48 protein-coding genes (2 of these 48 running past the window's edge) are annotated in these 57671 nt (G+C 63.0%); 28 read left to right on the top strand and 20 right to left on the bottom strand.

What is annotated here, in order from left to right; genetic code table 11:
* A protein-coding gene (locus GS429_RS07745; protein WP_160064253.1) for a DUF2270 domain-containing protein crosses the window boundary here: on the top strand, positions 1-151 show its 3' portion. It extends 551 nt beyond the left edge of the window; 151 of the gene's 702 nt are visible here — the last part of the coding sequence; its start codon lies beyond the left edge, outside the window; the stop codon is at positions 149-151.
* Between the two features lie 7 nt (positions 152-158).
* Here the strand turns inward: GS429_RS07745 and GS429_RS07740 are convergent, their stop codons facing one another.
* Together GS429_RS07740 and GS429_RS07735 are read right to left on the bottom strand one after the other, a co-directional pair.
* Positions 159-713 (bottom strand): hypothetical protein, encoded by a 555-nt coding sequence (locus tag GS429_RS07740; protein ID WP_425438195.1) that lies wholly within the window; start codon positions 711-713, stop codon positions 159-161.
* Positions 710-1258, bottom strand: a complete 549-nt coding sequence (locus GS429_RS07735) for a hypothetical protein (RefSeq protein ID WP_328821292.1) — start codon at positions 1256-1258, stop codon at positions 710-712. Before GS429_RS07735 ends, GS429_RS07740 begins: the two co-directional genes overlap by 4 nt.
* A gap of 239 nt (positions 1259-1497) precedes the next feature.
* Between GS429_RS07735 and GS429_RS07730 the strand changes: the two genes are divergently transcribed.
* The 3 genes from GS429_RS07730 (at position 1498) to GS429_RS07720 (ending at position 3387) form a co-directional block, all read left to right on the top strand.
* Complete coding sequence (locus GS429_RS07730) at positions 1498-2229, top strand: DsbA family protein (protein WP_160064251.1); 732 nt, start codon at positions 1498-1500, stop codon at positions 2227-2229.
* Positions 2230-2462: 233 nt separating this feature from the next.
* Complete coding sequence (locus GS429_RS07725; RefSeq protein ID WP_160064249.1) at positions 2463-2948, top strand: PKD domain-containing protein; 486 nt, start codon at positions 2463-2465, stop codon at positions 2946-2948.
* A gap of 91 nt (positions 2949-3039) precedes the next feature.
* Positions 3040-3387: a DsrE family protein gene (locus GS429_RS07720; protein WP_160064247.1), complete on the top strand. Its 348-nt coding sequence runs from the start codon at positions 3040-3042 to the stop codon at positions 3385-3387.
* Positions 3388-3435: 48 nt separating this feature from the next.
* Here the strand turns inward: GS429_RS07720 and GS429_RS07715 are convergent, their stop codons facing one another.
* Both GS429_RS07715 and GS429_RS07710 read right to left on the bottom strand, forming a co-directional pair.
* Positions 3436-3780, bottom strand: coding sequence for an SHOCT domain-containing protein (locus tag GS429_RS07715; RefSeq protein ID WP_160064245.1), 345 nt, complete (start codon positions 3778-3780; stop codon positions 3436-3438).
* A gap of 97 nt (positions 3781-3877) precedes the next feature.
* Positions 3878-4714 (bottom strand): universal stress protein, encoded by an 837-nt coding sequence (locus tag GS429_RS07710; RefSeq protein ID WP_160064243.1) that lies wholly within the window; start codon positions 4712-4714, stop codon positions 3878-3880.
* A gap of 438 nt (positions 4715-5152) precedes the next feature.
* Between GS429_RS07710 and GS429_RS21785 the strand changes: the two genes are divergently transcribed.
* The 3 genes from GS429_RS21785 to GS429_RS07700 all read left to right on the top strand — a co-directional run bounded on the left by GS429_RS21785 (position 5153) and on the right by GS429_RS07700 (position 8258).
* Complete coding sequence (locus GS429_RS21785; RefSeq protein ID WP_201293980.1) at positions 5153-5302, top strand: DUF7512 family protein; 150 nt, start codon at positions 5153-5155, stop codon at positions 5300-5302.
* On the top strand, positions 5303-6331 hold the full coding sequence (locus GS429_RS07705) for a sulfite exporter TauE/SafE family protein (RefSeq protein ID WP_160064242.1): 1029 nt from the start codon (positions 5303-5305) through the stop codon (positions 6329-6331).
* Between the two features lie 73 nt (positions 6332-6404).
* A complete protein-coding gene (locus GS429_RS07700; RefSeq protein WP_328821291.1) occupies positions 6405-8258 on the top strand; it encodes a cation:proton antiporter domain-containing protein in 1854 nt (617 codons plus the stop codon).
* A gap of 141 nt (positions 8259-8399) precedes the next feature.
* Here the strand turns inward: GS429_RS07700 and GS429_RS07695 are convergent, their stop codons facing one another.
* Positions 8400-9029: an NAD(P)-dependent oxidoreductase gene (locus tag GS429_RS07695; protein ID WP_160064241.1), complete on the bottom strand. Its 630-nt coding sequence runs from the start codon at positions 9027-9029 to the stop codon at positions 8400-8402.
* 127 nt (positions 9030-9156) lie between these two features.
* Here GS429_RS07695 and GS429_RS07690 point away from each other — a divergent pair, with 127 nt between their 5' ends.
* Positions 9157-9582 (top strand): winged helix-turn-helix transcriptional regulator, encoded by a 426-nt coding sequence (locus GS429_RS07690; protein ID WP_328821290.1) that lies wholly within the window; start codon positions 9157-9159, stop codon positions 9580-9582.
* Positions 9583-9660: 78 nt separating this feature from the next.
* Here the strand turns inward: GS429_RS07690 and GS429_RS07685 are convergent, their stop codons facing one another.
* The gene (locus tag GS429_RS07685) at positions 9661-10296 is read right to left on the bottom strand and encodes a vitamin K epoxide reductase family protein (RefSeq protein WP_201293979.1); all 636 of its coding nucleotides are present in this window, start codon (positions 10294-10296) and stop codon (positions 9661-9663) included.
* A 668-nt stretch (positions 10297-10964) separates the two neighbouring features.
* On the opposite strand from GS429_RS07685, the gene GS429_RS07680 reads away from it, so the two are divergent.
* From GS429_RS07680 to GS429_RS07670, 3 genes are all read left to right on the top strand, one after another.
* Complete coding sequence (locus GS429_RS07680) at positions 10965-11369, top strand: helix-turn-helix domain-containing protein (protein ID WP_160064240.1); 405 nt, start codon at positions 10965-10967, stop codon at positions 11367-11369.
* Positions 11370-11679: 310 nt separating this feature from the next.
* Positions 11680-12039, top strand: a complete 360-nt coding sequence (trxA, locus tag GS429_RS07675; RefSeq protein ID WP_160064239.1) for a thioredoxin — start codon at positions 11680-11682, stop codon at positions 12037-12039.
* A complete protein-coding gene (locus GS429_RS07670) occupies positions 12036-13079 on the top strand; it encodes an NAD(P)/FAD-dependent oxidoreductase (RefSeq protein WP_160064238.1) in 1044 nt (347 codons plus the stop codon). Before trxA ends, GS429_RS07670 begins: the two co-directional genes overlap by 4 nt.
* A 44-nt stretch (positions 13080-13123) precedes the next feature.
* Here the strand turns inward: GS429_RS07670 and GS429_RS07665 are convergent, their stop codons facing one another.
* Positions 13124-13582: a universal stress protein gene (locus GS429_RS07665; protein WP_160064237.1), complete on the bottom strand. Its 459-nt coding sequence runs from the start codon at positions 13580-13582 to the stop codon at positions 13124-13126.
* A 252-nt stretch (positions 13583-13834) separates the two neighbouring features.
* Here GS429_RS07665 and GS429_RS07660 point away from each other — a divergent pair, with 252 nt between their 5' ends.
* Entirely contained in the window at positions 13835-14260 is a 426-nt protein-coding gene (locus GS429_RS07660; protein ID WP_160064236.1) for a universal stress protein, read from the top strand.
* A 263-nt stretch (positions 14261-14523) separates the two neighbouring features.
* Here the strand turns inward: GS429_RS07660 and GS429_RS07655 are convergent, their stop codons facing one another.
* Positions 14524-15867: a M28 family peptidase gene (locus GS429_RS07655; RefSeq protein WP_160064235.1), complete on the bottom strand. Its 1344-nt coding sequence runs from the start codon at positions 15865-15867 to the stop codon at positions 14524-14526.
* Positions 15868-16036: 169 nt separating this feature from the next.
* Here GS429_RS07655 and GS429_RS07650 point away from each other — a divergent pair, with 169 nt between their 5' ends.
* Positions 16037-16471 (top strand): hypothetical protein, encoded by a 435-nt coding sequence (locus tag GS429_RS07650; RefSeq protein WP_160064233.1) that lies wholly within the window; start codon positions 16037-16039, stop codon positions 16469-16471.
* Between the two features lie 24 nt (positions 16472-16495).
* Here GS429_RS07650 and GS429_RS07645 read toward each other — a convergent pair whose 3' ends face one another.
* From GS429_RS07645 to GS429_RS07630, 4 genes are all read right to left on the bottom strand, one after another.
* Complete coding sequence (locus GS429_RS07645) at positions 16496-18892, bottom strand: xanthine dehydrogenase family protein molybdopterin-binding subunit (protein ID WP_160064231.1); 2397 nt, start codon at positions 18890-18892, stop codon at positions 16496-16498.
* Positions 18889-20004, bottom strand: a complete 1116-nt coding sequence (locus GS429_RS07640; protein ID WP_160064229.1) for an FAD binding domain-containing protein — start codon at positions 20002-20004, stop codon at positions 18889-18891. The genes GS429_RS07645 and GS429_RS07640 overlap by 4 nt, the downstream gene beginning before the upstream one ends.
* The gene (locus GS429_RS07635) at positions 20004-20546 is read right to left on the bottom strand and encodes a (2Fe-2S)-binding protein (protein ID WP_160064227.1); all 543 of its coding nucleotides are present in this window, start codon (positions 20544-20546) and stop codon (positions 20004-20006) included. Before GS429_RS07635 ends, GS429_RS07640 begins: the two co-directional genes overlap by 1 nt.
* 241 nt (positions 20547-20787) lie before the next feature.
* Positions 20788-21402 carry a TetR/AcrR family transcriptional regulator gene (locus GS429_RS07630; protein ID WP_160064225.1) on the bottom strand — a complete coding sequence of 205 codons (615 nt, stop codon included), beginning with the start codon at positions 21400-21402 and terminating at the stop codon, positions 20788-20790.
* A gap of 112 nt (positions 21403-21514) precedes the next feature.
* On the opposite strand from GS429_RS07630, the gene GS429_RS07625 reads away from it, so the two are divergent.
* Both GS429_RS07625 and GS429_RS07620 read left to right on the top strand, forming a co-directional pair.
* Positions 21515-22870, top strand: coding sequence for an amidohydrolase family protein (locus GS429_RS07625; protein ID WP_160064223.1), 1356 nt, complete (start codon positions 21515-21517; stop codon positions 22868-22870).
* Between the two features lie 62 nt (positions 22871-22932).
* On the top strand, positions 22933-23820 hold the full coding sequence (locus GS429_RS07620; protein WP_160064221.1) for a fumarylacetoacetate hydrolase family protein: 888 nt from the start codon (positions 22933-22935) through the stop codon (positions 23818-23820).
* Positions 23821-23834: 14 nt separating this feature from the next.
* On the opposite strand, the gene GS429_RS07615 is transcribed toward GS429_RS07620, so the two are convergent.
* A complete protein-coding gene (locus GS429_RS07615; RefSeq protein ID WP_160064219.1) occupies positions 23835-24839 on the bottom strand; it encodes a TatD family hydrolase in 1005 nt (334 codons plus the stop codon).
* Between the two features lie 133 nt (positions 24840-24972).
* On the opposite strand from GS429_RS07615, the gene GS429_RS07610 reads away from it, so the two are divergent.
* The 3 genes from GS429_RS07610 (at position 24973) to GS429_RS07600 (ending at position 27150) form a co-directional block, all read left to right on the top strand.
* Entirely contained in the window at positions 24973-26019 is a 1047-nt protein-coding gene (locus GS429_RS07610) for a WD40/YVTN/BNR-like repeat-containing protein (protein WP_160064217.1), read from the top strand.
* A gap of 2 nt (positions 26020-26021) precedes the next feature.
* Positions 26022-26411, top strand: a complete 390-nt coding sequence (locus GS429_RS07605) for a DoxX family protein (RefSeq protein WP_160064215.1) — start codon at positions 26022-26024, stop codon at positions 26409-26411.
* A 103-nt stretch (positions 26412-26514) separates the two neighbouring features.
* Entirely contained in the window at positions 26515-27150 is a 636-nt protein-coding gene (locus GS429_RS07600) for a hypothetical protein (RefSeq protein ID WP_160064213.1), read from the top strand.
* A gap of 544 nt (positions 27151-27694) precedes the next feature.
* Here GS429_RS07600 and GS429_RS07595 read toward each other — a convergent pair.
* Positions 27695-27901 (bottom strand): hypothetical protein, encoded by a 207-nt coding sequence (locus tag GS429_RS07595; protein ID WP_160064211.1) that lies wholly within the window; start codon positions 27899-27901, stop codon positions 27695-27697.
* A 254-nt stretch (positions 27902-28155) separates the two neighbouring features.
* On the opposite strand from GS429_RS07595, the gene GS429_RS07590 reads away from it, so the two are divergent.
* The 5 genes from GS429_RS07590 (at position 28156) to GS429_RS07570 (ending at position 37990) form a co-directional block, all read left to right on the top strand.
* Positions 28156-29979, top strand: coding sequence for a hypothetical protein (locus tag GS429_RS07590; protein WP_328821289.1), 1824 nt, complete (start codon positions 28156-28158; stop codon positions 29977-29979).
* A gap of 589 nt (positions 29980-30568) precedes the next feature.
* Entirely contained in the window at positions 30569-32989 is a 2421-nt protein-coding gene (locus GS429_RS07585) for a PAS domain-containing sensor histidine kinase (protein WP_160064209.1), read from the top strand.
* A 206-nt stretch (positions 32990-33195) separates the two neighbouring features.
* Entirely contained in the window at positions 33196-34767 is a 1572-nt protein-coding gene (locus GS429_RS07580; RefSeq protein ID WP_160064208.1) for a proton-conducting transporter transmembrane domain-containing protein, read from the top strand.
* Positions 34764-36533: a proton-conducting transporter transmembrane domain-containing protein gene (locus GS429_RS07575; protein ID WP_160064207.1), complete on the top strand. Its 1770-nt coding sequence runs from the start codon at positions 34764-34766 to the stop codon at positions 36531-36533. Before GS429_RS07580 ends, GS429_RS07575 begins: the two co-directional genes overlap by 4 nt.
* On the top strand, positions 36530-37990 hold the full coding sequence (locus tag GS429_RS07570) for a proton-conducting transporter transmembrane domain-containing protein (RefSeq protein WP_160064206.1): 1461 nt from the start codon (positions 36530-36532) through the stop codon (positions 37988-37990). Before GS429_RS07575 ends, GS429_RS07570 begins: the two co-directional genes overlap by 4 nt.
* A gap of 106 nt (positions 37991-38096) precedes the next feature.
* On the opposite strand, the gene GS429_RS07565 is transcribed toward GS429_RS07570, so the two are convergent.
* A complete protein-coding gene (locus GS429_RS07565; RefSeq protein WP_160064205.1) occupies positions 38097-39821 on the bottom strand; it encodes a glycoside hydrolase family 15 protein in 1725 nt (574 codons plus the stop codon).
* A 349-nt stretch (positions 39822-40170) separates the two neighbouring features.
* Here GS429_RS07565 and GS429_RS07560 point away from each other — a divergent pair, with 349 nt between their 5' ends.
* Positions 40171-41130, top strand: a complete 960-nt coding sequence (locus GS429_RS07560; protein WP_328821288.1) for a DUF3179 domain-containing protein — start codon at positions 40171-40173, stop codon at positions 41128-41130.
* Positions 41131-41175: 45 nt separating this feature from the next.
* On the opposite strand, the gene GS429_RS07555 is transcribed toward GS429_RS07560, so the two are convergent.
* The 5 genes from GS429_RS07555 to GS429_RS07535 form a co-directional block, all read right to left on the bottom strand.
* Entirely contained in the window at positions 41176-41667 is a 492-nt protein-coding gene (locus GS429_RS07555) for a peroxiredoxin family protein (protein ID WP_160064203.1), read from the bottom strand.
* Positions 41668-42078: 411 nt separating this feature from the next.
* Positions 42079-42909, bottom strand: a complete 831-nt coding sequence (locus GS429_RS07550; protein ID WP_160064201.1) for a DUF547 domain-containing protein — start codon at positions 42907-42909, stop codon at positions 42079-42081.
* Positions 42910-43383: 474 nt separating this feature from the next.
* Positions 43384-43992: a hypothetical protein gene (locus tag GS429_RS07545; RefSeq protein ID WP_160064199.1), complete on the bottom strand. Its 609-nt coding sequence runs from the start codon at positions 43990-43992 to the stop codon at positions 43384-43386.
* Positions 43989-45089, bottom strand: coding sequence for a DUF3179 domain-containing protein (locus GS429_RS07540; RefSeq protein ID WP_160064197.1), 1101 nt, complete (start codon positions 45087-45089; stop codon positions 43989-43991). The genes GS429_RS07545 and GS429_RS07540 overlap by 4 nt, the downstream gene beginning before the upstream one ends.
* A 180-nt stretch (positions 45090-45269) precedes the next feature.
* Positions 45270-45533, bottom strand: coding sequence for a helix-turn-helix transcriptional regulator (locus GS429_RS07535; RefSeq protein WP_160064195.1), 264 nt, complete (start codon positions 45531-45533; stop codon positions 45270-45272).
* Between the two features lie 1208 nt (positions 45534-46741).
* Between GS429_RS07535 and GS429_RS07530 the strand changes: the two genes are divergently transcribed.
* The 4 genes from GS429_RS07530 to GS429_RS07515 form a co-directional block, all read left to right on the top strand.
* Positions 46742-48796, top strand: a complete 2055-nt coding sequence (locus tag GS429_RS07530) for a sensor histidine kinase (RefSeq protein WP_160064193.1) — start codon at positions 46742-46744, stop codon at positions 48794-48796.
* 158 nt (positions 48797-48954) lie between these two features.
* Positions 48955-50091 carry a response regulator gene (locus tag GS429_RS07525; protein WP_160064191.1) on the top strand — a complete coding sequence of 379 codons (1137 nt, stop codon included), beginning with the start codon at positions 48955-48957 and terminating at the stop codon, positions 50089-50091.
* 66 nt (positions 50092-50157) lie between these two features.
* Positions 50158-50988, top strand: coding sequence for a winged helix-turn-helix transcriptional regulator (locus tag GS429_RS07520; protein ID WP_160064189.1), 831 nt, complete (start codon positions 50158-50160; stop codon positions 50986-50988).
* Between the two features lie 545 nt (positions 50989-51533).
* On the top strand, positions 51534-57671 hold the 5' portion of the coding sequence (locus GS429_RS07515) for a right-handed parallel beta-helix repeat-containing protein (RefSeq protein WP_160064187.1). Its footprint extends 948 nt past the window's final position; the window shows 6138 of its 7086 coding nt (coding positions 1-6138); its start codon is at positions 51534-51536; its stop codon lies off the right edge, out of view.

Below are 57671 nucleotides of genomic sequence, written 5' to 3'. Positions count from 1 at the left end.
AGCAGTTGGAACACTCGCCGGATCTGTCGTTCTCGGTGTCGTCGGAGCGTTCTACGCAGCGTTACTCGTCGTAATGCTCTGGCCGCGCGAACGCGAGGCCAAAGGGGAGTTTCGCGAGGTCGAGGCTGGCGAGTGGAAGGACACGGATTGATCGCCGATCACGATTGGGGCGCACACGTCGGACACGACCGTCGGTGGCGAACGTAAATCAACCCCGCAAGTAGTGCGACCGAGACCGCTCCGAGCAGGGGACGCAGCGGATCGAAGTACGTCATGAGTGCGGACGATCCGAACAGCGCTAGAAGGACGGCGTTACAGATCGGACAGCTGACTGCCAAAAATCCACCGACTAAACCGCCGAACGCCAACCGATCTGTATCGGCTTCGTCGTTCTCACCGTGGCGATGATCGTGATTGAGGTCGGGGTCGTAATCGCTATGTTCGTCTCGGTCGGCTCCCTCGTCCTCGAGGTCTTCAACGGTGCGGACGTCAGTTGCCAGCCGTTGAGTGACGTAGACGCCAGCCAGAAGCGCAGTCAGGGTGAGAAACAGGTAATCGAAGCCCGTCCGCGGGACCATCCGAACGAAGAGCGGATTCGGGATGAGTTCAGTGACGAGTCCGAACAAGACGAACACACCTGCTGACGTAGCGGCCCCCCAGCTGATCGCGCGTCGGTTTGTGCCGAGTAATCGGTGGTGTCCGCTTCTCGTCACTGTGATCCCTCCAGTGAGACGACGCACTGTTCGGGATGGCCCGCTCGTCCGAGAAAGAACAGCAAGAGCGCGAGACCGCCGACCTGAAGGAGCGTGCCGTCAAACGGAAGCAGCGTCAGCCCGCCGGCGAACCCGAGGAAGGCGAGCAGACCTGCCCCACAGCTCGCACAACCGGACGCGACGAGTCCCGGGAGGACACCGGACACGCTCGTCGCACCCGAGAGGCCGACGAGCCGGAGCTGTGCGACGGCATTGACGACGGCGACGCCGGTCAGGAGCGCGTAGGTGACGATAATCCCGAGCCCCGTGGCGCCGTTGGTCAGGTAGACGGACTCCGTCAGCGAGACGAGGACGTAATCGAACCAGTGGAGTCCGTCGGCGAGCATCTGGAGCGCAAACTCCGGCATCGTACTCAGAATCAACAGGATGTAGGTACCGAACGTGACGAGGACGAAGCCAACCGTCCCGTACCAGGACTCGAACGGATACCGTATCGCGTTCGAAAGGTTCCGCCCGAACCTGCCGACCGACTCGTCCCAGTTCACAACTCCGTCACCCAGTTTGCAGCCAGATGTCTGCCGACGGATGTCACGGACGGGTGGTCGCCACTGGGTTTTGAGGACGGACGACTCACGACCTGTCTTCGAACTGTCTCGAGCGTGCTCGATACCACGAGTAGGTGTTTCGTCGCACGATGATCACAAAGGTGCTCCTCCGTTTTGCTGACTCGGCAAATCGGCGCGTCGGTTACGAGGAATCGATGTGAACCAGCAACCGAACACGAATGTCGCTCGATCAGACGACCCGGCGCGCCGTGCTCGCCGGTTCGACCCTCGCGCTCGGTGGCGGCGGTGTCTACTATCTCTCCCGCTCGGACGATACCGACGATGGTAGCTCCCTTTCGCCGACGATGCACGCGAGCGAAGAGACGTCAGCCCTCGGCGTCGACCTGGCGGGAAAGCCGATCATGGGCGATACGGACGCACCGATCGAGATCTACTACTGGACCGACTTCCAGTGTCCGATCTGCGAACAGTTCGAGCGGGAGACGCTCCCCGACCTCGTCTCGGAGTACGTCGAGTCGGGGGAGGTTCGTCTCGTCTTTATCGTGGTGCCCTTCTTCGGGGCGGATTCGATGACCGCTGCTGTCGCCTCGAAGTGCGTCTGGGAACAGGTCCGCGAGTCGGACCCGTCGACGTACTGGGACTGGCACGCTGCGGTCTTCGCGGAACAGGGCGAGCGCAATTCGGGGTGGGCCAGCGCCGACAGCCTCCTCGAGATCACCGACTCGGTTCCGGACGTCGACGCCGCCGAACTCGAGGCGTGTCTCGAGGACGAGCGCTCGGAGTTTGAAAAAACGGTCGAAGCCGACGCGGAACAGGCACGGGCGTTCGATATCCGCGGAACACCGACGTTCGTCGTTTTTGACCCGGAAACGGAGGCGGCCGGGACGCTAGTTGGCGCCCAGCCACTAGAGCGGTTCGCAGACGCACTCGAGCAGATACGAGAAACGTAGTGAGAACGCCACGGCTGACGTTCCGAACTGGCGTGCTACGGTTGTCGATTCTTGTGTTCCGATACTGCAGCGAAGGCACCCGCCGGAACCGTGTATGGGGGATCGGTTGTATCGCTGCTCCATCCAGTCGCTGTTTCTGATGTCCCCCACTGGGGAATTCCAGGTCGGTCTCCAATGACAGTCTCTCTAATGCCTAATAGCCGTTTATCAGGTCGTCTGGTGATAGATGTTGTATGGATAATGACCTGACACGTCGTATGGTCCTTGGAGCGAGTGGTGCAGTTAGTATGGCAGCACTGGCAGGGTGCGGAGGACCTGGAGAAGAAAACGATACGGACGAGGAGGAGCCGGACGGAGCGGAAAATGGCGAGGCCGACGACGAGTGGGAAGACATCGACGAGTTCTACTTCGAAGGCCGCATCGAGGCGTGGACTGGGCTGGAACCCGGTATCATCGACGGCGAGGACAATCCAACGATCACGCTCATCGAGGGGAACGAATACGATTTCACCTGGATCAACGCCGACGGCGTGACGCATAATCTAGAGATACGAGACGAGAATGACGAGATTATCGACGACTACCAAAGCGACGATGTCAGCGAAGAAGGCGAAGAAACGACCCTCGAGGGTGTAGTCGCCTCTGAAGAGATGTCGGTGTACATTTGTACGTACCACGAATCGACCCAGGTCGGAGATATAGAGGTTCAGACGGACTGACTGCTGAGATTCTCACGTGAACTCGTTTTACTCGCTTTCTCAATGGGGGAGGAAATAGTTTATACTATTGGGGATATAATACACATCTGTAATGCAGCAATCTGAACGATCAGTTGATAGTATCGGAATCGTTCTCGAGACTGCTGATCCCGAACGCGCCTGGAACGCGCTACGGTTCGGTATTACGGCAGTCGAGAACGGACACGACGTGTCAGTATTCCTGCTGGGAGAAGGCGTCGAGGCCGAGGAAATCACTGATGACCAGTTCGACGTTCGTGACCGAATGGAAGCGTTCGTCGATGCCGGTGGTGACTTGCAGGCGTGTGGGACGTGTCTCGAGATTCGCAACAACGAGGAAAGCGAGTACTGTCCGATGTCGACGATGGCCGACCTCCTCGAAATCGTGAGATCGGCTGATCGCGTGCTGACGATCGGTTAGTAAGTGCAGAGTGACATCCAGTATAGTGCTCAGGCCACTTTGTGCTACTCACTCGTCCCGCCGTAGTCGCTCACGTCGTTGCTTGAACTCTTCGTCCGAGATATCACCGCGGGCGTAGGCGAGTCGGAGCTCCTCGAGCGCCGGGTCGTCTTCGGCGCGAGTCGAGCGAGCGGCAGCCCTGTACACTAAGTAGCCAACAACCAGGAGCATCAGGAGGGGAACCCAGCTAACTAACCACATTCCCGGGCCAGTCCACGCGCCATCATTCCACATGTGCCCGCCACCCCACATCCCCATCATCGGCCAGGCGACAGCCATCAGGACCAGCGGGACGAGTATGACGAGCCCCGCGATGAACAATACCGTTCGGAGGAGCGTCGTGTCGTCGGCCATACGTGGCGATTCGACCGCCCTCATGATAAAGCCGGTCACAATTTCGACGCTATCACAATATCGCTACGGTTCGAGACGCGACGGGCTGGGAGGGCATTCAGGCCGGTGGGACGAGCATCACGTTCCCGTTCGCTCGAGCGACGAGATCCTCGGAGACGCTGCCCAGCAGCAGTCTCCGAAGCCGACTGTGACCGCGCGAGCCGACGAGGATCGTCGTCGGATCGACGGCGTCTTCGACGGCGAGAATTTCGTCGGCGGGATCGCCCTGTCGAACCTCGATTCGCGTCTCGATATCCCACGCCTCGAGCTGGTCGGCCAGCTCCGCTAGCCGTCCCTCGGGGTCCGTGTCTTCCGCGAGCCCCGGGTCCTTCGGAGTCTCGACGTGGACAAGGGTTGCTTCTTGAGTCGCGTGACGGAGATACGAGAACGTCTCGAACGCGCGTTCGGCGTTCTCGGAGAAGTCCGTCGCGTACAGCATGCGCTGGAAGAGGTGCTGTCTGACGACGGCCGGGTCGTCGGCCTCGCGTTCGATTCGGTTGACGAGCAGCGGGGTCTCCGTCGTTCTCGCGAGGTTGCGCGCCGTCGAGCCGATAACGCGGTTTTCGAGCGGGCTCTTCCCGCGCGAACCGACGACGGTGAGACTCGCGTCGATCGTCTCCGCAATACCCCGGATGCGTCGGTGGGGCGTCCCGCGGACGACGTGTACCTCGACGTCGAATCCCGCGTTCTCGATGACTCGTTGGTAGTTCCGGATCGCCTTCTTTCGGCGCTTCTCGAAGTCGATACCGGGCATTCCTCTGTGAACGTTCGAGGGGATGACCGTCACGAGATGCATCGCTTCGATCCCGATCCGGCCGAGACACTCGAGACAGGTCTCGTTCTCGATGGTCGCCTCGCTGGCGGCCGAGAGGTCAGTGGCGAGTACCGCTTTCATACCGGCTGTAGGTGCTGACGGTATAATATTGTTTGGGTGTCCCAATACCAGGGCGGTTCGATCGGCAACGGGAAATTATTGAAGGTAATTTCATAGGGATTTGACGCGGCCGTCCGGACGCTTTCGCCGAACCCGGTCGTTCGCTCGAACACCAAGTTCGCTCCCACGCTCTCGGGCCGCGAGAGCCACAGTCTGCGCGACGCCTATCGTGCGGCAATGATAACGCGGACGACACGAAGTGTGGGTACGAATCGGCCGATCGACGAACTACGTGTATTCCCATAACGTACACAGATATCTCCGTTGGATAGCCGTCGCATACTCTATAGTAATATTGTGCGCTAGTCCCAAAAGCGTTATACCGACTCTCCGGATAGAGAGTAATGAGTAGAAATCCATGATCCGCACACTATCGAACGAAAACGGGGGTCCAAACGAATGATCGAATCTGCAGCTCTCTCCCCGCTGGTACAGGCGACGATCCTCGTGGGCGTCATCCTCGTCCAGGCGGTTGCCCTGTACGTCGGCTACGGCGCCCTCGAGCGAGTCGCAACGCCACTGATCGACACGATCACGGACGCACGATAGATGGAGCTATTCGGGCTCAGCCTGGCGCTGTTGGCGCTGTTCGTGAGCTTCGGTTTCATGGTCGGGGTGCTGTTCGGCTTCTTCGGGATGGGCGGTTCCTTCCTGATCACGCCGACGCTGTTGCTCCTCGACTATCCTGCCTCGGTCGCGATCGGCAGCGGGCTGGCGTTTTACTTCGGAACGTCCGTTATCGCTGTCTTGAAACACTACGACGTCGGCCAGGTCGACTACAAACTCGGCGCGATCCTGTTCGTCGTCCTCTCGATCGGGATCGAAATCGGGAGTCGGCTCGTGTTCGGCCTCGAGGCGCTCGGCATCGCCAACCTCGTCACGGGCGTTGCCTACGTCGTCCTGCTGGCTGGAATCGGCGCGCTGTTCCTGCGTCGTGCGTACAACCTCGAGGACGATGACGACGATGGTGATGACGACGCCAACGACGACGAGATTCCGGCGGTCGGCCAGAAGATCCAGTCGTACAGTGTGCCGCCGATGATCAACCTCACCTCCGGCGGCCGAGCATCGCTGTGGACGATCGGCGGTGCCGGCGGAAGCGTCGGCCTCGTCTCCGGGCTGATCGGCGTTGGCGGCGGGTTCATCCGTATGCCCGCGATCTACTACCTGATCGGGACGCCGCTGACGGCCGCCGTCGGAACCAGTCTGTTCGCCGGACTGTTTTCGGGCGCGTTCGGGACCTTTACCTACGGCATGTCCGGCAGCGTCGACCTCACGGTCGTCTCCCTGCTGCTCGTCGGGAGTGCCCTCGGCGCGCGGATCGGCTCGGCGGCGACCACGATGGTCGAAGAGGACGACGTGATCGTCTACTTCGGACTCATGATGGTGCTAGCCAGCGCCGGCATCGCGCTTTCCGAACTCGCGAACTGGCTGGGTACGGGCGCACTCGACCTGGTGAGTGTGTTCCTGCTCGTGGGGTCGTCGTTCTTCGTCGCGTCGATGATCCTCTACAAGGTCGTCCAATCGATCGGTGCGAGCGAGTCGAACACACGCGGGACTCCCGACGGTGGCGACTAATGTCGTCGGTTAACTGCCCGCACGAGGCCGGGACGCGCGTTTCCACGCTCGGCCCGATTGCGCGTAACCGCCCGTGAACCTCGTCGCTATCGTCGCGCTCGTGCTCGCACTCGGCGTCGCCTCTCGCGTCCTCGCTGACCGCCTTCGGATCCCGAGCGTCCTCTTCCTGATCCTCGCGGGGATTGCGATCGGTCCCGAGGTGCTCGGGGTCGTCTCTCGGGAAACGTTCGGCGGCGGACTCTCGGCGATGGTCGGTGTCAGCGTCGCGATAATCCTCTTCGAGGGCGGCTACCACCTCCGCCGCGAGAAGCTCCGCGAGAGCCCCGCGGCGCTGACTCGCCTCGTCACCGTCGGTGCAGCGATCACCTGGCTCGGGACGGCTGCGGCAGTCGTCGTCTTCCTCGAGACCAGTCTCGAAGTCGGACTGTTGGTCGGCGCGCTGTTGATCGCGACCGGCCCGACCGTGATCGGCCCAATTCTGCAGGTCGTCACCGTCCGGGACCACGTCGCCGCCGTCCTCGAGGGAGAGGGCGTGATCAACGACGTCACGGCGGCGATCCTTGTGGTCGTCGTCTTCGAGGTGCTGGTCGCCGGGGACGGGACGCCAGCCGCGCTCGTCGGCAACTTCGCCGTGCGACTGTTCGTCGGGTTGGCGATCGGCGCGATCGTCGCCGCCGCCGTGTGGCTGTTGCTCGACCGCGGACGGTCCAGACCCTGTGCGGCGCCGCTGCACGCGCGCCTGATCGTCCTCGCCGGAATCGTCGTCGCCTACGCCGGCGCCGAGACCGTCGCCAGCGAGACGGGTATCGCCGCTGCCGCGATGGCCGGCTTCGTCCTCGGCAACGTCGATCTTCCCTACCACGAGGACGTCATCGACTTCCTCGACGATCTCTCGGTCGTCGTCCTCTCCTTTGTCTTCGTCGCGTTGGCGGCGCTGATCGACTTCGGAGACATCCTTTCGCTCGGTCTTGCCGGAATCGCCATCGTCGTCGCGATCACGCTGGTGCTCCGGCCGGCCGTCATCTACCTCTCGACGACCAGCGAGCGGTTCACTCGCAACGAGCGACTCTTCCTGAGCGCCGTCGGTCCGCGCGGGATCATCCCCGCGAGCGTCGCGACGCTGTTTGCCGTCGAGTTGCAGGCGCTCGGCCGCTCTCAGGAAGCCCAACTGCTCGCCGGCACCGTCTTCCTCATCATCTTCGCGACGGTCGTCCTGCAGGCCGGCCTCGCACGACAGATCGCGAATACGCTTCAGGTATCACCAATGCGCACGATAATCGTCGGCGGGGGACGAGTCGGCCTCTCCCTCGCGGAACGGCTCGAACGGGACGGAGAGAACGTACTGTTGATCGACAACGACCCCGACGCGGTCGAAACGGCCCAGAAGCGCGGGTTACGCGCGCTCGAGGGCGACGGCACCGACGCCGACGTCCTCGAGCGGGCCGGCGCGGCCGACGCGAAGACGGTCATCGCAACCGCGCCCGACGACGACGTCAATTTGCTGGCCTGTCAGCTCGCCAAGACGACGTTCGACGTAGAACGGGTCGCCTCGCGTGTCAACCAACCCGACAACGTCGACGCGTTCGAGTCGCTGGGCGTCCGCGCGATCGACCTCTCGATGGCGACCGCGTGGTCGCTCGAGAACGTCTTAGAGCGGCCGTCGCTGTCGGCGTGGATGAACGAACTCGGCCGCACCGGCGACGTCCAGGAGATCGAGGTGACGGCGGCGGATCTCGTCGGGAAGACGATCGCCGAACTCAACGCCGAGATACCCGACGGCGTCATCGTCGGCCTGCTCACTCACCGAGACAGTTCGACCGAAGTCCCGACGGGCGACCACGAACTCCGCGACGGCGACCGCGTGACCTTTCTCGGGCAGACCGACGCCGTCGACCGCGCCGTCAAGCGGTTCCACCCGCACGACTGATCCTCGCCGTTTGTCGCCCGCTATTTCGGTATGATAACCGAACGCCGGAAGAAGAACTGGCTCGTGAGAGATTGCTCGAGACCCTTCATCAGCGGTCGAGGCGGATGCCCCGACCCTTGAGGTCGGGGTTGTTGACAGGTCCTACACGGCGCCGACTTTCGGCATCTCTTCGCCGTAATCGTTCTTTTCGAGTCGGTCGAGGAGACAGGTAGCGACATCGCCGCGATCGACTGCGTCGAAGCCCAGTTTGAGGTCGCCGATTCGGTAATCGCCCTCCGGGTTGCCTTCACCGAGTCGTGGGGCCCGAAGGATCGTCCACTCGAGCTGTGACGCACGCACCCGGCGAGCGTGTTCGGCAGCATCTTCGAGTACGTCGCGGGCGAGCAGTTTCAGGAGCGCACCCATTATTTTCCCGCCGAGGGACACCGATTCGCCCTCTTCGCGGACCCCGGCTCCGACGAGCGTCACGAACCGAGTCACGTTGGCGTCTTCCATCGCCTCGATGATGTGGTCGCCAGCAACCGTGAGCAGGTCGTCGGGTGATCCGTCACCGTGACCCAAAACGCTCACGACTGCGTCGGCGCCCTCGACGGCTTCGGCGACACCGTCTCCGGTGTATACATCGCCTTCGACAATGGTCAACTGCTCATCCTCAAACGGAAGTTTCTCCGGCGATCGCGTGTGGGCAACGACTTCGTAATTCCTGGCGAGCGCCTGTTCGCATAGTGGAATCCCTGTCCGGCCGGTCGCGCCGAAGACGGTGATTTGCATACACCTAGTAGAGCGACCAACGTATTATACTTCCAACTTCGAACCTTCGAAGTGGAGGGGTGATACGCCATGGATATCCAAAGGTTCGAATAACAAAGTTAAGGCGGTACGCGTAGTCGTTCCAGACGTGACACGGAACGAAGAGTCGTCTCGGCTGGGTTCGGGATTATCCGCCGGAGAGGCACGTGATCTGCGTGAATCGCTATCGCCAGAGCAACGACAGCAGGTCGAGACAACGGTCGAAGAGCTACTATCGCTGCTCGGGAGCGCCCATGCGATCGCGGTTCTGTCGGAGTTCGCGTTTGCCGATGGCCCACTACGGTTTTCTGAACTGGAATCCTCGCTCGATATCGCTGCGAATACGCTCTCTGTCCGATTACGGGAATTGACTAACGCGGGGTTGCTCGTCCGCGAAGAGTATAACGAAGTTCCACCACGTGTCGAGTACGAACCGACGGCAAAAGCTGAGCAATTGTTTCCCGCCTTCGGTCACTTCCACGTCTGGGCGATCGATCACGAACTTGATGGCGTAGACACGGACTTGTCGCGGTGACCACCGGCGAACGAGGATGGACTGGTGTGCTATATTTTGTTTCGTAGAATCGCTAGCCGAGGCTTGATGTCGGTGTGATCAGGCGAACGGAACGACGTCCGGCAGCGGGAGCAACGGAATCATAAACAGGGCCGCGAGCGTGACCAACCCCACGAGAACCGGGAAGAGGACGACTGCGTAGTTCGTCTCCCCGAAGACGCGACCGAGGTCACTTCCCATGCTGGACAGCGACGGCGTCGTGCTCTGCCGGAGGATTACTAACTCGAGGCCGAACAGGACGACCGTTGCTGCTGCGGACATCATACAGAACGGACAGATCTCACCGATGACGCCCAGTTGCAGGTAGACGAAGTACGCCGAGAACGCGACGCCGCTGGCGGTGATCGGCGTGAGAATCTTGATGAGCAGCGGGTGTCGGGTGTCGAACCACCAGAGCGCGAGTCCGATCGTCGTCAGGTAGTAAAACCCGCCGAGTGTCGCGAGCGGGATTCCGAAGACGTACGCCCACGGGCTGGTGATGACCTCGATACTTCCCTGTACCGGTGCATCGGCTGGTATTGCGGGGACTGCGAATATGTGGATCGCTGTGAGAGCGACCGTTATCATCCACCCGAGAACTGCGACGACCGTAAAGAGGCCGAAAAGCGTCGTTACACGTGGAGAATACTCCCACTCGTAATCGAACGCCATCGACCTCGGTGTTTCGGTTGACATACAATACTGGGTTGACGGCGGTAGTACAAAAGTATTGTGCAACCAGTCCATTTCTATACACTGACGGTGAGCCGTAACATCGAGATTTGCGCTCGAGAACCACCGAAGACCCATACGAGTGGCAATATGGAACGTTTGGACGACCGCTGGACGGAGTCTTATTGCCCTATTTTGGACTCTCTCTGCAACATACTGAGGTAGTTGCCGCCGCCGGACTCGTATCGTCCAACTCCATCGCGTGTGGCCTCGGGACGAAACTGCCGGACTCGGTATTCGTTGCTATGACAGATGGTACGGGCGTGCTCACGCTCACCACCGCCGTTCGGGTACCCGTGCAGACGCAGATGAACGATTCTCTGTGGGGTAGGTATCACGCTGCCGGGCACAAGTCCTGTTCAGTCTTCGGATGGCGGCTTCCCTTTGATCGGAACGTCGCGGTACGCTCGAGTCGTGGATGGGTGACTGCCGGAGTGTCGAAACGGCCAGGGGGACTGAAATGGCGTTCACTGCGGGTGAGAACTGATTCGAGACCGGATCCACGGGTCCACCCTGCACGACGAGTTGAGGTCACAATTACGGTTTCCGACGGCTGAACCGGCTGCAGACCGAACTTGCGCAATATTCACACAACTCTTATACTGCCGCGGTTCGTACCTCGAGTTAAGATAATGGCTGACTCAATGGCGGAACAACTCCAGCAGGATATGGAATGTGAAGGCTTACTGGAGTGTATCCACGGTCTCAAGCAACTCGACAAGGACTGCTTCCGCGCGATGGTCGAAAGCGAAGAACCGCTGACGATCGATGAGGTCGCCGACCGGGTCGACCGCGAGCGCTCGACGGCCTACCGGTCGATCCAGCGACTGCTCCAGAGCGGGTTCATTCAGAAGGAGCAGATCAACTACGATCAGGGCGGCTACTACCACGTCTACTCCCCGACGGATCCGGATCAGATCGCAGACGACATGCAGCGGATGCTGAACGACTGGTACGCGAAGATGGGACAGCTTATCCAGGAGTTCGAGGACAAGTACGAACACGTCGACGACGGTCCGACACCGGTCGAAGGCTAACGAACGACGGCGATCTGCCTCCGGACCAGACCGGAACTCCGGTAGGTTTTGGCTTGCGTTCTCTGTTTCTCTTCCCTATTGTTTTGCATTGTTACCACAACAGTACTATCCCACTCTGATTGAGTCAAGTAGCATCGACACAGCACCGAGACCGTCGTCTGAGCCGAAAAACTCGCAAATAGGCCGTGAATTCGCTATAGTTGGTGGTCGCTAATACTCACATTGTCAGTGAAAGGAGATCCGCTACCTGAGTCAATATTGTACACTACTCACAAAATCCTTAAATACCTCTGGGCCGTAGGAGAACGTGATGGCAACTGATGCACGCGGCGACGCTTCGGGAGGATCGATCGACGAACCGGTCTCCATTGAGAGCGAAGCCCACCTCGAGGACGTTACATCGAAGCACGACGTCGTTCTCGTGGACTTCTACGCTGACTGGTGTGGCCCCTGCCAGATGCTCGAGCCGGTCCTCGACGGACTGGCGGCCGAAACCGAGGCCGTGATCGCGAAAGTCGACGTCGACGAACACCAGCAACTCGCGGGATCGTACGGCGTACGTGGCGTTCCGACGCTCGTCCTGTATGCGGACGGCAACCAGGCCGAACAGCACACCGGCGCGCTGCCGGCGGACCGACTCCGAGACCTGATCGAGGGGTACACCGAATGAGCGCGGGCGACACTGCGACCGAACTCGTCCGCGACGTAATCATCGTCGGCTCCGGCGTCGCGGGTCTCTCGGCGGCCGTCTACGCCGCGCGAGCCGATCTCGAGCCGCTGGTGCTCGAGGGACCCGAACCGGGCGGTCAGCTGACGTTGACGACCGACGTCGAGAACTACCTCGGCTTCCCCGACGGCGTCGGCGGGATGGAGTTAATCCAGAACGGCAAAGAGCAAGCGACGGCGTTCGGCGCCGAATTCACGCACGGGACCGTCGAGGACGTCGCACTCGAGAGTCGTCCGCTCGAACTCGAACTTTCGGACGGCACGACGCTGCGAACGCGTGCGCTGATCGTCGCGAGCGGCGCGAGCGCTCGCTGGGTCGGTGCCGACGGCGAGGACGAACTCATGGGCTACGGGCTCTCGACATGTGCGACCTGTGACGGCGCGTTCCACCGCGGCGACGACGTCCTCGTCATCGGCGGCGGCGACAGCGCGATGGAAGAGGCGCTCTTCCTCGCGAAATTCGCCGACAGCGTGACGGTAGTTCACCGACGCGAAGACCTTCGAGCCTCCGAAATTATGGCCGATCGCGCCCGCACCCACGAGGCTATCGAGTTCCGCTGGAATACGGAACTCGAGGGGATCCACGGCTCACGAGAGACGGGTGTCACCGGTGCCACGCTCGTCTCGCATCCGGACGGCTACCCCGCAAACCGGGCCGCGAACGGGGCCGATGTCGAACGAGAGACGATCGAGATCGGCGGCGTCTTCTACGGAATCGGGCACACGCCGAATACCGAGTTCCTCGAGGGAACCACCGTCGAACGCGACGAGAGCGGGTATCTCTTCACCCGATCGGACGACGCCGGTCGAGCGACGACGGAAACGGCGGTCGAGGGCGTGTTCGCTGCCGGAGACGTCGCGGACCCAAACTATCGGCAGGCGGTTACCGCCGCCGGGACCGGCAGCATGGCGGCGCTCGACGCCGAAGCGTTCCTCGAAACGCTCGAGCACGCGAACCCGGTTGCATCCGAACTCTCGGCGTAGTCGCTGCTGGGGGCTCCCGTCCGAGCCATCAGCCGAATCCCGAATCAGGTATCCGTCTCCTCGACGGGCGTTTTGATGATCGTTACCGGCCGTTCGGACTGACGCGCGACGCGTTCGGCGACGCTTCCGAGCATTCGTCGGTACTCGCCTGACCGGTTCTTCGACCCGACCACCGTGAGTCCGATATCGGCTTCGTCGCCGTACGCAAGAATCTCTTCGTGTGGGACGCCGTGGCGAATTTCACTCACCGTCTCGAGGTCGGCAGCAGCCGCCCGATCGGTAATTTCCTCGACCGCATCGCGACCGGCCTGTTCGAGCGCGTTCTCGAGGCCTTCGAACTCGTGGACGTACTCGTCGCCGGGATAGGAACTGTACGCGTCTGCGTCGACGACGTACAGCACGTGCAGATCCGCGTCGTACCGTTCGGCGGCGTCGATAGCGTGTTCGATGGCTCGGTCGACACCGGGGCTCATGTCCGTCGGGAGTAGAATACTGTCGTACATCGATCGTCTCTTCCCGATACGAGGGAATAAAACTGAGGTACCGTTCCTCCTGTTGTGGCGTTTCCCCCGGCGTTTAACTGCACCCCGCTTAGTCACCCGCTGTAACTCGGGCGTGTGCTCGGCGGGCGAAGTATCGACACATCGGACCTGCCACGGAGTCATCGCCGCTGGCTGACCCCGTTGTTCAATTCACGTTTCATTCTGCCTCCCATATGTGAATATATTATATCGAAAGCACGCATAGGGGCACACATGAGCGAGCAAATCCTTGTCCCGTACGACGGCTCGCCACCGTCGGAAAAGGCGCTCGAGTACGCGTTCGAACAATTCTCTGAGGCCGACATTACCGCCCTGTACGTCGTTCCGATTCCGGAGGGATACTGGGCGGCGTTCGAAGACCCGGAAAACAGGATTCCCGGCGCGAAGGAAGCCGATGAACACGGACAGACCATCCTCGATGAAGCGACAGCCGTAGCCGAAGAACGCGGCCGTAATCTGGAGACCGAAATCGATACCGGGACGCCGGACCACCGTATCGTCGAGCGAGCGGAGAACGAAGCATACGACACGATTGTTATCGGCAGCCACGGCCGCGAGGGTGTCTCGCGGATGCTTCTCGGTAGCGTTGCAGAGAACGTCGTCCGTCGGGCGCCGGTTCCGGTCATCGTCGTCCGATAATCGGGCCCCACCGAGCGTTGCTAGCCGTGGGTGTCCCCGCGGATCAACTGGCGACGAACTCGACGCACTTCGGCCCGAAAGATGTCGCTTCCCCGGCCTCCAACGATGGTAGCCGCCGACTGTCGTCGATCGCAGACACACTGGTCACAGACAGCTACCAACTATCGTGACGCTGGTGTTAGCTGTCGCTGCTTTCCGTTTCGAAGACAGAGTGGTTCCGGAGATACGGACCGAGAACAAACGGAACTGAGGCCGAGATGATCCTACTCGTCGTAGGGCCACCGGCCGCCGATCTTCAACTCCTGGACGTAGCCGTCGTCGATCATCTCCCTGGTCTCCGCTCGAGAACGGGGCGCAAACTCCCGGTCGTCTTCGGCGGCGGTAAACGCCGCCGAGCCGATGAGCGCGGACAGCTCACGGAGGTCTCGGACGTCGAGTTTGTCCAGCGTGTCGGCGTGGGTGTGCCCCCAGCCTCGGCCGCTGGATTCGGACGTCGACGACGTCATCGACGCCGGAACTCCTTCCTGGACAAACGCCCACTGATCGCCGTGGGGGCTGATGGTGTCGTCCGTCACCAGCGGAACGTCGAACTCGTCGGTAATTTCCTCGAACAAATTCCGTAGACCGTCGAACTCGTTGGCGTTGACGCGGAGCGTTCGAGAGTTGCCGGCGCCGTCGATGTTGATGACGCACTTGACGTTCGACAGGTCCTGGGTCGCCACCGAATGGGCGGCACCTTGCAATCCGATCTCTTCCGACCCGAACGGAACGAACCGCACGCGGGTCTCGAGATCGTCCTCGACCCGTTTGAGCAGCCGCGCGATCTCGCAGACCAGAGCGGTACCCGCACCGTTATCGTTGGCTCCCTCGGCGATGTCGTGGGCGTCGAGGTGAGCGGTCACCATCACGACGTCGTCGGTGTCCGGTCCGGCCTCGCCGATGACGTTCACCGATTCGGTGCGCTCGTTGCGGGCGTCCACGTCGAGTTCGACCCGGAGCGAGCCGTCCGAAGCGTGTCGCAGTAGCCGATCTCCGACCTCCTTCGAGACGCCTACCGCCGGGATGGGACCGGGGCGGTTATCGTAGCCGATTTCGCCGGTCGCCGGCAAACAGCCCGCGACGTGATTGCGGAAGACGAAGCCGACCGCGCCGCCGTCGACCGCGCTGACGTACTTTTCCATCCGGTGGAGTCTGCGCTCGTGGTCGTCGGGCGTCTCGCTCGAGGCCATCGCGATGTTTCCCTCGAGGTCCGCCTCCGCAAAGTCTGCCGGGCGACCGTAGCCGACGTCGACGAGCTCCGCCTCGACGGTCTCACTCGGCGTGCCCGGGAGACCGATCACCTGGTAGTCGGCCGCGAAGGTGTCCTCGTGGACGCCGCTGGTGGACAACGCGGCGTCGCCGCGCCACCAGCCGTCGATCTCGAACTCGTCGATATGGACGTTCTGCAGGCCGATCTCGCTGAAGGCCTTTCGGACGCGTTCGGCGCCCTGCCGTTCGCCCTCCTGGCCCGCCATCCGGTTACCGATGTCGACCAGATCCTCGAGAAGTTCCCAGTGGTAGGTGCTCGTGTACGCGTCACCGACGACGTCGTTCGGCAGTTTGGTCATGGACGGAAGGGAGTGTGACCGTGCAAAGAAGTTGTGGAATGCGGCCACTCGTTCCAGTCGTTCCCGGCGTTCGTGTGGATTCTCTCGCGCTCGAGCGTTCACCACGGCCGGGTTTGTGGGCTGAGAGCCGCCCCATCACTTACCTGTGTGGCGACCTGCCGGTACAGTAATGCGATCAGCAGAGTTCCAGCACTCCCAGCCGGACGGTCACGAGGGGCATTCGCCGGTCAACTGTGACGAGTGTCAGTCCGCTCTGCAGTCCGAGAGCCGGCAGTCTCTTTCGTTTCTCCTTCTGGATCAGCTTACGATTCCCGCGATCGGCTGTGACGAACACCTCGAGGAGTTCAGATCGGTCTGCGGGTTGACGACCGAAGACGCGGCGGAGCTCCTGGATCACCGGCCGGCCGGCGGGATCAGTTGTCCCAGCTGTCGCCTCGCGCCGTACAATTCGGCCCATCCCATGATACCGATCCAGAACGGGGCGACCGTCGTTCTGGCCTGTCCGGAACATCAATCCGAGATCGTTCAGCGGTACCACACCGGACTCCAGACGCAGACGTATCTGACAACTGGGTTCGGTACACACACGAACTCGTCCTTATAACGCCGTGAACCAGGAGGCCCGACCCTACTCCTCGTTTTGGTCCGAAATCGCCCGCCAGACGTGCTCTTCAGTAAGCGGCATATCGACGTGGGTGATATCGAGCGCGTCGCAGACGGCGTTGACGACGGCCGGCGGGGCGGCGATGGTGCCGGCCTCGCCGATCCCCTTGACGCCGAGTTCGTTCAGGGGGCTCGGAGTCACGGTCGAATCGGTCTCGATCGACGGCAGGTCGGCGGCCCGCGGTACGCCGTAGCTGTCCATCGTCTCGGTCAGTAGGGTCCCGTCATCGTCGTAGGCGACCTGTTCGTAGCGCGCCTGGCCGATCCCCTGGGCGACGCCGCCGTGGACCTGTCCTTCGACGATGAGCGGGTTGACGCGCTCGCCGCAGTCGTCGACTGCGAAATACCGCTCGAGTTCCACGTCGCCGGTGTCGGGGTCGACGGCGACGACACAGGCGTGGGTCCCGAAGGTGTACGCCGCTCCGTCCAGGTCGTAGAAGGTCGTCGATTCCAGCCCCGGCTCGAGGTCGTCGGGAAGTCCCCAGCCGTACGCCGTATCGGCGATGTCCTCGAACGAAACCGTCTCGTCGGCGCCCGAGACGGCCTCGGCCGAGACGGAATCGTTCGCTCCGGAGACCGCGAACGTGCCGTCCTCGTAGCCGATCTGTGCCGAGTCGACGCCGAGTTCGGTGGCCGCGATCCGTCGCGCCTTCGCGAGTACCTTTTCGGCGCTCTCAACGACGGCGTTGCCGCCGACGATGGTCGATCGGCTCCCGAAGGTGCCTGTTCCGGTCGGAATCGCCGCCGTGTCGCCCTCGGAGACCTGAATCCGGTCGATCGGACGCTCGAGCGCGTCGGCGACGAGCTGGGCGTAGGTCGTCTCGTGGCCCTGCCCGTGGGAGTGCGTTCCGGCGTACACCGCCACGTCTCCATCGGGAAGGACGCGGACCAGTCCGCTCTCGAAGCCGCCGCCGGTGGACTCGACGTAGTTGGCGATTCCGACGCCGCGCAGTCGGCCGTCGTCGGCTCCCGTGGCGTCGGTTCGCTCGTCGTACCCGATCGCCTCGAGCGCCTTGTCCATCGCGGGCTCGTAGTCGCCCGAGTCGTAGGTCGCGCCGACGGGCGTCTCGTAGGGAAACGCCTCTGGCGAGATGAGGTTTCGACGGCGGAGTTCGACGGGGTCCAGCCCGAGTTCGTCGGCGGCGACGTCGATCAGCCGCTCGGTGACGTAGATCGCTTCGGGACGACCGGCACCGCGGTAGGAGTGGATCGGCGCCGTGGTGGTAAAGACGGCGCGGGTCTCACAGTGGATGGCGTCGATCGCGTACTGACTCGATAACAGGCGACCGTATCGGACCGGCATTCTGGCCCCGCTACCGAGCCCGTAACCACCGACGCTGGCGTACGTCTCCGCCCTGAGTCCGCGGATCGTCCCGTCGTCGTCGATTGCTAGCTCCGCCGTGGTCCGATGGTCCCGGCCGTGTGCCCCCTCGAGGTAGTTGCCGCTCCGAGTTGCCGTCCACTTCACGGGGACCTCGAGTTCGCGGGCACACCACGCCGCCATCGCCTCGCCGGGATGGTGGTGGCCCTTGTGGCCGAAGCCGCCGCCGACGCGGGGCGAGACGACCCGAACCTCTCCCTCGCGGACGCCGAGCGTGTGGGCCAGCTTTCGGCGGTGGCCGTGGGGTGACTGGCTCGTCACCGTAACGGTAAAGCCCTCGTCGGGATCGAACTCGCCGATCGCGGCCCGGGGCTCGAGGGCCGAGGAAATAAGCCGGTTGTTCTCGAGGTCGATCGACACCGTCCGGTCGGCCGCGGCGAACGCCTCCTCGGTCGCGTCGCGGTCACCGAGTTCCGCAGTCGTCGCGATGTTGTCCGGCGCGGCTTCGAAGAGCCGTGGCGCTTCCGAATCGGTTGCCGCCGTCTCGGGGTCGACCACCGCCTCAAGCGGGTCGTACTCGACGTCGACCGCCGCGGCGGCATCGCGTGCACGATACCGATCCTCGGCGACGACGACCGCGACGGGCTGACCGTGGTATCGCACGCGGTCCGTCGCCAGCACCGGATGGGCCGGAACGTCCCGGTCAAGTCCCGGCGGCTGGAGCCGACCCGGCGACGGCGAGGCCTCGACGTCGGCCCACGTGTACGCGCCGAGGACGTCGTCCATCGCCTCGGCGGCCGACGTGTCGATTTCCTCGAGGTCGGCGTGGCCGTGTTCGCTCCGAACGAACGCGAGGTGGACCGTTCCCGGCGGCTCGCGGTCGTCGGTGTACTCGGCGCGTCCGGAGAGCAACGCGGCGTCCTCCCGGCGCTTTTCGCCAGATCCCGTGTACGCGTCTGTGTCTGCGTCTTCGTCGACGGCCTCCTGATCGTGCTCCGATGGGTCGGCGGCTCCTGCGTCCGCGGACTCCGCGTCGCTCATCGCGGCTCACCTCCCTGCTGGTCGCGTCGGCCGTTCCTCCCGGAGTCGGAGTCGGGAGCGCTGTCGCCGACGGAATCCGGACCACCATCCGAGCCGGCCTCCGTACTGTCTACGGCCGCTCGAACCGCCCGTTCCACGTAGGTCGGGAGAACGCTCACGCGGTACTCTGCCGACGCGTGAACGTCGCCGCGCCGTGTTGCCTCGGGAACGTCGGCTGGCGCGTTTTCGACGGCTGCGGTCACGCGCTCGCCCACGCCCTCGGTGGTCACGTCGATCCCCTCGAGTGCCGTCTCGACGCTCGAGAGACGCAGCGCGGTGTCGGCCACGCCGTTGGCGGCGACGCGTGCCGACGCGATTACGCCGTCATCGATGCCGACGCGAACCGCGACGCCGACCATCGCGTAGCCGGACGTCGGATGCGTCTTCCGGACGTAGGCACCGCCGTTGTCGACGGTCGGTTCGTTTCTGTCGCTCCCGTTCTCTTCAGCATCGCCGCCGTTACTCCCATCCCAACCGTCGACATGTGGAATCCGGACGGCGGTAACGATCTCGTCGTCGCCGACGGCGCTCTCGAACGCGCCGGTGAGAAACTCCTCGACGGCGACCTCGCGTTCTCCGCCCGACCCGCGGATCCGGACCGACGCGTCGGCGACGAGCGCCGCGGCGGGCAGGTCCGACTCCGGATGCGCCTCCGCCAGGTTGCCGCCGACGGTGCCGCGGTTGCGAATCTGGCGATCGCCGACCGCGCGAGTCGCCTCGAGAAACGCCGGTGCGTGCTGTTCGAGGACGGAACGGCCGGCGGTGGGATCGCCTACAGACCCGCCAGCGTCGGACTCTTCATCGGCGTCGCCAGCCTCGGTGCCCGTCTCGAGCAGGGTCGCGTACGTGGTCGCCGCGCCGACGACGGTCGCCTCGGAGCCGACATCGACGCCGATCAGCTCCGGGAGTTCGCTCACGTCGACGACCGCTCCCGGCTCGGCGCGGCCGTTCTTGAGACGGGGGAGCAGCGCGTGTCCGCCCGCCAGGAGCGTCGCGTCCGGAAGCTCCGCAAGCAACGACAGCGCCTCCGAAACGCTCGAGGCGCGGTGGTAGTCGAACGACGGCGGGAACATCAGTCGTCACCCTCCGGCGCGGACCCGTCGACGGCCGCGGTCTTACCGCCGTCTCCGGCGACGGCGGCCGTCCCCTCGAGTTCGGACGCCGCCGATTCCACCGCTCGCACGATGTTCGTGTACCCCGTACACCGGCAGATGTTCCCCTTCAGCGACGCCCGAATCTCGGACGGCGTCGGGTCCGGATTCTCCCGCAGCAGGTCGGCCGCGGTCAACACCATGCCCGGCGTGCAGTAGCCACACTGCAGGCCGTGTTGCTCGTGAAACTGCTGCGTGACGACGGAGCGAACGTCGTCCTCGGTGTCGCTCGCCGCCGTCCGGACGGTCTTGCCGTCGGCCTGGACCGCAAGGACGGTACACGCCTTGACGACGTCGCCGTCGAGTTCGACCGTACAGGCCCCGCACTTGCTGGTCTCACAGCCCACCTTCGGTGCGGTAACGCCCAGGTCCTCCCGGAGTGCGTGGACGAGTAGCGTCCGCCCCTCTACCGTTAGCGTCTCCCGCTCCCCGTCGACGGTGAGCGAGATCTGGTGTTCCGACATTGAGCGATCCTTCGGCCAGGCGGACCTTGAAAGGTTCCGTGACTCGTCGCTCGGTGGTGGTTCCTCGAGAGAGTGGGAACGGTCCGCTGGCCCGCGAGCAATCCTCGTCCTCGAAAAGCCGTCGCGTTTTTGCGGGTGGTTCGAGATAGGTTGTCCGTCTCGTCAGCGCGGGAGAACCCGTTTCTCGAACGACATCGAGACGGGAAGCGTCTCATCGTGCCCCTTCGGGGCGGAGCGGTCCTCAAGCGTCCGCGTACAAGGAATCGAGAATGAACTCGTCGATGGCCCGGCGGGCCTCTTCCGGCGCGTCTTCGTGGCCCAGCGAGATTCGGCGTCCCCGAGCGGCGTGGATGACGTCCGTAATAAGTTGCCCCATTCGGTCGACGTTTACGTCACGAAACTCGCCCTGCTCGATGCCGTCCTCGACGACCTCGACGATACTGCCGCGGATCCGGTCATAGTGTTCGTTGAAGACCTTCCGGTGTTCGCCGTCGTTCTGTGCGTACGTGTACAGTTCGTGGTAGACCTTCATGCGGTCCCAGTGGGTGAACTCCTCGAACTCCGGCCCGAACAGACACTGATCGATCCGCGCGTCGAGTTCCGACCGCGGGTCCGCGTCTCCGTCCACTTCGACGCTGCCCTCGTACTGCTCGATGATGTGTTCTAAAAATGCGGACATCAGATCGTACTTTCCGTCGAAGTGGTAGTGAATGACCTGTCGCGTCAGCTCCATTTCGTCCCCGATATCGCGCATTCGGAGATCCTTGTAGCCGTGTTTGCTCAGCGCGCGAAACGTCGCCTCCATGATCACCTCCTCGGTGTCTTTGGAGGAGACTTTCTCTTGGGGGTCGCTCATACGGATACTGGGACAGAGAGATATATAACAGGACTGCTCCGAAACATATCGACGACCGAATCTTTACCGAGCGGTAAATTTTTAACCTCATGGTCAGACTTTGTTACTGGCCATGTCACAAACACTCATACAGAACGGGACGGTCGTTTCCCTCGACCCGGAGATCGGGGAACTGGACGACGCGGACGTGCTGATCGAGGACGGCGAAATCGTCGAGATCGGGCGCGGACTGTCCGCGTCGAACGCGGAGGTGATCGACGCGTCGGACCACATCGTACTGCCCGGATTCGTCGATTCGCACATCCACCTCGCACAGACCCAGGTACGGGGTATCGCCGGGGACTGGTCACTCATGGGCGAATACTTCGAGCACATGCTCGGCAACATCACCGGGCTCTACCAGCCTGAAGACATGTACCTCGGCGGCCTCTTTGGCGCCTTCGAGAAGCTCTATACGGGGACGACGACGGCCCTGGACTGGTCGTATCCCAACTCGCTCGAACACGCCGAACGGGCCGTGGACGCGCTGCAGGACACCGGACTGCGAGCGGTGTACACCTACGGCCCGGCGGGCGACGACTCGGCGAAGTGGTGGTACGAAAGCGACGTCTGCCTCCCCGAGCAGCAGATCCGCGAATTCCACTCCGAGCGGATCCGCGACGACGACCTGCTCAGTCTGGGGATCGGGCTCCGGGGGCCGGATTTCTGTACCGACGAGACCGCCTGCACCGACCTGGAACTGGCGCGGGACATCGGGGCGCTCGCGACCGTCCATATGGGGGCTACGGTGTGGCCCTCCTCGGTCTACGGCGAGGACTACCAGGGCTTTGGCTGCCTCCACGACATGCTCGGCCCGGACGTCAACGTCGCCCACGGGAATCACTTCTCCCAGGAGGACATCGACCACGCCGTCGAGCAGGGCGTCTCGTTCTCGGCGACGCCGGAGGTCGAGATGCAGATGGGCCACGGAATCCCCGTCACGGGGAAAGTACTGGAAGCCGGCGGCCGCCCGGCGTGGGGCGTCGACGTCTGTTCGAACATCAGCGGCGACATGACCAGCCAGATGCGGATCGGCCTGCAGGTCCAGCGGATGTTCGAGAACCAGGCGACGCTCGAGAACGACGAGGAGGTCACCGGCGTCAACACGACGGCTCGCGACACGCTCGAGATGGCGACAATCGAAGGGGCGAAGGCCCTGAACATGGAGGACGAAATCGGAACGCTCACGCCCGGAAAGCGGGCGGACATCGTCATGATCGACACCGACGATTTCATGACGGCTCCCTCGCACTCCCCGATCCAGACCGTCGTGTTCCAGACCGATCCATCCCACATCGACACGGTGCTCGTCGACGGAGAACCGGTCAAGCGCGACGGGGAGTTGCTCAACCCTCTCGTGCGGGAGGAGTTCGACCGGTTCGTGCAGTCCGGACGACGCTTGGTCGACGAAGCTGAGTTGGACCTGTAACCGAGCCGTCCGCCCAGCAGCGACTCCAACGATTCACCAATATCAACGATTCACTAACACACATGAGACTTGGACAATATCAGACAGCAGAAACGGAAGAGCCGTGGTGTGGCGTACGAACGGACGACGAAACCGTCGTTAACCTCTCCGAAGCCGGAGCTGCGGCCGGCGTGACTATCGGCGACCGGAGTACCGAACTGCTCGCCGAGTGGGAGTGGCAACGGAAGGCGAAACTGGCCGTCGAGTACGCCGACGAGACGAACGTCGGCACGTACGACCTCGAGGAGGTCGAACGGCTCGCGCCGATCACGGATCCGGAGAAGATCGTTTGTGTCGGCCTCAACTACCGCGACCACGCCGAGGAGGGAGACAATCCGATCCCCGACGAGCCCGTCCTCTTCTCGAAGTTTCCCACGTCGGTTACCGGTCCGGAGAGCCCCATCGCGTGGGATCCCGACCTCACTGAAAAGGTCGACTACGAGGCGGAACTCGTCGTCGTCATCGGCCGCGAGGCGCGTCGCGTCGACGAGGACGAGGCGCTCGACCACGTCGCCGGCTTCCTCGTCGGCAACGACGTGTCGGCGCGGGACCTCCAGCACGGCGACGGCCAGTGGGTCCGCGGAAAGAGCCTCGACACGTTCGCCCCGATCGGCCCGGAACTCGTCACGACGGACGAACTGGACGACCCGCACGACCTCGATATCTGGGCGGAAGTGAACGGAGAGCGACTCCAGGAGTCGACGACCGCCAACCTGATCTTCGGGATCGACGAACTCGTTTCGTTCTGCAGCCAGGCGTTTACCCTCGAGCCGGGCGACCTCATTTTCACCGGCACGCCGCCCGGCGTCGGCGTCTACCGAGAGCCGCCGGTGCTCCTCGAGGACGGCGACAGCGTGACAATCGGGATCGAAGAACTCGGCGAACTGACCAACTCCTGCGCCTTCGAATAGCTCCCGAAAAGGCGCTACTCGGCGAGTCCGAAGACCTCGCGCGGGTTTTCCAGAACGACTTTGCGAATCGCGTCTTCGTCGATTCCGTACCGATAGAGCTCGAAAATCGCCCGTTTCAGCGCGAAGGGGTCCGTTCTGAGGACGTTGGCACAATCCGTGTCGACCATGATCCGCTCCGGTCCGTACTCGTCGATGGCGTCGGCGACGTCGGCGGCGGTGACGCCGATCAACCACGAGTGGCCGATGGTGTAGCTCAGGTAGCAGTCGGTCTCGCTCATCAGGTACTCGGTGTTGTTTTCGTCGGCGTGGGAAGCCACGACCTGCCGGTCGTCCAACCCGGCGTCGCGCATCGCTTCGATATCAAGTTTCACCGCCTCGAGAGCTGGATTGTCGCCCTCGAGCACCGGCTCCTGCCCCAGCGTCGTGTTCTTCTCGTATCCGGGGATGCCCATCCCGGGGCGGTACGACCGTCCCGAATCGCCGGACTGGTTCGGCGTGTGCAAAATGACCGGGAGGTCGTGGTCGTCCGCGAGTTCCATCTGGGCCTGCACGACGGCCTGCTGGTGATCTACGTCCCAGCTACTGACGTGCTGTGATGGAGTCACGCCGGTTTCGCCGATCGCGACGACCTCGTCCAGCGCACAGTAGTCGGCCATCGCGTCAAGCAGTTCGTCCGGGTTCTCGATTCGGACGCCCGTGTGCACCCCCAACCCGAGTTTGGCCTCGAAGAAGTGGTTTCGTTCGATCGCCGCACGGCGATTGACCGCGTCGTCCCAGAGGTAGCGGATATCGTCCGCTCTGACGGGTTTGTACGGCGTCCAGTGATAGCCTGACGCGACCATCACCATGGACCGGCAGCCGGAGAGGGCGTACCGCTCGCGGTCCTCCCACGACAGTGTGTGTGCGTGATTGTGGACGTCGATCCACGGGAGGTTCAGGAGATCGGTCGGAAACTCCGTCCGTCGTTCGTCGAGGTGTGCTGCGTCCGTCGGGCGCTTGGTCGGGTGCGATGAGGTCATTGCTGAGAGTCGTATCCGAGCGAGAGGTGTCGGTTGGTATCGATCGGTCGGCTATCCGTTCGGCGTCTCCGCTTGGACGTACTGTTTTACAGCTTGGTAAAACTTTAGTATGGTGGAGAGTAACACGCAGGGTATGGCACTACTGATCGGGACAGACGACGGGCTGTACCGAGTCAAAGACGTACCGTTCGACCGCGACGAGGCGGAGCAGGTCCTGGACTGTGACGTGGTGACGGCGGTCGAGTCGTGGGACCACGCCGAGGGCGCGTTCGTCGCGTCTTCGACCGGCGCGTATCGCTCTCGAGACGGCGGCCGGACGTGGGAGGAACTGGGCGTCCCCCTCGGTGATCGCTTCTGGCACGCCGGCGAAAGCGAAGTCTGGTCGATCCTGGCGACTGCGGACGGCGCACTCTACGCCGGAACGAACGATCCCTACCTCTTCCGATCCGTCGACGACGGGGAAACCTGGTCGGAGCTGAAGGGCTTTCGCGACCTCCCGTCTCGCGGGCACTGGGAGTCCCCGATCGATCCCCACTACGCTCGGTTACGCGCACTCGAGGTCGTTCCGGGACGACCGGAGCAGTTGATCGCCGGCGTCGAAGCGGGCGGCATCCACCTCAGTTCTGACGGCGGCCAGACGTGGGTGGATCGACGCGACACCATCGTCGACGACGTCCATCAGATCCGTCCGATTTCGGAAGACGTCTGGTTGGCCACCACCGGCTACCTGGACCATAATCTCGAGAACCTGGGCCTCGGTCACGCGGTCGGCGAAGGAGGGCTCTACCGGACGACCGACGGCGGCGAGTCGTGGACCCGTCTCGACCGCGGCAACGACTTCTCGTACATCCGTTGCGTGTTCGTCCACGACGGAACCGTCTTCTTCTGTGGCGGCGAGGAGGCACCGCCGGCGTGGGTCAACGACGACCACGAGGTCGCGCTGTTCGAGTCGACGAACTTCGGCCGCGACTTCGAACGCGTTTCCTTCCCCGGAGAGCCACACGAGATCATCGAAACGTGGGCCGTCCACGACGGGGACGTTATCTGCGGTTCGGGCCTCTTCGACGTTCCCGAACAACGCGACGACGTCGAAGGACGGATCATGCGCCGGACCGACGGCGGGGAGTACGAAACCGTCGGTCGCGTCGGCGCGAACGTCAGTCGGATCGAGGTGGTGTAACGATGGCGGACGCTTCGGCAGATCCGCCGTCCGCCATCGGTCGAGCGCTGTACGGCGGGATACTGGCGTACATGGCCATCGACGGGTTCAAGAACAACGACAAGCGCGTGACAGTCGCCGAGGAGAAGGGCGTTCCGATGCCGGACGTCCTCGTTCCGTTCGTCACCGGGATGCTGTTCGTCGCCAATCTCGGAATCATCCTCTGGAAGTTCCCGCGGGCGGCCGCCGGTGCGCTCGTCGTGTTCTTCCTCGGAACGACGCCTGCGATCCACGATTTCTGGACGATGGAGGGGAAAGAGCGCCACGACAACAAGATCAACTTCCTCAAAAACGTCGCGCTCCTCGGCGGGGCGATTATTCTCCTCGACGAAGCGGCCACTCAGGACGAGTAAGACACTTCGAAACTGCCGACCGTCGCCCCACACGCGCCGACTTTCGCCCCCGTTCTTCGACCTGTGTTCATGGCCGTTCGACGCCTGCATTCGTCTCAGACCGATGCCGACACAGTGTTCCTACTGCGGTGACCCCGTTTCCGACGACGAGTACGAAAGACACCTCGATCGAGCCCACGCCGACGAACTAACGGCCATCGATAGGCGGCGCGTGAACCTCTCTTCTGGCGGATCGAAACGCCGGAATCTGGCACTCTACGCGGGTGCCAGTCTCGTACTCGCCCTATTTCTCGTCGGCTACGCCGCAGTGTTTCTTGCTCCCGGAACGGCCGCCAGTTCTGCCGCGGTCCAGCCCGACGCTGACCGTGAAATCCACGAACACGGGACGATCGACGTCCAGTACGACGAGACGGTCGTGGCGTTCGACGACCCCCAGTACGCCGAACTGGACGAGTGTTTTCACTTCCACGAGTACGATAACGGCGACGTCTGGCACACCCACTGTGAGAACGTGACGATCGAATACGCCCTCGAGACGCTCGGCATGACGATCACGGCCGAGGAGTTCGCCGTAAACGGTCAGACGTTCTCCGAGCGCGACGGCGACACGATTTCGGTCACTGTCAACGGCGGCCCAGTCGACCCACAGGCGTACGTCCTCGAGGGCGTCGAGTCCGTCGATGACGCGCAGGCTGGGGTCGGGGACCACGTCGAAATCGTCGTTAAATCGGGCGATTGACGGGTGCTGGGAGTATCGCCCGCTCACTCCCTGCGGTCGCTCGCGGTGAGTACACACGTTTTGCCCTGTACTGATCAGGGTATTCCACGAGAGTTTGATACGGATCGCTGTGACTGTTTACCACCGATCGCCAGAACGGGGTCGGCGGTCGGCGGTAATTGACTACAGTAAACCGTATGACTGCCAGGAAGGGCGGAGATTCGCCATCTTCGAGTGCGAACTTCCCGTTCTCTGGATTCGTTGACCTTCTAACACAAGTAACATGTTACCCGAATTACCCCTATCGTTCACCGACTTTATAGGAGCAGTCCGCTCCTACGATACCGTACAGATGTATTCACGAACCAATTCGCTGTGTGTCAACTGTGGGAGCACCTACGGGAGAGGAGCCACGTATCACGGCTACTACTGCCTCGACTGCCGACTGGGGCCCGGCGAAAGCCGCGGGTGATCGCTCGAGTGGAACAAAAAATAGCGGACGAGCGAACACGATCCTGATCACGCCCTCGATCCTCGAACCGGACGGTGTGGCGAGCGATTCGTACTACTGACTGTCCCGATCGTTTGACAGTGTGAACGGTTTCGTTACCTCCTGGATTGCGATATCCCAGTCGGGGATGTCGTCGTTCGACGATCGGCATTCCCAGCCACCCTCGACCGGAACCCCGTTCGTAATCGCGTCCACAATGAGCGTCTGCAGAGCCGTCTGGAACCGTGATTCGGTCGTGATGGGATCGGCTATTTTTTCCATACCGATACGAGGCCCCCCGAGCGGATAACGGTAGTGTGGCGATTCGGGCAATCTCATCCTACGGCGGCGGCGTTTCGTACTGATCGGTACATTAGAATCGGCCGTTCGTGGAACAATATCCCGCAAGAGATGCCTTCCGTCCCGTATCTTCCCGAGGCTTCGTTTCCGTTTCTTAAGCCGTCCCGGCGGAGACTGCAGTAGCCTACGCAATAGGTTCTGAGAACAGTATGTTTCAAAGATTAGCAATCGTCACAGTGGTTGTCCTCGTCGTGTTGTCCGGAGCGGGCGGGCTGGCAGCGGCCGGTACCAGCCAGGCCGGCGTCAACACACACGTCGACGATCGATGTGACGAAGGAGAAACCGTCAGCGACAGCGCGTCGTCGCTCGACGAGAACGAAGACAGCGAGCGAGACAGTAGTAGCGACCGAGACCGATCCAGTAGTGACACTCGCGAGAGTTCGAGCGAGTCCGAGCGCAGCGAGAGCGACAGCGCGAACGACAGTTCGAGCGTTCTCGACGAAAGCGAGCGCAACGAAAGCGACAGGGATAGTTCGAGCGACTCCGCGGCTGACCGCGATGGGAGCTCCGCCGACGTGAACGACCGCAACGAACAGCGCGACTCAAGCAGCGAGCGCGACGTCAGCGACATCGAGGAAAGCGACCGCAGCGCGAGCCAGTCCGAGATCGACGATACGAACGTCCAGATCGACGAAGACGAGCACGATCTCGATCGGGATGTCAGCGAGCGCGCGGAGAGCCACTCCGACCAGGACAGCACGCTCAGCGAGACCGACTCGAGTGCCAGCGAGAACGCGAGTGACTCCGAGGAACGCGACAGTTCCACCGACGAGCGTTCGAGTGATTCGAGTGCCAGCGACGTCGATCACGACGATTCCGATATCGACGTGAGCGAGCGCACCGCGAGCAGCCTCGACGAGAGCAACAGTTCGAGCAGCCTCGACGAGAGCGACCTCGATGAAAACTCGTCCGACGAGCGCGAGCGCGACGTCAGCGAGCACGACAGCGACGAGGCCGAGAGCGACTCCGAGGAAAGCGAGAGCGCCGAGCGCCACAGCGCCGACAGCGAGAGCGACTCCGAAACGGACGAACGCGACTCGAGCGACCGCGGAGAGAACGACCGCGACAGCTTCGACTTCGGTCAGAGCGACAGCGAGAGCGATTCTGAGGAGAGCGTCCAGAGCGAAAGCGAGTGGAGCGAAAACGAACGTAGCGTAAGCGAGCACACCTTCGACGAATCGGAACGTGACGCGAGCGAGAGCACCCTTACGCAGAGCGACCGCTCCGGCTCCGACGACGCCAGCGATCGCAGCGAAAGCGCCGAATCCGAGTTCGACGGCAGCCAGAGCGACCGTCAGGGTTCCGAGAGCACCAACGACGAGAGCACGAGCGACGCGAGCACGACCGATAGCGAACGGACCCACAGTGAATCCGCAAGCGACGAGAGTGCAAGCGCCAGCAGCGAATCCCAGACCGATACCCAAGAGAGCAGTCTAGACAGTACGGACAACGACAGCGACCAGCGTAGCAGCGCGAGCGAGGAGAACGAAGTTTCGAGCGACCGCAGCTACAGCGAGACCGACCAGAGCACGATCACTGACGAGAGCGACGCGAGCGAGACCGATCGCAGCGAACACAGCGAGTCCGCACTCGACACCGACAGCGAGAGCGACACCGGTACTGACACTGTCGAGATCACCGACGTCGAAAGCGAGTCCAGCAGCGAGCAGGACAGCGCTTCCGACCTGAGCGAGAGCGACCGCAGCGAGCGCAACGACGACAGTCAGAGCGAGTCCACCTTCGACGAACGCGACAGCGAAAGCGATATCGACGAACGGGAGAGCACTCGCAGCGACTCCACGACCGACTCCGAACGCGAGAGCTTCGAGAGTTCCAGTGACGAGAGCGACTTCGACGAGTCCTACGACAGCGACTGCGGCCACGACGGTTCCAGCGACAGTTCGGACAGCGACAACCGGTCGGACAGCCTCGAGCGCGACAGTCTGTCCTCGAGCATCGGCGCTGCCTTCAACAGCCTCGTGTCCGCCGTCGTGGGCTAGCGACGCCCGTATTGGCTTGTTCACCCTTTTTGTATTATCGACTACAGCGAAACATGCGAATCCCGCTTGTTGAGCATATGTAAAACACTGCAGAGGCCGTCCAGGACGCGGCTGATGCGTTTTCCAACGTGGCCGAAAACACAGCGGAAATCGACGACGGAATCCGCGAGATCAGCGACGAAACCGCTGACAAAGCAGACGGTGTCTCCGTAACCGTCGATGAGCAACGCTCTGCAATGTCGCAGGTGGCTTCCGAAGCTGGATCGCTCGTCGAGGGAGCCGAGCGACTCTATACTGTCGGACAGAAGTCACTGAGAAGTCGGTCGCGAATTCGCGGCCGTCGTCCCCGAGGACGGCCGCAGTAGCGCGACAGACCTTCGAATCGTTCTGTCCGGCAGTATAACACCTTCTTCGGAAATTCGAGGTCGACGGCGAGTCAGCCACCCAGCCATCGGCATCCGTCAGATCGAAGAAACCGGGACCGAACTGACGGCCGGCTCCGCGTAATTCGGCTCAATTTCAATTTGGCGGCTCGTACGGGAGCGGTCTGGCAGGATGTTTATCAGAGTCGAGGGTCTCTACCACGTATATGAGTGAACGGGCTGGTTCTTCCGAAACGACGTTCTGGGGAGACGCGGACGAGACCGAGGCCCTCCAGCACTATCGTACCCTCGTCGACACGATCGATGAAGGTATCTATCGGCTCGACGCCGACGGACGACTCGTTGCGGTTAACGACGCCATCACCGAGATGACCGGATACGCACGCGAGGAACTGCTCGGCGAGCACGTGTCGGTGCTTTTCGACGGCGAGAGTGCGACGATCGAACGTGAGATCGACCGTCTCCGGGCGAGTTCCGCCGACCGGGGCGAGGTACTCGATCTCACCGTGGAGGGTCCAAAAGGGGAACAGATTCGCTGTGAAGTGCGGGTGAACGTGCCCGAGGCGGGCGATACACGGGGAACGGTCGGAGTCGTTCGCGACGTCAGCGAACGCAATCGGACGGAACCGGAGGCCACCGAAGCGACCTTTCGTCGGCTGTTCGAGAACGTGCCCGGTAACTATCTCATCGTACAGCCCGGGGACTACGAAATCGTGGCCGTGAGCGATGCGTATCTGGACGCGACGATGACCGAGCGGACGGAGATCATGGGTCGGACGTTGTTCGAGATTTTTCCGAACAACCCCGACGACCCGGCCGATGGCGTCGGAAATCTGCGCGAGTCCCTCGAGAGCGTAGCGGAGACCGGGGAAACCGACGTCATGTCGGTGACGCACTATCCGATCCCCGACCGCGAGTCCGGTGGAGACGAATTCGAGGAACGGTGGTGGAGTCCGACCAATTCGCCGGTGTTTGATACGACGGGCGAAATCGATTACATCATCCACAGTGTCACGGACATCACGCCGATCGTCCAGGAACTCCAGGCGGACGACGAGCAGGAACTGCTACAGGATCCCGACGCCACGGAATCACAGCTCGAATCGGACATCGTGTTGCGCGGACAGGAACTACTCCAAGACGCAAAACGAGAGGCGTACGAACAATTGCGCGAGAGCGAAGAACGCTTTCGCGCGTTGGTCACCACCACGTCGGACGCGGTGTTCAGTGCGAACGCGGAGTGGAGCGAGATACACAGTCTGGAAGGGGCGGATATCCTCGCCGACACCGACGAACAAGGTCGGTCGTGGATCACAAAACACGTCCCTCCCGAAGATCAGCCACGCGTTCAGGAGGCCATCGATGAAGCCGTTCGGACGAAAAGTAGCTTCGAACTGGAACACCGTATCGTTCGCGAAGACGGTACGGTGTCCTGGATCGTCTCGCGTGCCACACCGCTTCTGGACGCGGACGGCGAGATCACTCGATGGTTAGGCGCGGCGAACGACGTAACCGAACGGGTCGAACGCGAGCGCTATCTCGAGGATGCAAAGGAGCGATTGGAGGCGGCGACCGAAGCCGGCGCTATCGGAACGTGGGAGTGGCATATTCCCGACGATCGAATTTACACGGGTCCGTCGTTTGCCAAGACGTTCGGGATCGATCCCGACGCAACCGATGAGGGCGTATCGGTCGAGCAGTTCATCTCAGCCATTCACGAGGACGACCGCGATCGGGTTCAACGGAAGGTGGAGGGCGCGATCGAATCGGGAGAAGAGTATGAAGAAGAGTACCGCGTTTGGGACGCCGACGGCGAACTCAGGTGGGTCGTTGCGCGCGGTCACGTCGAGTACGACGATGACGGAAATCCGGTGACGTTCCCCGGCGCACTGACCGACATCACCGAGCGAAAGCAGTTCGAGCGACGGCTCGAGAAATCCAACGAGCGCCTCGAACAGTTCGCGTACGCCGCCTCGCACGACCTGCAAGAGCCCCTGCGGATGGTCACGAGCTATCTCCGGTTGATCGAACGCCGCTACGCGGACGACCTCGACGAAGACGGCGAGGAGTTCATCGACTTCGCCGTCGACGGCGCCGAACGAATGCGCGACATGATCGAGGGATTGCTCGAGTATTCACGGGTCGAAACGCGCGGCGATCCCTTCGAGACGGTCGACCTGAACAGCGTGCTCGAGGACGTTCTGGCGGATCTCCAAGTGGTGCTCGAGGAGAGCGATGCAGAGATCACGACCGAGTCGCTGCCGCGCGTCGAAGGGGACCCGGGGCAGTTACGACAGGTGTTCCAGAACCTGCTTTCCAACGCGCTCGAGTACAGTGGCGACGACTCGCCACGGGTGGATATTTCGGCCGATCGGACCGGTTCGAAGGTAATTGTCTCAGTTGCAGATGAGGGGATCGGTATCGAGCCGGACGACGGCGAGCGCGTCTTCGAGGTCTTCCAGAGCCTGCACGCGAACGACGAGCACTCGGGAACGGGAATCGGTCTCGCGCTCTGTAAGCGCATCGTCGAGCGCCACGATGGCGACATCTGGGTCGATTCCGAACCCGGCGAGGGATCGACGTTCTCGTTTACGCTGCCCGTCGAGGGAGAGCACACAGAGGAGTAGGTCGTCACCGAGAAACGAATAGACGTCCCGTTGGGCGGACACGATTCAGGTGCAAACACGTCGTGACCGTCGGGGGATCGGTTGCACTCCGGCCGTCTCCCCATTGGTGTTCCAGCACCAGAACAACCGGGTAGTACGTCGATATCGACGAATCGAAGCGACACCGATTCGACTGACACGGTTCGATAGCTGCCACCTTCGCTCGCATGACCGAGGTTCACTCACTCCGTCCGTTGGCGGCCGTCCTCGTCGCGTTCGTCGCGATGTGCGTCGTCGTCGCAGGCCGACGATGGCCGGCGGTGCGCGACGGGACTCCTATTGTGGCAGGTGCGCTCACCTTTCTGCTAGTCTGTAGCATGGTTCCAGACGCACACGGCGGGCAGGTGCACACGACGAACCTCGGCACCCTCGTTGCCGGCGTCGACCTCGAGTTCCAGGCGGATCCGCTCGGGATGCTTTTCGCCCTCGTCGCGAGCGGTCTCTGGGTAGTCACGGCGATCTACAGCGTCGGGTACGCTCGCGGGACCGGACTGGACCACCGAACGCGGTACACTGCGGCGCTCTGTCTCAGTATCGGCTCAGGAATCGGCGTCGCGTTCGCGTCGAATCTCCTCGTTCTGGTCGTCTTCTACGAACTGACGACCGTCGGCACCTACCCCTTGGTCGCTCACAAGGGGAGCGAACGTGCGCGACGCGTCGCCTACGAGTACGCGATCTACGTCATCATCGGCGGAACGCTGGTTGTCGGTGGCGCGGTGATCACCTACGTGTTCGCCGGCACAATCGCGTTCGAGCCCGGCGGAATCGACGCCCTCGCGACCGCCGCGACCGAGTATCCCGAGTGGACGACGGTCGCCGCCCTCTCGTTGCTGGCCGGCTTCGCCGTCAAGGGTGCGGTGATGCCACTGCACGCGTGGCTCCCCAAGGCGATGGTCGCCCCGACGACCGTCTCCGGCGTTCTTCACGCAGTCGTCGTGGTGAAATCGGGCGTCTTCGGCATCGCCCGGACGGTACTCGAGGTGTTCGGTCCGGAGACGACCGCCGAACTGGGAATCGCGCTCCCGCTTGCGGTCGTGGCAGGGGCGACGATTCTCCTCGCAAGCGTACTCGCGCTCGAACAGGACGACCTCAAGCGCCGGCTCGCGTACTCGACGGTGGCGAACCTGTCGTACGTCGTTCTCGGCGTCGCCCTGCTGGTTCCGGCGGCGGTCGTCGGGGGACTCGTCCACATCGCGGCACACGCGGTCGCCAAGCTGGCGCTGTTCTTCTGCGTGGGTGCACTCGCCGTCGAAACGGACGTCAAACGCGTCTCCGACGTCGCCGGCGTCGGACATCGGATGCCGCTGACGATGGGCGTGTTCGCGCTGTCCGCGTGCTCGCTCGCGGGCATCCCGCTTCTCGCCGGCTTCGCCAGCAAGTGGTATCTCCTCCTCGGCGGCGCCGACGTCTCAGCGGTAGTCCCGGCGCTGTTCGTCGTCTCCGGCGCGCTGAACGTCGCGTACTTCTGGCCGATCGTCTACGGCGCGTTCTTCGAGTCTCCGGCGACCGCCGATCCGAAACCGCTGGTGACCGGTCCGCTCGGGGGGAGCAGCGACGAACCCGCCAGGGCATTCGCGGGGTGGCACCCGATCGGCACGGAGACGCGCCCGACGATCCTCGTCTCGCTCGCGGTGCTCGTGGTTCTCGTGATCGCACTCGGCGTCCGACCGGACGTGCTGGCCGTCTTCGACCTCGCCGCGCAGACCGCGGAAAACGCATTCGGGGTGAGTCACGCGTGATCGAGACGCTGCAAGCAGTCCCACCCGCCGTCGCCTTCCTCTTCGCCGCGCTGGTCGCCCTCTTCGGCGGGCGAGCGGCCGGCACGGCAGCCGGCGTACTCGCCGGCGGCTACGTCACTTGGTGGACGCTCTCGGTTCCCGCAGGACGCTACGGCTCCGTGACGTTCCTCGAGTTCGCCGTGATCCCGGTCGCGGTCGACCCCGCCAGTCGCGTGACGGGGCTCGCGTTCGGGGCCTTCGCCATCGTCGCGATCGGGTACCTGTCGGCGACCGGCGGCGACAGGGGCCATCTTACGGCCGCGCTCGCGTACGCCGGTGCGGCCCTCTGGAGCGTTTTCGCGGGGGACTGGCTCGGGTTGTTCATCGGCTGGGAGCTGATGGCGCTCACGAGCACGGTACTCGTCTGGCTCCACGGCGGCGACGCCGTCCGGATCGGCTTCCGGTACGCCCTCGTCCACGCTATCGGCGGAACGGTGCTGGCCGCCGGGCTCGCGCTGCACGCCGCGACGCTCGGCGTCGATCCGACCGTCTTCCACCACGGCGAGGCGATCAGTGCCGGTCTGCCGGCGCTCGCCGTCGGACTCGGGATCGGCGTCAACGCTGCCGTCTTCGGCGTCCACGTCTGGCTGCCGGACACGTACGCGAGTCCCCACGTCGGTACGTCGGTGGTCCTCTCGGCGTACACGACGAAGCTCGCGGTGTACGCCGCCTATCGCGCGTTCCCCGACGGGAACATCGTGCTCGCGTACGTCGGCGGCGCGATGGCGGTGATCGGCGCGAGCTACGCGCTGGCACAGAAGGACGCCCGGCGGTTGCTCGCCTATCACATCCAGGCCCAGGTCGGGTACATTCTCGCCGGTATCGGCGTCGGTTCGTCGCTCGGTCTGGCCGGTGCGGTCGCCCACCTGTTCAACAACGTCCTGTTCAAGGGGCTGCTGTTCATGGTCGCCGGACTCATCGTCCTCCGTGGCGGGACGGGCCGCCTCCACGAAGCGCGGACGATCGGGAAACGAACCCCGATCCTCGCGGTCGCCTTCCTCGTCGCGGCAGCGTCGATAAGCGGCGTCCCCGGAACCAACGGCTTCGTGAGCAAGGGGATGGTGCTTGAGGCGGCCCTCGAGGCGGGGCATGAACCGCTTCGGTGGCTCCTTCTCGCCGGTGCGGTCGGTACCTTCGTCTCGTTTTGCAAGTTCGGATACTACGCCTTCCGTCGCGGCCCGGGACCCGTCCGCGATCCGACGACCATCTCCCAGCGACTCGTGATGGTGCCAGTCGCCGTCGCCTGTGTCGCTCTGGGGCTCTGGTACGGGCCGTTCTTCAGTCTGTTACCTGCCAGCGGCGAGTGGTCGGTACCGCTGTACGCCCGCGGGAAACTCCTCGAGACCACTCTCCTGTTGATCACGGGAGCCGTCGTCTTCGGACTCGGTCGGCCCGTTCTGGGTCGGCTTGACGGCGGCGTCGACGTCGACGCCGTGCGCGATCCGCTCGTGTTCGAAACGACAAAAACCGCCGTCGCCGTGGTCGAAACGACCTTCCGGACGGCGGCGAGGATCGAACAGGGTGCAAGACGACACCTCCTCGAGACGCTCACCGATCCCGCCGAGCAGGTGACGCGGTGGCTCCCGGCGAAGTTCGCCCGCGGGTACCGGACGCGGCAAGCCGAGGTCGCCAGCACCATCGGGTTCACGGCCAGCGTTCGGCTCCGGGCGATCGTACTCGCCGGCTGTCTGCTCGTCGCGCTCGTCCTGGGGGTGACCGCCAGATGAGCCTCGTCGGCCCCCTAACCGCAGGCGTCGTCGTCCTCCCTGCCGTCGGTGCGCTCGCCGTCTTTCTCACTGGAGACCGCAGCGAACGGCGGTACTGGCGGATCACCACACTCACGCTCTCGCTGACGACGCTGTTGGCGATCGCACTGGCCGTACTTCTCGACCTCGGTGGCCCGACCGTTTACCGACCGCTCGAGGCCCCTATTGGGATCACGTTCAGCTTAGACGTGCTGTCGGTGACGGTCGGGCTTCTCGACGTGGTGCTCAAACTCGGAATCCTCTGTTACACCCGGACTGCGGGGCCACACGACGGGGCGTTCCACGTCTCGTTCCTGCTGTTTACCACCGGGGTCTTCGGCGTCGTCTTCTCGGGCGACTTGGTTCTCACCGGCGGCTTCCTGCTGGTATTGATCGTCGCAACGACGCGACTGATCGCCTGCAGCGACAAGCCCGGCTCTCGTGACACCGCTCGGGGCTACCGACGGACGGCCTCTCTCGGTGTGACGGCGTACGTCGTCGGGGTCGTTCTCGCGGCGTGGCTCGGCGGTACGACCGATCACGAGCGCCTCGCAGCGGAGTTGGCTACGACGGGATACGCAGAACCAGCGACCATCGTTGCGTTTGTGTTCATGACTATCGGGTTAGGATTGCTCGCTGCGTTGATCCCGCTTCACGGGTGGCTCATCGAGGCCCACGCCAAGGCGGACGACCCCGTTAGCGCGCTCGTCTCGGGGGTACTCCCCGCCGCTGCGGTGTACGCACTCGTCCGAGTCCTCTACGACGTGTTCACCGTCGAGTTCCTCGCCGCCAATCCCACGATCGCCAGCGGAATGATCAACGGTGCGCTCGTGAGCTTGTTGCTCGGAAGTCTCCTCGCCTTCGGACAGCGCAACATCAAGGGCGTCCTCGCGTACTCGACGGTGTCACAATTCGGTCTCGTCTTCGCCGGCCTGCTTGTCGCCAACGAAACGGCCATCTTCGGTTCGGTAATCCAGCTGTTCGGCCACGGAATCGTGAAGGGTGCGTTCTGTATCGTCGCCGGAATCATCGCTATCCGGTTCGACGCCCGCACGATCGACGAGTACGACGGACTGGCGGATCGTGCACCCGTCGTCTCGGTCGTCTTCGCCGGCCTCGGGATCGCCCTCATCGGGCTTCCGCCGACGGTCGGGTTCGTCGGCAAGTGGTATATCGCCGTCGGGGCCTTCGCCGACGGGTTCTGGCTCGTCGCCCTCTTCGTCATCGTTTCGACGGTCCTGACGATCGGATACGTGGTCCCGTTTCTCAGCCGGATCTACTTCGGCTCGTTCGAGGGCACCGACCACGGGCGGGCCGTTGTGACCACCCTCATGATTGCGGCAATCGTCATTGCCGTCGTCCTCTCGGTCGCCGTCGGCCTCGCGTCGGTCTTCCTCGAGTCGTTGTTCCGGGAAGCCATCGAACAACTGGTCAGTTAGGGTGTGAGAAAAGCATACATATGGCTTGCTAATCATCACTGATCGGCAGCGAGCGCCGCACGTTGTGCCTCCGATACTGGCTCAATCGCCACTCGAGTGACGAGTATCACGAGTGATGGGAGGACGTGTCGATCTCTTCCGCGATGAGTCCGAGCGGATTCAGGTACTCGAGCAGCGTTTCGAACTGCTGCCGAGCGTCCTCCGCGCGTCCAGAGAGCGCGAGCGCGTCGACGAGCCAACACGAACAGAGGACGAAGGCCCCCTCGTCTCCCGGGAGTCCGTCCTCGCCGTCGTACCGCTGGACGAACACGTCGTCTTCGACCAGTCGATCCCGTATCGCCGCTATCGTCCCCTGGATCCGTTCGTCGTCGAAGGGAAGGAAGCCGACGATCGGGAGCAACAGTCCCGTCGCGTCGAGGGCGTCCGTCCCGTAGGCCTGAACGAAGGCCCCGATATCGTCGTCGAAGCCGTTCTCGAGAACGTCGTTCTTGATGCGCTCGCGAGTCTCGTGCCAGGACTCGATCGGGGCGTCGTGGTCGCCGTCGGTCGCGATCGCAATCGCTCTGTCGAGTGCGACCCAGCAAAGCACCTTCGAGTACACGAAGTGGTTGTCTCCCCCGCGAACCTCCCAGATTCCCGCGTCCGGCTGGTCCCAGATCTCGCGAACGTAGTCCACGATATCTCGAACCCGCGTCCACTCGTCGTCCGTCAGTTCGCGCCCGTGCCGGCGCATCTCGTCGACGGCCAGCAGCAGTTCGCCGTAGATATCGTGCTGGCGTTGCTTGGCCGCCTCGTTTCCGATTCGAACCGGACGGGATCCCCGATACCCCTCGAAGTGATCGAGTTCTCGCTCGGTAAGCTCCGCCTCGCCGTGGAGCCCGTACAGCGGCTGAATCGCCGCCAGATCGTCGGCCTTGCAGAGGTCCATGAACCAGTCGAAGTAGGCGTTCGCTTCGTCGGCGGTGTCGAGGTTCATCATCGCCTGAACGGTGAACCCGGTATCTCGAAGCCAGTTGAACCGGTAATCCCAGTTCCGAACGTCGCCGATGTCCTCGGGCAACGAGGTGGCCGGTGCAGCGGCTATCGCCCCGGTCTCGGCGTGCGTGAGGAGTTTGAGGACGAGTTGCGAGCGGACGACCTGGTCGTGCCAGGGTCCCTCGAACGTACAGTCGCTCCCAGGGTCGCAGTTGTGGGCCCAGTCGGTCCAGTACTCGATCGTCTCCGCCAGGGCGGCGTCCGGATCCGTACTCGCGTGTTCCGCGCCAGTACACCGAAGGAGGAACCACTCCGTTTCGCCCGCTTCGATCGACAGTTCGCCGGTACCGTGGCCGTCCTCGACCGCGAGGGGAACCGGGCTCTCGAGCAGCGTTCGTTCCTCGTCGCCTTCGGCGAGAACGCCCTCCTCGAGTGATTCGACACTCGCTTCCGCCCGTCCGTAATCGAACCGCGGATCGAATTCGACCGCGAGATCGACGGATCCAGCCGTACACTCGAGCTTTCGGTACAGAACCGTCTTCGGATGAGTAGTGTGGCCGGCCGGCGGCATGAAGTCCGTCATCGTCGCCGTCCCAGCAGCCGCGTGAAACGTCGTCTCGAGGACGTTCGTGTCGTCGACGTACTGTCGGTCAGTTTCGAACGCGCTCACCGGAGCGATCCGAAACCGTCCGCCCGAATCGGCGTCGAGGATTGAGGCGAAGATGCTCGGCGATTCGAGATGGGGGAACGGAAACCAGTCGACCGACCCGTTCGGCGCGATGAGTGCACACGTCTCGAGATTGCCGACGACGCCGTAGTCCTCGATCGGTATATAGCGACTCGCACGCTTATTCATCGAACTCACCTGCAAGCTGGAGCAGGACCCGAAACCCAACACGGTCGCGCGGTGAGCGGTACCACATACCGAATCTTTCGTGGTCGAATAGCAAAAAGACGCATCCCCGTTGGAATTCGGTGTCGGTGAGCCGAATACTGCTCGAGGCCGTCCGCTCGTCCGACTCGTCCGCTTCACACCGCGTTCCCGACGCCGCGTCGGTCGAAACCAGTACTTATCAGCTCTACTATTGCGTGGCTGCAGTGGACGGCTCCCTCGCCGAACTCGCTGACGAGGGTCGCACGAGTACGCATTCCGTCTCCTCGTCAGTGGCGAGAGTATTATGAGCGCGTATTCAGATTTATCTTCCGTGAACATCCGACAGGTCCTTCCGAAAGATGCGATCCCGAGCATCGATTCACCGACGTTCGGAACCGACTACTTCGGCGACGGCGAAGACGACGTGATCGTCGTCGACGGATCGCCGCCGAAGGCGTACCCGATTCGGATCCTCGAGTACCACGAAATTGTCAACGACGTCTGGGAGCGAGACGGCGGTGCGGTACCGATCGCCGTCACGTGGTGTCCGCTCTGTGGAAGCGCGGTCGTCTACGAACGGCGGATCGACGGCGAGACGCTCACGTTCGGCGTCAGTGGAAAACTCGCCGACGACGACCTGGTGATGTACGATCGGGAGACCAACGCCGAGTGGAAGCAGTCCACCGGCGCGTGTCTCGACGGTCGATACGAGGGACGACGGTTGACCGTCCGGCCGAGCGCGATGCTGACCTGGGAAACCTTCCGCGAACGCCACCCCGACGGGATCGTCCTCCAGCCCCTCGAGGACGCACGGAGCGAAGCGGCGAGCGACGACGAGACGCCGGAACCGATCGACTACGCCGATCGACCGTACGCCGGCTACTTCGATAGCGACGGCTTCGGGCTGGCCGCCCACCGCGGGAGCGACGACGCCCGCTCCTGGGATCGAGACGATCTCGAGCCCAAAACGGTCGTGTTAGGACTCGAGGTAGATGGCGAGGCGGTGGGCTTCCCGTTACCGCGGGTGGCCGATGCGGGCGGCGTCGTTCACGAAACGATCGCCGAGACCGATATCGTCGTCTTCGCGACCGACGACGGAATCCACGCGTTCGAGAATCCGGGCTACGAGTTCGAGCCGACAACTACGGGACGGTTTCGGGCCGATTCGACGACGTGGAACGGTGCGACGGGAACGGCGACCGACGGGCGGCAACTCTCTCGACTCCCGGCGCGGCGGCTCTTTGCCTTCGCCTGGCAGGACGATCACGGTTCGGACTCGTTTTTCGAGTAGCGCGTCTTCCGGTCGATGCGAGCGTCTGATTCGTTTCACTGGCGCTCACGCCGATCGCAGTTCGTCTAGCTCAGCCAATAGCTCGTCGATGTCGGGCCGATCGAACGTCGAGCGACCGCGGTGGGTGGCGGCGACCACCGGCTCGTCACCGCGACGATCGACGATGACGGCCGCGGGCATCCGACCGAAGAAATCGCTGAACGCGCCGAGAATCCCGAACCGGACGGGTTGATCGTAGTCGTCGCCGACCGACGCATCGGGGTCTGCAAGCAGCGGATACGGAAGCTCGTACCGGGACTGCCACTCTTCGACGCGATCGCCTGGCTCCGGAACGATCGAGACGACTTCCGCGTCCCGCTCGTGAAACGCCTCGATGCGATCTGCAAGGTCTTGCACCTGACTGCGGCAGTTCGTACAGTAGTGATCGCGCTGGAAGAACAGGACGACGAACGCGACGTCGTCGTCGAGTTCGGAGAGCGTAAACGGGTCCGGACCCGCCGCGACGTTCGTGAGCGAAAAATCTGAAACCCTACTCATGGGTGACCTAGGCTCTTGGTAGTGCAAAACCGTTCGGCTGCTGTGTACGGTGCATTCACATCCGACGAGTCAATCGGACACCGACAGAAATCCCTCCGGCGAAGCGACGGTGGGTACCGGTACCAGTATCAGTAGCATCGGACACGCCGATACGTCGCTCAATGTTCCGAGTCACGAATCTCGTCGTAGTACTCCTCGGTCGACTACTCGCCCTCGATATATGCGACGGCCCACTCGGGCTCGAGAAAGACCATAAAATCGGTGTTCCCCGAGTTACCGAGAGCAGTCGGCATCGCACGGTGATCGGAGTTCCGATCGTAAATTGGAGTTGGGAGTTGTGTTCCATATACAGTTCTGGAGCCGTTTTGGTTACCGTACAGGTCCGGTGTTGTCCGCCTGGTTCCGCGACCGCTACCACCCGAACCGTCGGGGCGTCTTTTCCCAGTCGTACGATACAAACCGCAGCGACGGCGACGATTCCGGCAGGATTTGGTCGAACTCCCGGAGAAAGCGGCGGATACCCGACCGACCGCCGAAATCTCCGACGAACCACAGACAGAGTCGCGGAACGCGAACGCGACCGCGTTCGGCGTCGTACTCGACGTGTTCGTCGAGATACGCGTGCGTCGACTCGTCGAGTTGGTCGTCGATCGAGTCGGGTTCGTACGCTAAAATCGCCGGACAGCTCGCGGCTCCACAGTTGAGCGCGAAATGAATCCTGGGATCGGCCTCGAGGCGGTACGTCTTGTTCAGTCCGGTTCGCTCGAGGCGCGGCAGGTACCCGAGTCCGTACTTCGAGCGACTGCCGCGGAGGATCCCGTGTTCGATGTCGTCGAGGCTGAGAGCCGTGCCGGCGATCGTAATCGCATTTGCGCGGAAAAATCGAACGCGCGATTCGAACAGCGCCGGTCGCCGATCGAGCAACAGCTGTGTCGCCGCATTGTAGACGTTGAGCCAGAACGCGAGTCCCGCCTGTCGGTCGGTCCGGACGGTCTCGAGGTCTGAAGCGTCGGCTTCCGCGAGGGCGTTCAGATACGGCGTGGGTGCGTTGCGACGCTTGACGGACTCGAGCAGCCGATACGCAGCGGTCGTCGGATCGAGAGACGATACGGTCTCGCCGCTCGACGCGTCGCGGAAGGTTTCGTCGGCGGCGTCCACGGACGACGGAGACCAGGGAGAAGCGGCGGTCGATTCGTCGCTGCGATCCGTATCCCGCGGCGCTTCGTCCGACGAATCGGCCATACGTACGCTGGGTTGGGACGATACAAAATCGTTGTGCGGTTGGGTGCGATCGCCGCAAGGGTGGATTGGCGTCCTAGTTGCCGACTCCGAACGACCACTAGGACGCGACGATCCCCGTCCACCACCACGATGAGCGCGAGTTGACTGGGTCGAGCAGCCACCCAGAGCGTCCAGAGTCTCGGAAACCGATCGGCAATCGACGAGTCAGCGGTCGACTGATCGGTGTTCGAGATGGTCACGGGTCCCCTTTGCGTTGGCTGACAGTAGCCCTGTTGATGTTCCTCGTCGCCGATTCGTGACGCCGGTGAGCAGATTCCCAAACGGATAACGAGCCCCGGATTGGTCACTGACAGCCGTCCCCGTCGGATTTCTCCGTGCCAGTCGAGATCGTATCGTATCAAACGGCCGTTCGGCGCGCCCGGTCTGTTCACCGTATCGGACCGCTGGTGATCGCTACAGGGTCGCTCCTCGGCCTCACGTTGACGCTCCAGCGACGTCGATTTTTCCGGCGACGTACACCTGACTCACGAGTAGCAGACCGATTCCCACCGGCAACAGCCACACGAACATCGTCAACATGAGCCCCCTCGCCTGGATGCCGAGGGCGATCAGCACGACGGGGCCACAGCAGACCGTTCCGGACAGCAGCGCCGGAAACGACGCCAAGAGACCGGATCCGGCGCCGATTCCACAGGCGGCTGGCTGCACGACCGCGAGATAGGTCAGCCCCAGGTTGACGCCGACGAGGCCGGCAAGGAGGAGTCCGATGGCCGCGTTCACCGGCGAAATCAGAATCCGGACGACGCCAGTGTCGACCATGGCGACGGCCTCGAACGACGCGGGACCGGTTCGGTCGAACATTCGGCTCAGCGGATCGTCGATCACGATCAGATTCGCCGCCACGTCGGGTCGAACTGCGAGGTCGCCGACGGCCCAGAGGAAGGCGACCAGGTAGCCGATCACCACGGCGGTTGCGACCGCCAGCGAGTCGTATCGGCGGACGACGAGCAGCGTCGCAGCTATCGTTTCTTCGATCCGTGACCGGGGATTCAACCACCCGGCGAGTCGACCAGTAGTGCTCATTCGTGGACCACCGTCGAAGGATAGTAGCCGTACCAGGCGAACCACATCGCGTCGAAGCCGATCTCCCGCTCGAGGGGCAACGCATTCGATTCGTACGAGTCACCGTCGACGACGACCGTCCCCTCGTCCGCCTCGACGGATTTGCCGTCGGGGTTCCGATACACGTAGCCAGTGTCGAGTGCCTCGTCGTAGACGGTCACGTATGGCGTCTCGCTCATCGTTCCCTCGACGACCGTACGCTCACGCAAGGTGTCCTTGGGGACGGCCATCGCGCCATCGGCGTTCCGGGCGCCGATGACGACCGCTTTCATCGGGAACCGGTCGTCGGTCGCCAACGGAGCGAACAGCGTATTATCGTTCTCGTAGTAGCCCCTCCGCGGATTGTACTCCCCGTAGGGATCGTCGCCATAGTTACGGATGTGGCCGGTATCTTCCGTGAGGACGGCCGTCTCCGGATACTGCTCGCGCCATCGGTCCCAGGTCGTCCAGACCACCTGAAACTCCTCGAGGTATTCGCCCTCGTGTGGGCCGCGGATACCCAACGCGAGTATCTGGGGCCACCACGTCTCCGTTCCGCGGTCGAACATGACGAGGTTACTGTTGATCAACCGGCCGGAGACGCCGAGTTCGCTCTCGCCACGGTAGAATCCCTGTGCCGTCCCGGTCAGCGGACAGTACGTCACTGCAACCGACTCCCCGCCAACCACGTCGTTAACGATTTCGTGCCACACGAGAGTGTACTGCGGGTAGGCCTTCGCCTCGCCGTTCAGTTCGACGCCGAAGACTGGGTCACCTCCCTCGAGGTTCGCCGGGGGCTCGTCGGACGGAGCGAACTGCGGGTCGTCGATCGACGGGATCCCGTCTTGACCCGGTCCGTCGGACAGATTCGCGTCGTTCAGTTCCTCGATCGTGTACTCCTGGGGAAACGATCGGTCGACGGTCGGCGGACCCTCGGCCACAGCGTTTTCATCGTCGGTCACTCCGTCGAGGATTCCGGGGGTACCGAGACAGCCTGCGAGGGCAGTCAGGCCGACGGCCGTCGCCGAGCCGAGGACGCTCCGTCTAGAGCAGCCGTTCGTTGTGGGACTGTCTCGCATAGGTAGTGGAAGGACCGCCTTCCCAATAACCCGGCTGCGGCTGTGTACCCGGCATACACATCCGATAGCAACCCTGTCCTTGAGCGCCGCACGTACCTCCACTGCTCGAGGCACTGGAAGTGCGGTTACCGAATCCGACGAAACAAACGTGATCGGAAGACCCAGGTGGAGGTACGCGTATCAGTTTTCAACCGGCGGTGCGTGCACCTGCTTACCGTCTTCCGTTAGTGAATAGACCGATTGGCGTGCATCCCGAAACGAAATTCGTTCCTCAACCAGCCCGGATTCTTTCAATCGCGTCAGCGCGAACCGGACGGTCCGTTTTGGCAACATCGTCTCTTCGGCGAGCTCCTGTTGGTTCAGTGATGTATTATGCTCGAGGACCTTGTATACGAGTTTGGCGCTCGGAGGGAGATCGGACAGTGTCTCCGACGGGTGTTCCATTGTGGTAGTATTTTCGAGAGTGGAGTAACGACTTTCGCGCTCGTGTGTGGTGGACACACGAGCGATGCCGGCGTGCGCCTACCTCTATCGTGTCCGGTTTGCTGCCACACTCACAAAACGGGGGCCGTCCGCTGTCAACGGTTGCCGGTGGACTCGACGAACTTGCGAACCGTGAGCTCATCTCCGGCCACGATCTCGAGAAACACGGCAAGCGGAATCACACACCCCGGACAGTCAACATCTAGCCGCATCCGACCGTCGATAACCGTCGGTTCTGGAACGGAGTCGACTTTTTTCAGTAGGATATCACAGTTCGGACATCGAAGATCTGTCGTGCCCATGGCGTATTAATTGCGATCCGATCGAGCGTACACGATCCCGGCGAGTAACCCAACGGCGAGAATTCCCAGCAGCGGCCGGAGCGGATCGACGTACGTAGCCAACCACGAACTTCCGAACAGCGCGACGAGAACCGCGTTACAGTGCGGACAGGCGACGGCAAAAAAGCCACTTGCGACACCGCCATAGGCACACCGATCACCGGAACACTCTGTGCGTGCTAATCGCTGGACGACGTACACGCCTGCGAGGACCGAAGTAAGCCCAAGAAACCCGAAATCGAGCGGCGTACGCGGCACCATCCGATCGAAGACGGGTGTCGGAACGAGTCCGGTGAGTACACCGGTGAAGACAAAAAATCCCCCCGCAACGAGCCCTCCTTTGAGAAGTGTCGACCGATCTGGCTGCACGGGTATTCATCCTCGTGGTGATATAAAAATCGCTCGCGGAAATGTATTACCGATACACACTCTGTGATGATCCTCCGCGCCCTGAAGGACGCGACTTCCCGTACCGCAGGTGAGTCAGCCACTGGTTCTTGACACGACCTGTTCTGGCGTGTGAGACGTCTCGGTCTCGGGGTCGAATGGACGTGAGTTAATTAGATGCGATAGGCTAAATGTAACTAACTCTATATCCGTATGCCAGTAGTTGCAAATGGCCTTGCAAGAGTTGAGTGACACCCCTGGATGGTTTGTCCGATACGATCGGCGGTCAGATCCGTTTGCCTGCCACTGAATTTTAGTTCGAGGCGGTCCACCGGCTGTTCAAAATCACGTAGCGATGCTCGAGTCGATTTCGAACGCCATCCGTGAATACGGCACAGAATCCCCGTAACGCTTTTCTCGAATACGTTCCCTCTGTGACTCGTGCCTGTTGCGTTCACGTCGCTTCACGCGGCGACACTGGTCTCGGTCGGGCTCTTGAATATAGGGCTCGCCGTCCTGGTTCTCAGGACGCGGTCGGACCAGGACGTCCGTCCCCTCGGTGGGTTCCTCGTCGGCATCTCCCTCTGGACGATTCCACAGGGGTTCTTGCTCGTCGAAACCGATCCCGCCGTCGGACTCGCGTTGTCGGTCGTAATCAACTCGGGGGCCGTGATCATGGCGACGGGTCTCTTTCACTTCGCACTCGCGTACACGGGCCGCACCGAGTGGCTCAGACCGGGGCGACTCGGCGCGATCTACCTCGGCACGTGTCTCTGGATCGTCGTGATCTGGACGGATCCGATTCACAACTGGATGCACCAACCGATGGAGTACACGGAAGTGTTGCTCCCGGTCGTCGAGTACCAGAAGACCGGCTACTGGCTTTACGTCTTCTGGAATTGGTCGCTTTCGGCTGGCGGTATCTTTCTGTTCTTCCTCGAGTACGTCGACGCTCGCGGCAGCGGTGTCTACCACAGACAGTCCCGTCTGGTCGTGCTCGCACCGCTAATCCCGGGTGCAGCGAACGTCCTCGCGTTCTTCGAGGTAACCAGCGTCAACTACTCGGTCTGGGGATTCGGTGCGACGGGAATCCTCATCGCCATCGCACTCTATCGATACCGGTGGCTGGACCTCGTCCCGATCGCCCGCGACCGGGTAATCGACGAGATGCGCGACGGCTACCTCGTGATCGACGACGATCGGCGCGTCGTCGATTACAACGCTGCAGCCCGTTCGATCGTCGACGAGGACGTCGTGGTCGGGGAACCGATACGGACCGCCCTGCCGGAGGCCGGCCCGCTGCTCGACGGCGAACGGACCGAACTGACGATCGCACGCGGTGCGACGGTCGTCGACGCGACCGTATCGAGCGTCGGCGACGAGCGTACCGAGGGTGCGGTGTTGATGCTCAGAGACGTCACCGAGCAGCGTCGGGCCGAGCGACGGTTCCAGGCGCTCATCGAGAACGTCTCCGACGTCGTCGTGGTGGTGACCGCCGACAGTGAGATTACCTACGCGAGTCCCTCGGTCCAGTCCGTCCTCGGGTACCGGCCTGCCGACGTCGTCGGAACGTCGGTGTTCGACTTCGTCCACGGCGAGGACCGCGAGCGTGCCATCAACGCGTTCGACGAGCTTCGGACGGGGCCCGACGACGAGACACGGTTCGAGTATCGAGGTCGCCACCGCGATGGCTCCTGGGTCGGTCTCGAGGGGGGATCGGTCGACCTGCTCGACAACGACCTCGTCGACGGCGTCGTCATCAGTATCCGGGACGTTACCGAGCGAAACGAGCGTGAACGCGAACTCGAGCGGACGAACCAACGTCTCGACGAGTTCGTCGGCGTCATCAGTCACGACCTGCAGAACCCGCTCGGACTGGCGAAGAACTACACCAGACTGGCCACGCAGTCGGGCAATCCCGACGACGTCGGAATGGTCGCGGACGTCCTCGATCGAATGGAACGAATGATCCAGCGGTTCCTGACGATGGCCCGAGCAGGGACGACGATCACCGAAACCGAACCGGTCGATCTCGCCACCGTGGCGGCGGACTCGTGGGTCGCGACGGCGACCCAGGGGTCGACCCTCGAATGTGAGTTGCCGGCCGACTGGACCGTCGACGGCGACTACTACCGGTTGCGTCACGTCTTCGAGAACCTCTTTCGCAACGCCGTCGTCCACAACGACCGGCCCGTGACCGTTCGGGTCGGAGCGCTCGACCTCGAGGGCAGTGAAACCCAGAACCCAGGCGAGTTCGCCGACCATGACGACCGGAACACTACCGGAGACCCGGTCGGCGTTTTCGTGGAAGACGACGGTGTGGGTATTCCGGAGTCGATCCGCCCGTTCGTGTTCGAACGAGGTCACACCACGAGCGACGACGGCGCCGGATTCGGTCTCGCGATTGTCCGCGACGTCGTGGAAGCACACGGGTGGAGCATCGAGGTCAGGAACGGTCCCGACGGCGGTGCACGATTCGAGATCGTAACGACGTGATCGACTGATCCACGTAGTGAGTCGGATGAAACCGAACTCGAGCCGCCGGTGACGGTCGTCGAAAAAGATAGGTCCCCGTGTCTCCGATCTCTAAGGATGACTCAGGACAGTCGCGACGCGACGCCGTCGGATTGCCCGCAGTCTTCGCGGGTGAAACGATGACGGTTGCGAACTCCCTTGACGTGTTGTTGCTGGAGGACAACCCCGACGAGGCGGCGCTCGTCGAACGGGTAGTTCGCGGAGGCGGTGCGATCGACTCTCGCGGGCGGGACACGACCGTCACCGTCGGAGAGTGGCATCACGCAACCTCGCTCGCGGCGGCGGTCGACGTCCTCGGTCGGACGCCCGTCGACGTCGTCCTCTCCGATCTCATGGTTCCCGACAGCAGGGGTGTCGAGACGATCGCCGCCCTGGTCGACCACGCACCGACCGTGCCGGTCATCGCGTTGACGTCTCACGACGAGGCCGTTTCCGGCACGCAGACGATCCAGGCCGGCGCCCAGGACTACATCCCCAAGGGTCGGATCGACGGGGAACTCGTCGGTCGGGCGATCCGATACGCAATTCAGCGCAAACGCCACGAACTCGAGCTGGTCGAGGCGAATCGACGACTCGCACTTCTCAACCGGATCATCGGTCACGATATCCAACGCGAGATGAGCGTCGCCGTCGGCTGGGCCGGCGAACTCGCGACGCAGGTCGACGGCGAGAGCGACGCCCTCGAGGCGCTGAACGACGCCCTCGCCAACGTCGTCGAATTCGCCGATGCGGCGGCGGACGTGGTGACCGTCGTCGAGCAGGCAGGAGACGCCCTCGAGCCCAGGTCGATCGACGCCATCGTCGAAGCGGAAGTCGACCGGTTCTCGCGCGACCACCCGACAGTCGAGTTCACTGTCGACGGGACGAACGACGAGGCGACAGTGCTCGCAACGCCGATGCTGGGATCGGTGTTCGAGCACCTCTTCGCCGAGGCGATTGGTCCTCACGATCACGATCACGATCACGACCGCGAGCACGAGTACGAGTACGAGTACGAACACCCTCAGCCACACGTCGCCATCACGGAGGATGGCAACCACGTTACCGTGACGATCCGCGGAGCGGGAGTTGCCCTCTCTGACGGTCAGGAAGCGTTACTGAACGCCCGCGAAGCGTCGACGGAGTCCGTTCGTCGAATGCGAACTGGACTGTATCTCGCCACGACCGTGATCGACCACATCGGCGGGACGATTTCGGTGACCCCCGGCCCGCGGATCGTAGTGACGCTCGAGCGGCCACCCGAACCCGACGAGTAATTCTCGAGGTGAGGACACTGTCAGCTAACCGTGACGTATATCGACCCCCGCCCGAATGGTCGAGTGATGAACGACGACAGTCGGGAGGACGCGCTGTCCGCGACGCTGTCGGTAGTCTCGAGGAAGTGGACGCCGCAGGTGGTAGTGGCGTTACACGGCGAGGGACCGCTCGGCTTTTCCGAACTCCAGTCGGCCATCCCCGGCGTCTCGTCGAAAGTCCTCACCCAACGTCTCGAGACGCTCGGAGCGGCCGGCGTCGTCGATCGCACGGTCGTCAGCGAATCACCCCTGCGCGTCGAGTACACGTTGACCGAGGCGGGCCGGGAACTCGAGGCCGTGTTCGACAGCCTCGAGTCGTGGGGCCAGCGCCACCTCGTGACCGACGACCCGGAGGTCGTCGTCGCCGACGAGGACCGCCGACTCACGGGGCTCTTCCAGCGCTGGTTCGAACCGACCTACGTCGTCCACCGCGCACACGACCGCGCCGAACTGCTCGAGGCGGTCGACGACGAGACGACGGTCGTCGTCTACGACACCCACCTTCCCGGGACGGGCCACGCCGACGTTCCCTCCCTCGTCGGAAGCGTAACGAAGGCGTGTCGGCTCGTCGCGTTGCTCACCGGGCGGATCGACCTCGAACTGCTCGAGCTCGACTGCGACGCGGTGGTGCGCAAACCGGCCACAAAGGATACCGTCGACGAGGTCATCGAGACGCAGGTCGAACGATACGGTGAGCCACCTGGCGAACGTGAGTACCACGCGCTCCGCGAGAAACGCGAGGCACTCTCGTCGACCGTCTCGGCGGCCGTACTGGCTGAGAGCGAGCGGTACGAGGGACTGTGCGAGCGGCTCGAGGTGCTCGCAGACGACCGCGAGTCCGCCGGAGACGACTCGTAGGTTGCGGGTGCATCGCCGGATTGCTCCCACCGACACCGACTCCCTGACCGTACTTACCTCGAGGTAACCGTGCCCGTACCCCGGGGTAAGCGCCAAGTTATAGGTCAGTGCTGGAGACTGTCTGTATGATTCACGGGTGTCTGGGTGAACGAATCGGATTTTGCAGACCGCAGGTGGTCGCCGTCTTGTTTTCCATACTGATGGTGACCTCCGTCGTCGCCCCGGTGGGGGCGGCGAGTGCGTCAAACGTCGCTGCGGACGATAGTGGTGGAACGTTCGACGCGTTTACCGACGACGGGGACGACACTATCGAAGCGACTACAGCATCGACCCACTCGAGCAACGAATCGACCGACGAGAACGAGACGGAGGGGGATTCGAGCACTCTCGACACATTCGAGTCCACTACTACAAACTCGGACGAGGACTCTCTGGGGGAACAGCGTACCCAGGACAAGTCTGACGACCTCGTTGGCACGCAAATCTCGCGTTCGGCCGAACCAATCACCGAGTGCAGGACACTCAATAAACCTGGCGAATACGAATTGCAGAATGATCTTCAAGGCTCAGAGACCTGCCTTCAGGTTGAGGCTGACGGCGTCACTATCGATGGCAACGGCCACACCATCACTGGCAGTGGCTCAAGTGACAGTTACGGGATCGAGGTTGGGGTCGTCGACCACCCGTACTCGACGGATATCGAACCCTGGAACGTCCACGTCCACGATGTTACGCTCGAGGGCTGGGACAACGGGCTCACCGCGAGGAGTGTCGAACGCCTCACCGTAGAGGAAGTTACCGCCGAGAACAGTGCCAGCGACGGCATTCGAGTACGGGACGGCGTTGGTATCGAAATCAGCGAGGCGAAGGTGACCAACAACGGAGGAGACGGCATCTCTTTCGGGGACGTCCACGACAGTACGGTCGAGTACGTGACGGCGTCCATGAACGACGATTCGGGTATCTCTTTCTTCATGCCGTCGGGCGACAACCCCGGGTACAACACGAACGTCACCGTCGCGCACAACGTTGTCACCGACAATGGCCAGGACTTCAACGGCGACGGCATTCGCGTGACCGGTGACGAGATAGTCGTTGTGAACAACACGGCGACTGGGAACAACGGCAATGGGATTGTCGACGATCGTTCGTCGGTTGACAACACGTACACGCACAACAACGTCTTAGACAACTACGGCCACGGCATCCTGGTCGACTACACAACTGAGGGAACCGTCGTCGAGTACACGAACGCGACGGGAAACGCTGGCTCGGGGATCAAAGTCGACCCGTACGCAGCGAACGTCACCGTCGTCCACAACCATCTCGAAGGGAACAACCACGGCGTCTACGTCGCCAGCGGCACCGATAACTGGTTCGAGAACAACACCGCCGTCGCGAACAGCGCAACCGGGTTCCGTGCGGAAAACGGTGCGTCCAGAAACACCTTCGTCGACAATCGAGCGATCGACAACGAACAACACGGTATCCTCATCGAGGGATCGAGTAACGACGCCAGACTGATCGACAACACGATTCGCGGAAGTGGCGACCGCGGCGTCGACGTTCGCGGATCCGACGGCGTCACGCTTTCGGGCGACACGATTTTCGACAGCGGCAACTGGGACATCAGGGCCGGCGATTATCTCGACAGTAGTTCGACCGGCGCCGAGGTCGACAATGTCACCGCGAGCGACGTCACGGTCGGGCACGCATACGCCGAGATGACGATCGACTTCGTCGCGACAGACGTCGCGTTCGGTTCGATCGTGCGACCGAGTGTTCCCGAGGAGTTGACCGCCGTTGGAACGGTGCTCAACGTCGAGTCGCATCCGACGGACGGCTCTCTCGAAATTACCTTCCACTACGACGTCGGTGACGTCGACGATCCGGACACGCTCGGCATCTGGTCCCACGACGGCGCCGAGTGGAGCGAGATCGGTGGGGAGATTGATCCGGACGCGCGGACGGCGACGGCGACGACGACCGAGGACGGAAAAATCGGACTCTTCGGTGAGCGAGACGCCGAAGTGCCCGAGACTGGGGCGCTCGAGGGCGTCGTCACTGGCGACAGTTCGCCGATCTCGGACGCGGACGTCGAGGTCATCGAACAGGTCGACGTCGGCGACCCTGACCCCGCCCCGGACGGATTCACGGCGACCCTCTCGACCGACGAGGACGGTGTGTTCGAGGTCGACGTTCCACCGGGCGTCTACAAGATCACCGTCGAGACGCTCGGCTACGACGACGGCCTCTATCAGAACGTCGAGGTCGAGGCAGGCGAACACGAGGCGATCGGTGAGATCGAACTCGATACCGTTCCGGTTCTGACCGGCACGGTGACTGATTCGGAGACGAACGATCCGGTCGAGGGTGTCGAGATCCAATCGCACTTTTTCCCGAGCGAGCCGAAGTTTTCGGCCACGACTGACGCCGACGGAGCGTACGCGATCAACGTTCCCGAACACCACTCCCAGACGCCCTCGGTCAGGTTCACCGCCGATGGATTCTACCCGGAGGTGCTCACGGCTGACGACGCCCTCCTCGACGATCCAACGGGCGGTGACGTCGCACTCACCCCCGAATCCCCGACTGGAACTGTGGTCGGACAGGTGACCGAGCAGTCGACCGGCGATCCAGTCCAGGGCGCATTCGTCTCGGTGAGCAGCGATCCCGGCGTCGAATTCACCGACGAAGACGGGTGGTACGAACTCGAGGTCGAAACCGGGACACACACGATCGAGGTGACCACCGAGCACGTGCCGCCGATGACCGGAACGAGCGACGTCGAGGTGACCGAAGGGGAGACCACGACCGCCAACGTCGAGGTCGCCCCCGACACCAGGAGTCCGGAACTCGCCGTCCAGGAGGCGAGCGTGACGCCGCTCGAACTCGAAACCGGCGACGTGGTGACAGTCACCGCGTCGGTCGAGAACGTCGGCAACGAGGATGGCGAACTGATCGTGCCCCTCGAGGTCGACGGCGAGGTCATCGACACCGAGACCGTCGAACTCGACGTCGAAAAGACGACTCCCGTCGCGTTCACGCACGCGTTCGATACGTCCGGCGAGTACGAGGTGTCCGTCGGTGGCGTCGACGCCGGAACGGTCACCGTCAACGCGGGTCCCAACCTCGTCGTCTACGGCGCGAACGTCGACGAAGCGGCCGTCGAACTCGGTGAGGAGGCCGTCGTCGTCTCGGCCAGCCTGATCAACACCGGCGACGTGCCGGGGACGGAGACGATCGAACTCCGCGTCCGCGAGTCGGGGACGGGCGCGGATCTTCGAACTGTCGAGAGCGAATCGTTCGACGTCACACCCGGTGAGATCGACCCTCTCGAACTGTCCTGGGACCCAGACGCGGACGACGAATTCGACCTCGGTGAGAACCTCAGTGTCGAATTCGACGTCTACCTCGGTGACCTGCTCGTCGACACGGTCGCCGTCGAGGATCGCAACTCGGACATCCAGGTGATCGCGGCGTCGACGTCGGAGACCGAGCTGATCGGGGGTGAAGAGGAGGCGTACGTGATCGGGTCGATCTACCAGGCGGGTACTATCGAAGGGACCGAGGAGATCGAGCTGACGGCGACGCACGAAGACGGAACGGAGACGATGGTGGGGAGCCAGGAGGTAACGCTGTCGCCGGGATACTACCACCTGGGTGCGCTGAACGTGACGTTTGCGCCCGAGCAAGCGGGGAACTACACGCTCGAACTCGGCGAGCGGAACGCTGGCTCCGTGGAAGTCGAACCGAGGGAATCGGACGTCCAGGTGATCGCCGCCTCGGCGTCGGCGACGGAGGTCATCGAGGGCGAGTCGTTCCACGTGGTGGGCAGCATCTACCAGGCGGGGAACGTCGACGATCCACAGGACGTCGAGTTGACCGCGACGCACGAGGACACGGGTGCAGTGGTCGATCTCGGTGTCTCCGAGGGCATCTCGCTCGCGCCGGGATACTACCACCTGGGGGCGATCAACCTCACCGGCGAGATCGATCTCGACGAATCCGTGGGAATCGAGGCGGGCAACTACACGCTCCACCTGGGCGAGCGGAATGCCGGTACGATCCACGTCGAACCGAGGGAATCGGACGTTCAGGTGATCGCCGCCTCCGCATCGGCGACGGAGATCGTCGAGGGCGAATCGTTCCACGTGGTGGGCAGCATCTACCAGGCGGGGAACGTCGACGATCCACAGGACGTCGTGCTGAACGCGACGCTCGTCGAGGACGCGGCCGGCGAACCCGTGACCGACGGCGAGACGCTCGAACTCGGCGTCTCCGAGGACGTCTCGCTCGCGCCGGGATACTACCACCTGGGGGCGATCAACCTCACCGCACAGTTCGACGAACCAGGAAGGTACGACCTGACGCTTGGGGACCGATCGGCTGGTCAGATCGACGTCGAACCGAGGGAATCGGACGTTCAGGTGGTCGCCGCGTCCCTCTCCGAGATGAACGTCAGCGTCAACGAGGAGTTCTACGTCGTGGGCAGTATCTACCAGGCGGGGAACGTCGACGATCCACAGGACGTCGCGCTGAACGCGACGCCCACGGACGGCGGGGAGCCGATCGAGCTCGACGTCTCGGAGGACGTCTCGCTCGCGCCGGGATACTACCACCTGGGGGCGATCAACCTCACGGGGACGCTCGACGAGACGGGTACCTACGATATCACGCTGGGTGAGCACGACGTCGGTACCATCGGCGTCGAAGAATCACCGTCCGACATCCAGGTCATCGCTGCCTCGCTCTCCGAGATCGAGGTGCTCGAGGACGAGGAGCTGTACGTGGTCGGCAGCATCTACCAGAACGGGACCGCGAACGGCGGTGATTCGCTGTCGGAGGACATCGAACTCTGGGCGACGAACGAGACCGGTGACGAACGCCACCTCGGCGTCCAAGAAGACGTCGAACTCAAACCGGGATACTACCACCTGGGGGCCGTCAACATCTCGTTCGCCATCGACGAGCCGGGGACGTACGACCTCACGCTGGGCGGTCACGACGCTGGACAGCTCGAGGTACTGGAAACCAATTCGGACGTCCAGGTAATCGCGGCGTCGGCCTCTGCGACGGAAGTACTCGAGGGCGAGTCGTTCCACGTGGTGGGGAGCATCTACCAGGCGGGGAACGTCGCCGAACCGGAAGATATCGCGCTGACCGCCACGCACGAGGACGGTGGGGGCCCGATCGAGCTCGGCGTCTCCGAGGACGTCTCGCTCGCGCCGGGATACTACCACCTGGGGGCGATCAACCTCACGGGGGCGCTCGACGAGCCGGGCAACTACACGCTCGAGCTGGGCGAGCGGAACGCCGGTACGATCCACGTCGAGCCGGCGGTCTCGGACGTTCAGGTGATCGCGGCCTCGGCGTCGGCGACGGAAGTCATCGAGGGCGAGTCGTTCCACGTGGTGGGGAGCATCTACCAGGCGGGGAACGTCGACGAACCGGAAGACATCGCCCTGACCGCGACGCACGAGGACGGCGGGGACCCGATCGAGCTCGGCGTCTCCGAGGACGTCTCGCTCGCGCCGGGATACTACCACCTGGGGGCGATCAACCTCACGGGGACGCTCGACGAGCCGGGCAACTACACGCTCGAGCTGGGCGACCGTCCTGCGGGGACCGTGGAGGCATTGCCCGCGGAGTCGGACGTCCAGGTAATCGCGGCCTCGGCCGACGCCAACGAGGTGGCCGCCGGGGAGTCGTTCAACGTGATCGGCAGCATCTACCAGGCGGGAACGGTCGACGACCCGGAGAACGTCGCGCTGAACGCGACGCTCGTCGAGGACGCGGCCGGCGAGTCCGTGACCGACGGCGAGACGCTCGAACTCGGCGTCCAGGAGGATGTCTCGCTCTCGCCGGGGTTCTACCACCTGGGTGCGCTGAACGTCAGCGCGGCGTTCGAGGCCGACGAACTCGGAACGTACGAACTCGAGCTCGGCGAGCGGCCCGCGGGCACGATCAAAGTTCGCGAACCGATCGTCGAGCCGTCGATCGTCGACGTCGACGGCCACTCGTCGGCCATTGACCCCGACTTCGACGAGCGCACTGTGACGTACGCGAGCGACGACGTCGCGGTCGAACTCAAGGCCGAGTCGGACTTCCCGCTCGAGTCGGTGTTCGTCCACGTCTCCTCGCTCGAGTCGAACTACCAGGTGGAAGTCGAAGCCGAATCCGCCGCCGACGGCACGCTGGCTGCGGAGATTCCGATCGAGGGCCCGGATGCGATCGCCGACGACGGGGCGTACGAACTCAGCGCGATCGCGGTCGACGAACACGGGTACTTCGGGCTGACCGCCGAAACCGAACTCCTCGTGATCGACCGCGAGGAGCCCACGATGTCGGTCAGTATCGAAGACGTCACCGCCGACGACGCCACGGTCGTTGTCGAGAGCGACGTGCCACTGTCGGGCGTGCCGACGATCGAACTCGACTTCGACGATTCGTCGACGCAATCGTCGGATCCGTCGGTCGAACTGACCGACCACGACCCGACGAACACGACGTTCGAGGGGACGCTGACGTTCGACAAATCCGGCGAGTACACGGTCACGGTCACCGGCACTGATCGTGCCGGAAAGGAAGACACCGACGAGACGTCGGTCGTCGTAAACACCGACCTCGTTCTCTCGAACGGTCAACTCGCGTTCGAAGGGGCGAATTCGAACGTCACCTTC

Origin of the sequence: Natronorubrum halalkaliphilum (assembly GCF_009834785.1) — an archaeon.
Taxonomy (GTDB): domain Archaea; phylum Halobacteriota; class Halobacteria; order Halobacteriales; family Natrialbaceae; genus Natronorubrum; species Natronorubrum halalkaliphilum.
Note: the sequence above shows the minus strand (reverse complement) of the source record. Positions and strands in the feature narration are given on the sequence as shown.

Excerpts from the sequence above, each read along its gene's own strand:
- GS429_RS07730 (WP_160064251.1), top strand. The coding sequence starts at position 1,498 with ATGTCGCTCGATCAGACGACCCGGCGCGCCGTGCTCGCCGGTTCGACC.
- GS429_RS07725 (WP_160064249.1), top strand. The coding sequence starts at position 2,463 with ATGGATAATGACCTGACACGTCGTATGGTCCTTGGAGCGAGTGGTGCA.
- GS429_RS07720 (WP_160064247.1), top strand. The coding sequence starts at position 3,040 with ATGCAGCAATCTGAACGATCAGTTGATAGTATCGGAATCGTTCTCGAG.
- GS429_RS07715 (WP_160064245.1), bottom strand. The coding sequence starts at position 3,780 with ATGGCCGACGACACGACGCTCCTCCGAACGGTATTGTTCATCGCGGGG.
- GS429_RS07710 (WP_160064243.1), bottom strand. The coding sequence starts at position 4,714 with ATGAAAGCGGTACTCGCCACTGACCTCTCGGCCGCCAGCGAGGCGACC.
- GS429_RS21785 (WP_201293980.1), top strand. The coding sequence starts at position 5,153 with ATGATCGAATCTGCAGCTCTCTCCCCGCTGGTACAGGCGACGATCCTC.
- GS429_RS07705 (WP_160064242.1), top strand. The coding sequence starts at position 5,303 with ATGGAGCTATTCGGGCTCAGCCTGGCGCTGTTGGCGCTGTTCGTGAGC.
- GS429_RS07695 (WP_160064241.1), bottom strand. The coding sequence starts at position 9,029 with ATGCAAATCACCGTCTTCGGCGCGACCGGCCGGACAGGGATTCCACTA.
- GS429_RS07685 (WP_201293979.1), bottom strand. The coding sequence starts at position 10,296 with ATGTCAACCGAAACACCGAGGTCGATGGCGTTCGATTACGAGTGGGAG.
- GS429_RS07680 (WP_160064240.1), top strand. The coding sequence starts at position 10,965 with ATGGCTGACTCAATGGCGGAACAACTCCAGCAGGATATGGAATGTGAA.
- trxA (WP_160064239.1), top strand. The coding sequence starts at position 11,680 with ATGGCAACTGATGCACGCGGCGACGCTTCGGGAGGATCGATCGACGAA.
- GS429_RS07670 (WP_160064238.1), top strand. The coding sequence starts at position 12,036 with ATGAGCGCGGGCGACACTGCGACCGAACTCGTCCGCGACGTAATCATC.
- GS429_RS07665 (WP_160064237.1), bottom strand. The coding sequence starts at position 13,582 with ATGTACGACAGTATTCTACTCCCGACGGACATGAGCCCCGGTGTCGAC.
- GS429_RS07660 (WP_160064236.1), top strand. The coding sequence starts at position 13,835 with ATGAGCGAGCAAATCCTTGTCCCGTACGACGGCTCGCCACCGTCGGAA.
- GS429_RS07655 (WP_160064235.1), bottom strand. The coding sequence starts at position 15,867 with ATGACCAAACTGCCGAACGACGTCGTCGGTGACGCGTACACGAGCACC.
- GS429_RS07650 (WP_160064233.1), top strand. The coding sequence starts at position 16,037 with ATGCGATCAGCAGAGTTCCAGCACTCCCAGCCGGACGGTCACGAGGGG.
- GS429_RS07645 (WP_160064231.1), bottom strand. The coding sequence starts at position 18,892 with ATGAGCGACGCGGAGTCCGCGGACGCAGGAGCCGCCGACCCATCGGAG.
- GS429_RS07640 (WP_160064229.1), bottom strand. The coding sequence starts at position 20,004 with ATGTTCCCGCCGTCGTTCGACTACCACCGCGCCTCGAGCGTTTCGGAG.
- GS429_RS07635 (WP_160064227.1), bottom strand. The coding sequence starts at position 20,546 with ATGTCGGAACACCAGATCTCGCTCACCGTCGACGGGGAGCGGGAGACG.
- GS429_RS07630 (WP_160064225.1), bottom strand. The coding sequence starts at position 21,402 with ATGAGCGACCCCCAAGAGAAAGTCTCCTCCAAAGACACCGAGGAGGTG.
- GS429_RS07625 (WP_160064223.1), top strand. The coding sequence starts at position 21,515 with ATGTCACAAACACTCATACAGAACGGGACGGTCGTTTCCCTCGACCCG.
- GS429_RS07620 (WP_160064221.1), top strand. The coding sequence starts at position 22,933 with ATGAGACTTGGACAATATCAGACAGCAGAAACGGAAGAGCCGTGGTGT.
- GS429_RS07615 (WP_160064219.1), bottom strand. The coding sequence starts at position 24,839 with ATGACCTCATCGCACCCGACCAAGCGCCCGACGGACGCAGCACACCTC.
- GS429_RS07610 (WP_160064217.1), top strand. The coding sequence starts at position 24,973 with ATGGCACTACTGATCGGGACAGACGACGGGCTGTACCGAGTCAAAGAC.
- GS429_RS07605 (WP_160064215.1), top strand. The coding sequence starts at position 26,022 with ATGGCGGACGCTTCGGCAGATCCGCCGTCCGCCATCGGTCGAGCGCTG.
- GS429_RS07600 (WP_160064213.1), top strand. The coding sequence starts at position 26,515 with ATGCCGACACAGTGTTCCTACTGCGGTGACCCCGTTTCCGACGACGAG.
- GS429_RS07595 (WP_160064211.1), bottom strand. The coding sequence starts at position 27,901 with ATGGAAAAAATAGCCGATCCCATCACGACCGAATCACGGTTCCAGACG.
- GS429_RS07585 (WP_160064209.1), top strand. The coding sequence starts at position 30,569 with ATGAGTGAACGGGCTGGTTCTTCCGAAACGACGTTCTGGGGAGACGCG.
- GS429_RS07580 (WP_160064208.1), top strand. The coding sequence starts at position 33,196 with ATGACCGAGGTTCACTCACTCCGTCCGTTGGCGGCCGTCCTCGTCGCG.
- GS429_RS07570 (WP_160064206.1), top strand. The coding sequence starts at position 36,530 with ATGAGCCTCGTCGGCCCCCTAACCGCAGGCGTCGTCGTCCTCCCTGCC.
- GS429_RS07565 (WP_160064205.1), bottom strand. The coding sequence starts at position 39,821 with ATGAATAAGCGTGCGAGTCGCTATATACCGATCGAGGACTACGGCGTC.
- GS429_RS07555 (WP_160064203.1), bottom strand. The coding sequence starts at position 41,667 with ATGAGTAGGGTTTCAGATTTTTCGCTCACGAACGTCGCGGCGGGTCCG.
- GS429_RS07550 (WP_160064201.1), bottom strand. The coding sequence starts at position 42,909 with ATGGCCGATTCGTCGGACGAAGCGCCGCGGGATACGGATCGCAGCGAC.
- GS429_RS07545 (WP_160064199.1), bottom strand. The coding sequence starts at position 43,992 with ATGAGCACTACTGGTCGACTCGCCGGGTGGTTGAATCCCCGGTCACGG.
- GS429_RS07540 (WP_160064197.1), bottom strand. The coding sequence starts at position 45,089 with ATGCGAGACAGTCCCACAACGAACGGCTGCTCTAGACGGAGCGTCCTC.
- GS429_RS07535 (WP_160064195.1), bottom strand. The coding sequence starts at position 45,533 with ATGGAACACCCGTCGGAGACACTGTCCGATCTCCCTCCGAGCGCCAAA.
- GS429_RS07525 (WP_160064191.1), top strand. The coding sequence starts at position 48,955 with ATGACGGTTGCGAACTCCCTTGACGTGTTGTTGCTGGAGGACAACCCC.
- GS429_RS07520 (WP_160064189.1), top strand. The coding sequence starts at position 50,158 with ATGAACGACGACAGTCGGGAGGACGCGCTGTCCGCGACGCTGTCGGTA.